At 54.6% G+C, this 57,525-nt stretch carries 51 protein-coding genes and 1 rRNA gene (1 of these 52 only partly in view); 31 read left to right on the forward strand and 21 right to left on the reverse strand.

Features of this window, described 5'->3' with window-relative positions; translation table 11 throughout:
* A 5S ribosomal RNA gene (rrf, locus tag AC3CB2_RS00005) occupies positions 1-94 on the forward strand; the annotation flags it as partial.
* Positions 95-1,901: 1,807 nt separating this feature from the next.
* On the opposite strand, the gene AC3CB2_RS00010 is transcribed toward rrf, so the two are convergent.
* The 11 genes from AC3CB2_RS00010 to AC3CB2_RS00060 all read right to left on the reverse strand — a co-directional run bounded on the left by AC3CB2_RS00010 (position 1,902) and on the right by AC3CB2_RS00060 (position 11,899).
* Positions 1,902-3,167 carry an FCSD flavin-binding domain-containing protein gene (locus AC3CB2_RS00010; protein WP_352931723.1) on the reverse strand — a complete coding sequence of 422 codons (1,266 nt, stop codon included), beginning with the start codon at positions 3,165-3,167 and terminating at the stop codon, positions 1,902-1,904.
* A gap of 56 nt (positions 3,168-3,223) precedes the next feature.
* Complete coding sequence (locus AC3CB2_RS00015) at positions 3,224-4,036, reverse strand: c-type cytochrome (RefSeq protein WP_208609027.1); 813 nt, start codon at positions 4,034-4,036, stop codon at positions 3,224-3,226.
* Complete coding sequence (locus AC3CB2_RS00020) at positions 4,033-5,094, reverse strand: c-type cytochrome (protein WP_352931721.1); 1,062 nt, start codon at positions 5,092-5,094, stop codon at positions 4,033-4,035. Before AC3CB2_RS00020 ends, AC3CB2_RS00015 begins: the two co-directional genes overlap by 4 nt.
* Positions 5,078-6,343, reverse strand: coding sequence for a sulfite dehydrogenase (soxC, locus tag AC3CB2_RS00025; protein ID WP_083841552.1), 1,266 nt, complete (start codon positions 6,341-6,343; stop codon positions 5,078-5,080). The genes AC3CB2_RS00020 and soxC overlap by 17 nt, the downstream gene beginning before the upstream one ends.
* A gap of 39 nt (positions 6,344-6,382) precedes the next feature.
* Positions 6,383-8,065: a thiosulfohydrolase SoxB gene (soxB, locus tag AC3CB2_RS00030; protein ID WP_352931718.1), complete on the reverse strand. Its 1,683-nt coding sequence runs from the start codon at positions 8,063-8,065 to the stop codon at positions 6,383-6,385.
* Between the two features lie 84 nt (positions 8,066-8,149).
* Positions 8,150-8,992, reverse strand: coding sequence for a sulfur oxidation c-type cytochrome SoxA (gene soxA, locus AC3CB2_RS00035; protein WP_008552264.1), 843 nt, complete (start codon positions 8,990-8,992; stop codon positions 8,150-8,152).
* A 27-nt stretch (positions 8,993-9,019) separates the two neighbouring features.
* Positions 9,020-9,349, reverse strand: a complete 330-nt coding sequence (gene soxZ / locus AC3CB2_RS00040; protein WP_008552087.1) for a thiosulfate oxidation carrier complex protein SoxZ — start codon at positions 9,347-9,349, stop codon at positions 9,020-9,022.
* A gap of 24 nt (positions 9,350-9,373) precedes the next feature.
* Positions 9,374-9,808 (reverse strand): thiosulfate oxidation carrier protein SoxY, encoded by a 435-nt coding sequence (soxY, locus tag AC3CB2_RS00045; RefSeq protein ID WP_352931716.1) that lies wholly within the window; start codon positions 9,806-9,808, stop codon positions 9,374-9,376.
* 132 nt (positions 9,809-9,940) lie between these two features.
* Positions 9,941-10,399, reverse strand: a complete 459-nt coding sequence (gene soxX, locus AC3CB2_RS00050; RefSeq protein WP_008552156.1) for a sulfur oxidation c-type cytochrome SoxX — start codon at positions 10,397-10,399, stop codon at positions 9,941-9,943.
* 128 nt (positions 10,400-10,527) lie between these two features.
* The gene (locus AC3CB2_RS00055) at positions 10,528-11,100 is read right to left on the reverse strand and encodes a SoxW family protein (RefSeq protein ID WP_008552260.1); all 573 of its coding nucleotides are present in this window, start codon (positions 11,098-11,100) and stop codon (positions 10,528-10,530) included.
* Between the two features lie 61 nt (positions 11,101-11,161).
* Positions 11,162-11,899, reverse strand: a complete 738-nt coding sequence (locus AC3CB2_RS00060) for a cytochrome c biogenesis CcdA family protein (RefSeq protein ID WP_174519226.1) — start codon at positions 11,897-11,899, stop codon at positions 11,162-11,164.
* Between the two features lie 78 nt (positions 11,900-11,977).
* Between AC3CB2_RS00060 and AC3CB2_RS00065 the strand changes: the two genes are divergently transcribed.
* The 9 genes from AC3CB2_RS00065 to AC3CB2_RS00105 all read left to right on the forward strand — a co-directional run bounded on the left by AC3CB2_RS00065 (position 11,978) and on the right by AC3CB2_RS00105 (position 21,613).
* Entirely contained in the window at positions 11,978-12,337 is a 360-nt protein-coding gene (locus AC3CB2_RS00065; RefSeq protein ID WP_352931713.1) for a thioredoxin family protein, read from the forward strand.
* 65 nt (positions 12,338-12,402) lie between these two features.
* Entirely contained in the window at positions 12,403-12,909 is a 507-nt protein-coding gene (locus AC3CB2_RS00070; RefSeq protein ID WP_352931711.1) for a GlcG/HbpS family heme-binding protein, read from the forward strand.
* Positions 12,910-13,055: 146 nt separating this feature from the next.
* A complete protein-coding gene (locus AC3CB2_RS00075) occupies positions 13,056-13,406 on the forward strand; it encodes an ArsR/SmtB family transcription factor (RefSeq protein ID WP_352931709.1) in 351 nt (116 codons plus the stop codon).
* 39 nt (positions 13,407-13,445) lie between these two features.
* Complete coding sequence (locus AC3CB2_RS00080; protein WP_352931707.1) at positions 13,446-14,504, forward strand: YeeE/YedE family protein; 1,059 nt, start codon at positions 13,446-13,448, stop codon at positions 14,502-14,504.
* A 234-nt stretch (positions 14,505-14,738) separates the two neighbouring features.
* A complete protein-coding gene (gene pncA, locus AC3CB2_RS00085) occupies positions 14,739-15,365 on the forward strand; it encodes a bifunctional nicotinamidase/pyrazinamidase (protein WP_352931705.1) in 627 nt (208 codons plus the stop codon).
* The gene (gene pncB / locus AC3CB2_RS00090; RefSeq protein ID WP_352931703.1) at positions 15,362-16,654 is read left to right on the forward strand and encodes a nicotinate phosphoribosyltransferase; all 1,293 of its coding nucleotides are present in this window, start codon (positions 15,362-15,364) and stop codon (positions 16,652-16,654) included. The genes pncA and pncB overlap by 4 nt, the downstream gene beginning before the upstream one ends.
* Positions 16,655-16,769: 115 nt before the next feature.
* Positions 16,770-18,395: an FAD-binding oxidoreductase gene (locus AC3CB2_RS00095; protein WP_352931701.1), complete on the forward strand. Its 1,626-nt coding sequence runs from the start codon at positions 16,770-16,772 to the stop codon at positions 18,393-18,395.
* A 24-nt stretch (positions 18,396-18,419) separates the two neighbouring features.
* On the forward strand, positions 18,420-20,078 hold the full coding sequence (locus tag AC3CB2_RS00100; RefSeq protein ID WP_352931700.1) for a glycerol-3-phosphate dehydrogenase/oxidase: 1,659 nt from the start codon (positions 18,420-18,422) through the stop codon (positions 20,076-20,078).
* The gene (locus AC3CB2_RS00105) at positions 20,075-21,613 is read left to right on the forward strand and encodes an FGGY-family carbohydrate kinase (RefSeq protein ID WP_352931698.1); all 1,539 of its coding nucleotides are present in this window, start codon (positions 20,075-20,077) and stop codon (positions 21,611-21,613) included. Before AC3CB2_RS00100 ends, AC3CB2_RS00105 begins: the two co-directional genes overlap by 4 nt.
* Here the strand turns inward: AC3CB2_RS00105 and AC3CB2_RS00110 are convergent.
* Positions 21,610-22,872, reverse strand: a complete 1,263-nt coding sequence (locus AC3CB2_RS00110; protein WP_352931696.1) for a malonyl-CoA decarboxylase — start codon at positions 22,870-22,872, stop codon at positions 21,610-21,612. The genes AC3CB2_RS00105 and AC3CB2_RS00110 overlap by 4 nt on opposite strands.
* Positions 22,873-23,058: 186 nt before the next feature.
* Between AC3CB2_RS00110 and AC3CB2_RS00115 the strand changes: the two genes are divergently transcribed.
* Positions 23,059-23,739, forward strand: a complete 681-nt coding sequence (locus AC3CB2_RS00115) for a cupin domain-containing protein (RefSeq protein WP_352931791.1) — start codon at positions 23,059-23,061, stop codon at positions 23,737-23,739.
* A gap of 9 nt (positions 23,740-23,748) precedes the next feature.
* On the opposite strand, the gene AC3CB2_RS00120 is transcribed toward AC3CB2_RS00115, so the two are convergent.
* Positions 23,749-25,182 (reverse strand): sterol desaturase family protein, encoded by a 1,434-nt coding sequence (locus tag AC3CB2_RS00120; protein ID WP_352931694.1) that lies wholly within the window; start codon positions 25,180-25,182, stop codon positions 23,749-23,751.
* A 520-nt stretch (positions 25,183-25,702) separates the two neighbouring features.
* Here AC3CB2_RS00120 and AC3CB2_RS00125 point away from each other — a divergent pair.
* The 3 genes from AC3CB2_RS00125 to AC3CB2_RS00135 all read left to right on the forward strand — a co-directional run bounded on the left by AC3CB2_RS00125 (position 25,703) and on the right by AC3CB2_RS00135 (position 27,688).
* Positions 25,703-25,873 (forward strand): XapX domain-containing protein, encoded by a 171-nt coding sequence (locus tag AC3CB2_RS00125; RefSeq protein WP_008552160.1) that lies wholly within the window; start codon positions 25,703-25,705, stop codon positions 25,871-25,873.
* 121 nt (positions 25,874-25,994) lie between these two features.
* Positions 25,995-26,573: an NADPH-dependent FMN reductase gene (locus tag AC3CB2_RS00130; protein WP_352931692.1), complete on the forward strand. Its 579-nt coding sequence runs from the start codon at positions 25,995-25,997 to the stop codon at positions 26,571-26,573.
* 464 nt (positions 26,574-27,037) lie between these two features.
* Complete coding sequence (locus AC3CB2_RS00135; protein WP_352931690.1) at positions 27,038-27,688, forward strand: LysE family translocator; 651 nt, start codon at positions 27,038-27,040, stop codon at positions 27,686-27,688.
* 9 nt (positions 27,689-27,697) lie between these two features.
* On the opposite strand, the gene AC3CB2_RS00140 is transcribed toward AC3CB2_RS00135, so the two are convergent.
* A complete protein-coding gene (locus AC3CB2_RS00140; RefSeq protein WP_352931688.1) occupies positions 27,698-28,543 on the reverse strand; it encodes an alpha/beta fold hydrolase in 846 nt (281 codons plus the stop codon).
* Between the two features lie 549 nt (positions 28,544-29,092).
* Between AC3CB2_RS00140 and AC3CB2_RS00145 the strand changes: the two genes are divergently transcribed.
* Complete coding sequence (locus AC3CB2_RS00145) at positions 29,093-31,012, forward strand: beta-N-acetylhexosaminidase (RefSeq protein WP_352931686.1); 1,920 nt, start codon at positions 29,093-29,095, stop codon at positions 31,010-31,012.
* Between the two features lie 146 nt (positions 31,013-31,158).
* On the opposite strand, the gene AC3CB2_RS00150 is transcribed toward AC3CB2_RS00145, so the two are convergent.
* The gene (locus AC3CB2_RS00150) at positions 31,159-31,941 is read right to left on the reverse strand and encodes a GntR family transcriptional regulator (RefSeq protein WP_014284167.1); all 783 of its coding nucleotides are present in this window, start codon (positions 31,939-31,941) and stop codon (positions 31,159-31,161) included.
* A 288-nt stretch (positions 31,942-32,229) separates the two neighbouring features.
* On the opposite strand from AC3CB2_RS00150, the gene AC3CB2_RS00155 reads away from it, so the two are divergent.
* The 10 genes from AC3CB2_RS00155 (at position 32,230) to nagA (ending at position 43,193) form a co-directional block, all read left to right on the forward strand.
* Positions 32,230-33,195 (forward strand): carbohydrate ABC transporter permease, encoded by a 966-nt coding sequence (locus AC3CB2_RS00155; protein WP_008552137.1) that lies wholly within the window; start codon positions 32,230-32,232, stop codon positions 33,193-33,195.
* Position 33,196: 1 nt separating this feature from the next.
* Positions 33,197-34,039: a carbohydrate ABC transporter permease gene (locus AC3CB2_RS00160; RefSeq protein ID WP_008552242.1), complete on the forward strand. Its 843-nt coding sequence runs from the start codon at positions 33,197-33,199 to the stop codon at positions 34,037-34,039.
* A 38-nt stretch (positions 34,040-34,077) separates the two neighbouring features.
* Positions 34,078-35,298, forward strand: a complete 1,221-nt coding sequence (locus AC3CB2_RS00165; RefSeq protein WP_352931683.1) for an ABC transporter substrate-binding protein — start codon at positions 34,078-34,080, stop codon at positions 35,296-35,298.
* Between the two features lie 77 nt (positions 35,299-35,375).
* On the forward strand, positions 35,376-36,476 hold the full coding sequence (locus AC3CB2_RS00170) for an ABC transporter ATP-binding protein (RefSeq protein ID WP_352931681.1): 1,101 nt from the start codon (positions 35,376-35,378) through the stop codon (positions 36,474-36,476).
* 9 nt (positions 36,477-36,485) lie between these two features.
* Positions 36,486-37,670, forward strand: a complete 1,185-nt coding sequence (locus tag AC3CB2_RS00175; RefSeq protein ID WP_352931679.1) for a Gfo/Idh/MocA family protein — start codon at positions 36,486-36,488, stop codon at positions 37,668-37,670.
* Positions 37,667-38,677, forward strand: coding sequence for an SIS domain-containing protein (locus AC3CB2_RS00180; RefSeq protein ID WP_352931677.1), 1,011 nt, complete (start codon positions 37,667-37,669; stop codon positions 38,675-38,677). Before AC3CB2_RS00175 ends, AC3CB2_RS00180 begins: the two co-directional genes overlap by 4 nt.
* A 20-nt stretch (positions 38,678-38,697) precedes the next feature.
* The gene (locus AC3CB2_RS00185) at positions 38,698-39,804 is read left to right on the forward strand and encodes an SIS domain-containing protein (protein ID WP_075700224.1); all 1,107 of its coding nucleotides are present in this window, start codon (positions 38,698-38,700) and stop codon (positions 39,802-39,804) included.
* Between the two features lies 1 nt (position 39,805).
* A complete protein-coding gene (locus AC3CB2_RS00190; RefSeq protein WP_352931675.1) occupies positions 39,806-40,741 on the forward strand; it encodes an ROK family protein in 936 nt (311 codons plus the stop codon).
* On the forward strand, positions 40,738-42,051 hold the full coding sequence (locus AC3CB2_RS00195; RefSeq protein WP_352931673.1) for a class II D-tagatose-bisphosphate aldolase non-catalytic subunit: 1,314 nt from the start codon (positions 40,738-40,740) through the stop codon (positions 42,049-42,051). The genes AC3CB2_RS00190 and AC3CB2_RS00195 overlap by 4 nt, the downstream gene beginning before the upstream one ends.
* Positions 42,048-43,193: an N-acetylglucosamine-6-phosphate deacetylase gene (gene nagA, locus AC3CB2_RS00200; protein ID WP_352931671.1), complete on the forward strand. Its 1,146-nt coding sequence runs from the start codon at positions 42,048-42,050 to the stop codon at positions 43,191-43,193. Before AC3CB2_RS00195 ends, nagA begins: the two co-directional genes overlap by 4 nt.
* 20 nt (positions 43,194-43,213) lie before the next feature.
* Here the strand turns inward: nagA and AC3CB2_RS00205 are convergent, their stop codons facing one another.
* The 3 genes from AC3CB2_RS00205 to AC3CB2_RS00215 form a co-directional block, all read right to left on the reverse strand.
* Entirely contained in the window at positions 43,214-44,524 is a 1,311-nt protein-coding gene (locus AC3CB2_RS00205; protein WP_352931669.1) for an HlyD family type I secretion periplasmic adaptor subunit, read from the reverse strand.
* Entirely contained in the window at positions 44,521-46,740 is a 2,220-nt protein-coding gene (locus AC3CB2_RS00210) for a type I secretion system permease/ATPase (protein ID WP_352931667.1), read from the reverse strand. Before AC3CB2_RS00210 ends, AC3CB2_RS00205 begins: the two co-directional genes overlap by 4 nt.
* Before the next feature lie 487 nt (positions 46,741-47,227).
* Complete coding sequence (locus AC3CB2_RS00215) at positions 47,228-48,124, reverse strand: LysR family transcriptional regulator (RefSeq protein WP_352931665.1); 897 nt, start codon at positions 48,122-48,124, stop codon at positions 47,228-47,230.
* A 91-nt stretch (positions 48,125-48,215) separates the two neighbouring features.
* Here AC3CB2_RS00215 and AC3CB2_RS00220 point away from each other — a divergent pair, with 91 nt between their 5' ends.
* The 3 genes from AC3CB2_RS00220 to AC3CB2_RS00230 all read left to right on the forward strand — a co-directional run bounded on the left by AC3CB2_RS00220 (position 48,216) and on the right by AC3CB2_RS00230 (position 51,360).
* Entirely contained in the window at positions 48,216-49,130 is a 915-nt protein-coding gene (locus AC3CB2_RS00220) for a Rossmann-fold NAD(P)-binding domain-containing protein (RefSeq protein ID WP_352931663.1), read from the forward strand.
* Positions 49,131-49,245: 115 nt separating this feature from the next.
* Positions 49,246-49,986, forward strand: coding sequence for a glutamine amidotransferase-related protein (locus AC3CB2_RS00225; protein ID WP_054785257.1), 741 nt, complete (start codon positions 49,246-49,248; stop codon positions 49,984-49,986).
* A 60-nt stretch (positions 49,987-50,046) separates the two neighbouring features.
* Complete coding sequence (locus tag AC3CB2_RS00230) at positions 50,047-51,360, forward strand: NAD(P)/FAD-dependent oxidoreductase (protein WP_352931661.1); 1,314 nt, start codon at positions 50,047-50,049, stop codon at positions 51,358-51,360.
* A gap of 6 nt (positions 51,361-51,366) precedes the next feature.
* Here AC3CB2_RS00230 and AC3CB2_RS00235 read toward each other — a convergent pair whose 3' ends face one another.
* The 3 genes from AC3CB2_RS00235 to AC3CB2_RS00245 form a co-directional block, all read right to left on the reverse strand.
* The gene (locus AC3CB2_RS00235; RefSeq protein WP_352931659.1) at positions 51,367-52,347 is read right to left on the reverse strand and encodes a hypothetical protein; all 981 of its coding nucleotides are present in this window, start codon (positions 52,345-52,347) and stop codon (positions 51,367-51,369) included.
* A gap of 132 nt (positions 52,348-52,479) precedes the next feature.
* Positions 52,480-53,400, reverse strand: a complete 921-nt coding sequence (locus AC3CB2_RS00240; protein ID WP_352931657.1) for an SDR family NAD(P)-dependent oxidoreductase — start codon at positions 53,398-53,400, stop codon at positions 52,480-52,482.
* Complete coding sequence (locus AC3CB2_RS00245; protein ID WP_352931655.1) at positions 53,397-54,779, reverse strand: flavin-containing monooxygenase; 1,383 nt, start codon at positions 54,777-54,779, stop codon at positions 53,397-53,399. The genes AC3CB2_RS00240 and AC3CB2_RS00245 overlap by 4 nt, the downstream gene beginning before the upstream one ends.
* Positions 54,780-54,926: 147 nt before the next feature.
* Here AC3CB2_RS00245 and AC3CB2_RS00250 point away from each other — a divergent pair, with 147 nt between their 5' ends.
* The 3 genes from AC3CB2_RS00250 to AC3CB2_RS00260 form a co-directional block, all read left to right on the forward strand.
* Entirely contained in the window at positions 54,927-55,991 is a 1,065-nt protein-coding gene (locus tag AC3CB2_RS00250) for an AraC family transcriptional regulator (RefSeq protein WP_352931653.1), read from the forward strand.
* A gap of 318 nt (positions 55,992-56,309) precedes the next feature.
* Positions 56,310-57,116 carry a 3-methyl-2-oxobutanoate hydroxymethyltransferase gene (gene panB, locus AC3CB2_RS00255; RefSeq protein ID WP_352931651.1) on the forward strand — a complete coding sequence of 269 codons (807 nt, stop codon included), beginning with the start codon at positions 56,310-56,312 and terminating at the stop codon, positions 57,114-57,116.
* A gap of 127 nt (positions 57,117-57,243) precedes the next feature.
* Positions 57,244-57,525: the beginning of a cysteine hydrolase family protein gene (locus tag AC3CB2_RS00260; protein WP_352931649.1), read on the forward strand. Its footprint extends 417 nt past the window's final position; only the first 282 of its 699 coding nucleotides appear in the window; it begins with the start codon at positions 57,244-57,246; its stop codon lies beyond the right edge, outside the window.

Raw genomic sequence — 57,525 nt, forward strand, 5'->3', positions numbered from 1 at the left:
CCCCCACCCGATCCCATCCCGAACTCGGAAGTGAAACGCCCCTGCGCCAATGGTACTTCGTCTTAAGACGCGGGAGAGTAGGGCGCCGCCGGGCATGAATAAGACACACAATCTCATCAAAATAAAACAGAACACCAGATCACATAAAAGCCCCCAATGCACACAGCACGGGGGCTTTTCTGCGTCTAGAGACAGACGAGGTGAGCGGAATAAGCCCGAATATCCCTCTTCAGCGGAAACATCTGATAAGTCTAAGACTCTAAAGCTGACCGCACTGGCAACTCTTCAAGAAGCAGTTTGGAACCATGTACGCCGTCGTTCTTGTCGCGCGTTGGTGCATTTCAATTGAGCTTGGGTGGAATGATCCGCCTTCTCCTCGGGCTGGGCTGCCTGCTTCCCCGGAAAACATTCTTCATTTGTCAAAGAACCCGGACTTATCCGTCTGTGATGCTGCATGGTTGGAGGATGGAGCGTGTTTTGGTCGTGGTCTATTCCCGTAATGTTCTCCTTGAGACTTTGGTGCTGGCGAGTTGGTGGTTGGAAACGGGTTCCGGTTTGCGATTGGTGTGAAGTTGGGGCTTGAGTTGGATTTGGTTTGGGCATTTGGTGGAAGGGCTGGGTTGTTGGTGTGAGCTAGCAGTGCTGGCATCTGGCCTGGCTATGCGTGTTGTTGTGTGGGGCTGGTCTTCAGGCCTTTATCCAGCTGGGAATGAGGTGAGAGCGCGGAGATCTACATAAAGCAAGAACTTCGCGTGGCATCAATAGAAGGCGTGTAGGCAAGGTTACATGGAGGGCCTGAGGGCTTAAGTACGCCATTGGATTCTGAAGGTGATGGCAGCGTGCATGGGATTTGCTTGGAGGAAACGAGCATTGCCAACGTGTCCGTGCGAGTAAACTGCCAGATCGCAGGAGCACCCTTTAGCTCCTGAACTGAGTGTGCTTCTCTTGGAGCGACGCTAAGCGCTTAGACAGCTGGTTGTGATCTGCGATTCTGCCCAGTTGGACCGCTAACATCAGCATGTACGGTAGATGGGCGAGACCAGTGCGAGGCACGTGCTGCTGGTTCTTGGAGAGAAGGACGACATTCCTGAAAGATTGAAGATGTGATGTTATCAAAATGCCAGTCCGGTCGGAGGCTGGTGTAAAGAGGCCTGCAGGTAAAAGAGGACGGCTGACTCGGTTGCAGTTAAGCAGGGGAGCAGGTACCGGCCGTGCTGCAACCTGCGAGGCTGTGATCGGTTGCGTGAACGAACCTGCAACAGTCATCATGCACCTTTTTGAGGATCAATGCAGCTTTGCGTTGCTATGTGCGTTCGTTTGAAAGATTTGCGTTCCAACTGCGTTGATCGGTTGGGAATGTGTGTGCCTGAGCAACAGAAGAAGCTCTGTTGAGTTGACGGGATGAGTGCCGGACAGGAGGACTATGCAGGTAAATGAACCGTTTGTTCAGGCTGACAGTTTTGCACCGTGAATTAAGTTATCCCCGTACCTTGCCGTCAGGTTCTCATGAGCCTCTATAACTGTGCGGTGATATAGCGGGAATAACTGGCAGAAAGACAAGGTTGGTCTGTGAGAACACAAGCCCAGTTGAGAGGGCATGTAAGCTAGTGAATGTTGAACTCATAGTCCCAGGCACTGGCGATCCTGTCTGCTGAGACTTATCCTCTTTGCTCCTGCCACCAGAACTCTACCATCTGTGATGTACTCACAGTCGTCAGCCTGTGTAACGGCGAGGACTGACATCGGCATCAAGGCTGTGCCGATTAGAGTGCTCCCCTCAGGCTGCTGCCGCTGCAGATTCTGACCGTAGTCAACATCCGGCGCAATACTGCGCAATAGAGGGGTCGTGTCAGTAATCACGAGGCGCCCATCCCAGAGCGCCCCGCTTGCCTCTTCTCCCGTTACCCAAACATATCCGTGGTAATCCCGGCGTACCAACCCAAACTTTCCTCATAAGTCTGTTTGCGCAGGGCGTCGTCCTCGTTGTTTTGGGAGATGAAGCCGTCCACCTTAGCGATCTTCTCATCAGTGGCCACGTAGCTTGCCCCCACTTTCACGCCGTTGTCCGTGGAGATCAGAGACCAGCAGGTGTTGGAGAAGCGTGGTTTGAAGGCGCGGGAGCTGGTCAGTGCATGGCGGATGGCCATGGCGGCGGCTTTGGCCTGGCTGTTGGCGGAATAGGCGGACTTGGGCATGTCGCCGTTCTGGGTCGCATCGCCAAGCACGTGAATGTTTTCATCCATCTGGCTCTGCAGTGTTGCCGGAACGATTGGGCACCAGCCCTTCTCATTGGTCAGACCAGCCTGCTGTGCAATGCTGCCAGCCTGCATCGGTGGAATCACGTTCACCACATCCGCTTTGACGGTCTCATCCTCCATCACCACTTCCATGGTGGCGGGATCAACGCGCTGCACACCGCCGGTGAACTCATCCGTCAGCCAGTCGACCATTCCGGGATAGTGTGTCTCCCAGCCTTCCATGAACAGACCCTGCTTGGAGAACTTCTCTTTTGGATCAAGAATGAGGATCTTGGCGGTTGGATTACGCTGCTTCAGCACATGGGCGACCATAGAGATGCGCTCATAAGGGCCGGGAGGGCAGCGGTACGGGTTAGGCGGCGCAACCATGGCGAAGGTTCCACCCTCTGGCATGGCCTCAATCTGAGCCTTCAGCAACTGGGTCTGCGTACCGGCTTTGTAGGCGTGAGGCATTTTGGTCTGCGCAGTCACATCCCAGCCTTCAATGGAATCTTTGATAAAGTCGATACCAGGCGACAGAACCAACCGATCGTAGGAAATCGCATCGCCGCCTGCAAGACGGACTTCCTTTTTCTCCCGGTCAACGGCAGAGGCCCAGTCGTGCACGACAGTCACGCCATACTCGCTTGCCAGCTTTCCGTAGGAATGTGCCAGATTGGACATGGGCTGGAAGCCGCCAATGGCAAGGTTGGAGAAGAAGCAGGTGTAATAGGTGCGGGAAGGCTCGATCAGGATCACTTCAATCGCGCCTTTGGAATCCTTGGCGATATAGCGTGCAGCTGTTGCCCCGCCAGCACCGCCGCCAACAATGACGACACGTGGTCGCTTTTGCCCCAAAGCCATCGGGGAGGACAAGAGCGCTGCACCGGCAGCAGCTGTTCCCAGAAAACGACGTCGGTTCAAAATCATAAGTCAATTCCTCCCTAAAAATATTGGTAGCACCCGCTGTTAAATGGGCGAGTGCCTTAATCCAGGCCCTTGAAATAAGCCGCCAGAGCCGCGATCTCCTCCTCTGAGAGCCGCTTGGCGATCATCTGCATAACGGGATGGGGCCGGTGTCCTTTCTTATAAGCGCGCAAAGCAATCACAAAATCCGGTTGCGGCCAGCCTGTGATAGCAGGGATCCCTTTGTCTGCTCCGCTGGACTGATGGCAACTGGTACATTCAGAAGAAAGATACTCGCCATATTCCGCATCTCCGTCCAGATAAGCTTCCTCATGAATGCTCGGGGCATCCTGTTTCAAAAGGCTGGCAGATGCTTCTGGAATGTTAGCCGGGCTGACGGAGAACTGGCGCAAGTAAGCAAGAAGATCTGAGCGATCCTTCTCTTTTCTCATGCCCCGGTAATTCATACGCGTGCCCGAAACCAGGTTCTTCGGATTTTGAATGTAAATGTTCAGCGTGTCGATGTTCCAGCGCAGGCCATCTGCTCCGGCGCGTTTCATGGCTTTGGAGTATTTGGCGCCTTCAATGCTGGCAGCCTTGCGGTCAAATACCCCATTCAGATGAGGCCCGATGCGGTTCTTGGCATCCTTGCCAACATCATGACAGCGCAGGCAGGCGTTGAACAGGCGCTCACCACGCGCAACATCCTGCGCAGAGGCAATAGATATCGCCCCTGACAGGAAACCAAGCGCAACGAGGCTGGAGGCTGCGAACCTGCGAAAACTGGCAGGAGTTTTTGTGTGCAGGGCACGCAGCACTGAGAGTGGGAAGCAGTTTGCTACACTCGGGGATATAGCAAACTGCTTCAAGAGAGCAGGTATCGTGGCTCTCATTGGGAGTGGCTCTTCAGGAACTCAATGAGCGCAACGCGGTCTTTCTCCTTCTTAAGGCCGGCAAACGACATCTTTGTCCCTTTCACAAATTTCTTCGGCTTGGTCAGGAAGGCATCCAGATTTTCATCGGACCAGACAAGACCGTCCCCATTGAGCTGTTTCAGCGCCTTGGAATACTTGAAGCCGGAAACCACAGCCGCCTGCTGACCGATAATGTCGTTCAGGATCGGCCCGACCTTGTTCTTGGCTTTCTCTCCAACCTGATGGCAGGCTCTACACTTCTTGAAGACTTTAGCGCCTTGCTTGATGAGCGCCTCATCAAGGGCCACTGGTTCTGGTGCAGGAGCAGGTTCGGCAGCCTGTGCTGGCTCTGCTGAGGCAACCTCTTCAGCTTTGGGGGCTTCAGGTGCTGCTGCAGCTTCCTCTGCGGCCTTGGTTTCTTCCGGTGTCACATCCAGAACCTGAGCCCGCGCGGTGATCTTCACCTCCGCTTTACAGTCCTTCATGCAGACTTCGCGTTTTTTGAAGACAGGCGACTCCTCACGATCGTCCATGTAAAACCCGTCTTCATTGGGCAGGCGAACGGAGGTGAAGTTCTCTTTGCTCAGTTCAAAGTCATCCTCCACCAGATCATTGGCATAAAGCAGGAAGGCGGTGATGGCGTAAACTTCATCCGGCTTGAGCGATTGCGCTTCGCCAAACGGCATGGCGCGGTTCACGTAATCGAACACGGTGGACAGGTATGGCCAATAAGAGCCGATGGTTTTAACCGGTCGCTCAGAGGTCAGCGTGCCGTCACCGCCAGAAAGCACCGGCCAGCGATCAACACCCTCGGCAAAGTCACCGTGGCAGACAGCGCAGCGTTCAGCGAAAATCTCTTCGCCTTGCTCCACGTTTCCGCGCCCGGCAGGCAAACCCTGTCCATCAGGACGCACGTCGATGTTCCAGGCCGCCACCTCAGCAGGGGTTGCTGCACGGCCAAGATTGAAGGAACCAGCTGTCGCAGCTGAGGTGAGCAACAGCGTTCCTGTTGCCAGAACACTAAGAAATTTCAACATTTTCCGCCTCACCATTTTCGCCAACGTACCAGGTGTGGATTCCGTTGTTGTGGTAGATGGAGTTTTCGCCGCGAACAGCGCGAAGCTCATCTTTTGTTGGCTGTACGTAGCCGGTGGAATCGTGCGCGCGGGATTGCAGCAGTAGTGGCTTTCCATCCCAGTCAAACTCAAAATAGAAGCGATGCATGGACTTGTCGAAGCTTGGGCCGTCCATTCTGGCTGCATGCCAGTTCTTGCCGCCGTCCAGCGTAATGTCCACCCGTGGAATGGTGCCGCGCCCGGACCATGCCAGACCGGAGATGATGGTGTGACCGCTCTTGTGCAGGATAGGGGCCTGCGGGCTTGGGTTGGTGATGACGGACTTACAGTCCATTTCCCAGGTAAACCGTCGCGCCTTACCGTTCTCCATCAGATCAGTGTACTTGGAGGTCTCTTCGCGGTGGTGCCATGGCTCATCGCCCACCTCGATGCGACGCAGCCACTTGATCCACATGTTGCCTTCCCAACCCGGAACCACCAGACGCAACGGATAACCTTGCTCAGGGCGCAGCGCTTCACCGTTCATCTTGAAGGCGACCAGACAGTCGTCGAGTGCTTTCTGCAAAGGAATGGAGCGGGTCATGGCAGAGGCATCAGCGCCTTCCGGCATCAGCCACTTGGCGTTGGTCTTCAGCCCGGCTTCTTCCAGCAGCAACCGCAAAGGAACGCCGGTGTACATCACGTTATGGATCATGCCATGCGTGAACTGACAGCCATTGAGCTGAGCGCCGCGCCATTCCATGCCGGAGTTGGCAGCGCATTCCAGAAAGTACACCCGGTTCTCACGCGGAAAGCGCAGGATGTCTTCCATGGTGAAGACAAGTTCCTTGTCCACCAGACCGTTGATCATCAGGCGGTGCTGTGCCGGATCAACATGCGCCACCCCGCCGTGGTGGCGTTCAAAGCACAGGCCGTTCGGGGTGATGATGCCGTCCAGCTCGTGCAACGGGGTGAAGTTGATGGAACTGACGCGATCAGCGGTGAGCCATTCCACGGTGCGCCGCTTCACATGCGCCTCAAACTTGGAGGGCATGCCATAAGGCATTGCATCCACACCATCGCCCAGCTCCTGCATCCAGGGCTGTAGATTGGTAATGGCCGGATCATCAGCCCGGGCCGGAAGCGCAGCGCCAGTCAAGGCAGCTCCACTCAGCAAGGCCCCGCCTTTCAGGAGGTTTCGGCGGGTAGGTGACTTTAGTCTTTCACTCATGTCAATTACTCGTCATCTCAAAATCTAAAGGTGCTCGCCTCACACGCCTGTGACGCGAACTGTAGAGTTGGGGTCCATTGTGATGGTGCCTTTGCGGCTGATGTAATCTTCAACCACCTGCCAGATCTCAGGGCCTTCCGTGTCCTCTCCAACAGAGGCCCAGCCCGAAACCACGTAGGTCTTGGCAGGATCAATGGTCTCGCCGGTCTTCAGCAGCGTCATGTTGGAAACGCGCTCACCCACGGGCTTGGAAACGTCGATGGAGTAGCCCATGCCGCCCACACGCACCATGTCGCCACCCTGCTGGTAATACGGATCTGGGTTGAACAGGTTGTCGGCCACGTCCTCTAAAATTTCATGCAGGTATTGACCGGTCATCTCGGTGCGATACGCATTCGGATAGGTCATGCTGGTGGCGTTGTGGATGTCTTCGCGGGTGATGTTGTCGCCCGGCAGCAGGGATGGTCCCCAGCGGAAGCCCGGAGACAGGGCGATATCCGCATCCCGCTCCTCAATCAGCGCCTGACAGATCAGATCATCCCACGTGCCGTTGAAGTTACCGCGGCGATAAAGCAGGCTGTCGGTGGTGCCGATGACTTCTTCCAGCTCCTCCTTGAACGGCGCCCGCTCTTTCTCAATCAGAGCTGCCATCTCAGGATCTGGATCGATCACATCGGAGAACACCGGGATCAGCTTGTAGGTGAAGTCCTTGATGCCGTTCTTGTCCACGTCCAGATCCAGGCGGGAGACAAATTTGCCGTTGGAACCAGACGCGATGATCATGGTCTTACCGACTTTCACCGGCTCCGGCACCGCATCATGAGTGTGACCGCTCAGGATCACATCAATGCCGGAAACCTGCTGCGCCACCTTGCGGTCCACGTCAAAGCCGTTGTGGCTGAGCAAGACAACAACATCAGCGCCTTCCTGCTTCACTTCCTCCACCATCTCCTGAATCCGCGCCTCGCGAATACCGAAGGAAAGGTTCGGGAACATCCAGCCCGGATTGGCAATCGGCATGTACGGGAAGGCCTGACCAATCACGGCAACCTTGGCTCCGCCACGCTCGAAAATCTTGTAGGGCTCGAATGCCGGTTCGTCCCACTCACTGTCAAAGATGTTGGCCCCCAGGAACGGGAAGGGCAGCTCTTCAACGATCTCGTTCACCCGATCAATGCCGTAGGTGAACTCCCAGTGCGAGGTCATCGCATCCGGGTTCAACGCGTTCATCAGGTTCACCATGTCCTGACCATCCGTCTTCAGCGCTGTCATGGAACCGTGCCAGGTATCCCCACCATCCAAAAACAGCGCATCCGGACGCTCCGAGCGGATCGCCTTCACGATGGTGGACACCCGGTCCAGCCCGCCCATCTTGCCGTAGCTGCGGGCCAGTGAGACAAAGTCTTCAGAGGTCAGCGCATAAGCTTCCGGTGTGCCGGTCTGGTAGTTGAACGCATTCAGAAGATCTTGCCCGGTGATATGAGGCAGCAAACCTTTCTGCGCACCCACACCAATGTTCACGGAGGGCTCGCGGAACCAGATCGGCTTCACCTGCGCATGACAATCCGTAAAGTGGATGATGGTCACATTGCCGGTGGTTTTGAAGTCCAGAAGTTGGTTCTGCGTCAGGGCCTGACGCGCGGCCAGAACTGGAAAATTACCAGCCCCAAAAATCGCGGCTGCAGCGACACCAGCCTGCAAGAAATCACGGCGCGAGATCATCTCCGCACCCTCCGTAGGTTATATGAATTTCGAAAATTGTTTTAGATCAGGAGGTTGCTGCGTATGAGCAACCTCCAAAATCGCTTAGTTACGAACGGATGGGGTTTCGACTGAAAGTCCCATTCCGCGAGAAGCCACGTAAGCTTCCAAGGCAATAAACTCATCACTGCCGCGCTTGTAAGGTTCAGCACGCACCTGATCCATACAGCCTTTGAAGCGGCGGTGAATGGAGCCCAGACCACCCCATTTAAGGCGATACACCGGGAAACCGTTGATCTGTCCCTGACTCAAATGGTCAGCGCGGATCATGTTGCCGTAATTGTCTTCATGGCAGTTGGCACAAGCCATATTCAGCAGGCCAACCCGGGTGTAGTAAAGCTCTTCACCCTTCTTGATCCAATCAGCCATCGGGCCATCGGTCTCCAAAGCAACCGGCATGCCGCGGGATTGCAACCCGATCATGGCCGTCATCGCCAGCATCTCGGCGCTTTCCCATTTCCATGGTTCGGCTCCCTGATGCGTTTCGATGGAGGCATTGATCAGCATTTCCATCGTGGCAGGTTTGCCCATCTCGTCATTCCAGCGCGGCAGCTTGGTGCGCAAACCAGCAAAGCTGTCTGCATCCCCATGACAGTCCGCGCAGGACTTGTTGGATGTTCCGGCAGGTGTCTCCCAAATCTCCTCAGCATACTCAATGGCCACAAACGCAGGATTCTCAAAGTCATCCATCTGCAGCGCCTGAGTTTCAGCGGAGCGGAACCGCCAGCCGGAAATGATCTCGTCCAGCGGATGGTCATCCGCTGCGACTGCTGTTGTTGCTATGGTCTCCCCGTCGATGACAAGTTCGCGTCCGTCATCGGCAAGTGCAGCTGTGCTAAGTACGCCACAGAGAAGCCCCCCAGCGAGTATAGAAACCGTCCTTTTCATACCCTTCTCCTCCCAAAGAATGGCTCGTTAGGCTACCGTGATCTTCTTTTCCAAGTCGTAGACGGAGCCATCATCATCAGTCCATTCAAAGCGAACTGAACCGGACTCTGGTACCCGCATCTGAAATTCGATGTAGGGGTTTGCAGAGACGGATGGCTCAATGTTTGCCATGAACACTGGCTCACCATTAAAGGTGGCCGCAAACTTATTGATGATCTTCCGAGGAATGGCCTCGCCAGTTTTCTTGTCCTTGCGTTGACCGGATTCCATTGGGTGCGAGATCAGTGTCTTGATGGTCACGACCTCGTTGGCGCTTGCCTTCTTAGGCACTTTTACGCGTGGTTTAACCTTTGCCATGTTGTTTTCCCGATGCCTTTCTGATTAACCGCCACAGCCACCAATGGTGACTTTGACACTGCGCTTGGTTGTGATGGCAGAACCGTCCTGCATCTTCGCAACAGCGATAATGTCCTGTGTTTTCGCAAGGCGAATACGGGTCTTGGCTTCCTGCGCACCGGAAAGAGCGCTGAAGTGGAAGGTCGCAACACCCGGGCTTGGGTTGCCAGCTGCAAGCAGCATGATGGAGGCAGCACCCGGCGCGGAGACTTCAATCGGAACAGTGTTTCCGTTCTCAGCAATCTCTGGTGCGCCAATGGTGATGTCACCGCTTCCTGGCGTTGCACCGCCGGTGAACTCCAGAATTGCATCTTCAACAGCTTTGCCTGCTGCGAAAGCTGGCGCGGTAAAGCGCAGTGTCGTTAGGGCTGCTGCGCCTCCTACTGCAAGACCAAGCGCTTCACGTCTGGTAACAGTCATTTTCAAAAAGTCCTCCTTGGAGCGTATCGCCGGAAAGCGCGAAGAATGGTTCGGCAAACGATACGCTTGAGCAATAATTTTGAGTGTGGTGCGCGACCGCTCAGGACCGCAGCACACCCAGGGCAATCCTGCCTATTCCTTCAAGGTCGCCAGATAAGCGACGATGTCTTCAACTTGTTCGGCTGAAAGAATTGTCTTTCCCGCAAACTTCTTTGCCACGCGGTTCAAACCATCGGTCTTGTAGAAGGCAGGCATGATCGTCGCGTCCCCGAAGACTTCCTTCGAGTTGATAACAATCGCCCGCAGTTCTGCTTCGGTATAGGTGTCTCCGATACCCTCAAGGTACGGACCTATCTCTCCGTGGAACTGCTCTTCAGCAAGATCATCATTGGCGTGGCAGGCAAGGCAATTACCCAGCTTGCGATTGGCGAACCATTCCCGTCCTTTGGCCGGATCACCTGCAACACCGGTCAAGGAGACCGGCACTGCTGCCTCGACAAATTGAACGTCACCTGGAGCAACAACCCCGGCAACGGCACTCCCAGAAATTAGCAGCGTTGCAGCCGCTATAGTTTTGGCAATCGCCTTCATTGCTCCCTCCCAATTACAGCGATTCAATATTTTTATGCTACTCAGGTACGTAGAAACACTCAACTTAAAATTCACATAATTGAATATGTTAATATATGAACCTTAGTCTAACTAATTGAGTGAAAACGCTATTCTGAGGCTGCTTTTTGTTTCAAAAATTCACGTGCATGAAATTTTTGAAAATGTTCGTCGCCCTCATAGCCCTTCTGTTTGACCCAGCGGAGCATGTTCAGCGTGGTCCATTTGCCAAAGGAGCCCGGCATGGTCTGCACGGATGCAGTGCCTGCTGTCTTGCCGTCCTCCACCTCTTCAGGCAGGAACAGGAAGGTCGGGGTGAACACAACGCCCCATCTGCGGGCGATGTTTTTTTCGGTTTGAACTTCCCCATCGAAGTCCGTCACCTCTTCGTCGCCAAACAGGTTCATCTGCACCACAAAGTAGTTGTCTTCGATGAACTTGCGAACCTCCCCGTCGCTGAAGACATTCTCATGCAAACGCGAGCAGTAGATGCAGCCGCGTTGCTCAAAGAGAATAACCATGCGTTTGCCTTCCTCATTGGCAGCGGCAAGGTCTTCTCTCAGGTCTTTGAAGGTAAGGCGGAGCCATGGCTGTTTGTGAAGACCGTCCTCTCCAACCTCAGCAAAGCTCATAGTCATGCTGGCGAATACCATCGCAGCAGCAAGCACAAATTTCTTAAGCATCGATCCCTCCCATAACGTACCTGTCCGCAAGACCCGGCAGGGTCTCAGAAACAGATACGCCTCAGCTTAAAGATGTCAGTCCTGGCGCATACTCGATCATTTGCTCTGCAATCCAGGAAACGGTGTTCGTCCCAATCAACACCGCGAAAACAATCAAAAGAACGCCCATGCCTTTTTCGATTGCACCGAGATACTTCCGAAAACGGCCCATGAAGCTCAAAAATGGTTTTGAAAATACAGCTGCCAGAATGAACGGCAGTGTCATGCCAACACCATAAGCAAACAGCAGCAACATGCCCTGCGAAACGTCATCACTGGCACCGGCGGTAAACAAAATGGTTGCCAGAACAGGACCAACACACGGGGTCCAGCCAAAGGCAAAAGCCAGACCGACGAGATACGCGCCGATGATTCCCGCAGGGGCAGAAGAGCTGTCCAATCGGGCTTCTCTCAGCAGCAGATTGAGCCGGATGATACCGACAAAATGCAGCCCTAAAATAAAGATCACCGCCGCCGCGATGTACCGCAGCACATCAAACCAGTCACGCAGCAGTTGACCGAAAACAGTCGCCGTCGCACCAAGGCCAACGAAGATTGTGAGGATGCCTGCAGCAAAGAAAAACGACGTAAAAACAACGCGTCGTTGAATGGCAGGCGTAACCCCATCACCGGAAAGTTCGTTCATTCCAATGCCGGCAATGTAGCAAAGGTAGAACGGAACAATGGGCAAAATACAGGGCGAGAGAAACGAGAGAAGACCCGCACTTCCCGCAGCGATTATAGTTAGATCTGGATACATATGGGCACTTGCTAAAAACACATTCTATTATTAGAATATTTAGATATCATAGATTTTAAATTGTCAATCGTGGATATCATGAGCAATTTTGGTTGGATCTCATTTGTCATTCTCGCCCTTACATTCAGCAGTGCTCAGGCAGCCAGCGCAGACACAAAACTGCTGCTGGTAGAGGATGAAATCTGTCCTTGGTGTGAGCGCTGGGAAGATGAAATCGGTGGTGCCTATAGCAAAACAGAGGAGGGGCAAAAGGCCCCTTTGATGCGCATGGACATCGATGATCCGCTCCCAAAGGGCGTGTCGCTGAAAAGCAAAGCGCGCTTCACGCCAACCTTTATTCTTTTGATTGACGGTGCCGAAGTCCAGCGGATTGAAGGCTACCCGGGAGAAGACTTCTTCTACCCCGCCCTGAACCAGATGCTTCAGTCAGCTCAATAACAATATTGAAAAGAATTTCATCTTCCCCGGACAAGTCCGGGGCTCTATTCAGTTGGGAGAACTCCATGAAATCATTCATCACAGGGGCGGCTTTGCTTGTCATGACCGCAGGTTTCAGCGTTGCGCAGGCAGAAGATGAATCTGCCTTTGTCAGCTTCAAATCTCTGAAGCCGGAAATAGCAATGAAGCTTGCAGTCGCCACTATGGAAGCCTGCCGTGAAGGTGGCTATCAGATCTCTGCTGTCGTAGTGGACCGCTTCGGCCAGACACAGTCAGCCATTCGCGACCGCTACGCTGGTGTCCACACCGTCAACACAGCACGCGGTAAAGCATGGACAGCAGTCAGCTTCCGCGGTTCCACTCTGGAAATTCAGGAAGAGATCAAGGCTGGCAACCTCTCCGCGGGCTTGCGTGACATTCCGGGTGCCGTTGCGCTGGGTGGAGGTCTTCCGATCGAATCTGCCGGAGCTATCGTTGGGGGAATTGGTGTTTCCGGAGCACCCTCTCCAAAAATTGATGAAGAATGTGCCCAAAGTGGCCTAGAGGAAATCTCGGATTTGCTCGACTTCTAAGAGGTATTCGCAGTGCAATGGTTGAAAAACGATTGCATTCAGCGTATGCCACCACTCAATAGGTGTGCTCCAGGGTCAGCTTTAATTTTTTCAACTATAGCTGACCTTGCTCATTCCGTTCCGAATGTTGTGCAGGATCTGGTTTAATGGCTATACCCATGATCGAACGTGGGATGAAAGAAGAAGACATCGAACGCATGGTCAACCATGCCAAGGATGCAACTGATTTCCTGAAAGCATTGACACACGAAGGCCGATTGATGATCCTGTGTCATCTCGTTACCGGCGAAAAGTCAGTAACAGAGCTGGAGCAGCTTCTGTCGTCTCGTCAGTCTGCGGTCAGTCAACAGCTTGCACGATTACGCTTGGACGGTCTGGTAAATTGCCGAAGGGACGGAAAGGCAGTCTATTACAGCCTCAAAGATGAGCGCGCACAAAGGGTCCTGGACCTGATTTTCGAGTTGTTCTGCGCCGAAGAAAACAACGACAACAAGTAATAATTGAAGCTCCGGTGTTTTGGTCTTGGGAGGGATCAAATGTCCGAGGATATTCTGGCGGCACTCGCAGGCCTTGCGGGTGGTGTTCTGCTTGGCCTTGCTGCACGACTGGGCCGCTTTTGCACACTTGGCGCAATTGAAGACGCACTCTACGGCAAAGAATGGCTGCGCATGCGCATGTGGGCCTTCGCCATTGCCACCTCCATCGCATCCACATTTCTGCTGGCAGATCAGGGCTTGATTGCACTGGACCAGACCATCTACCTCACCCAAAGCTGGAACCCGCTGGCATGCATCGTCGGTGGCCTGATGTTCGGCTACGGCATGGCCATCGCAGGCTCCTGCGGCTACGGCGCTTTGGCCCGTCTTGGCGGCGGTGATATGCGCTACTTCGTGCTCTCACTGGTCATCGCCATCTCAGCGGCCATGGCCGTCGGTGGACCAACCGCTTACTTGCGTGTCCTCCTGTTTCCGGTTGAGACCGCAGAAGCAAGCACCACTGGCATCGCCCACGTTCTGGCAGAAAAACTGGCTCTCTCCGAACTTACTATCGCCCTTGTGGTCGCAGGAGCCATTGCCCTGTTCGCCATCGGCAGCAAAGAGTTCCTCAAGAGCCCCCGCGCCATCATTTCCTCCCTGGCCGTCGCCTTCGCGATCCTCCTCGGCTGGGTCGCGACTAGCTATCTGTTTGAGGAAAGCTTTGAGGAAATCCGCGTCGCCAGCCATTCCTTTACGGTCCCGGTAGGCGATACCCTCATGTATCTCATGACAGCATCCGGTGGCGGCCTGTCTTTCGCCGTTGGCTCTGTCGTTGGCGTCCTCAGCGGCGCCTTCCTCGGCTCCCTCATCAAAGGTCACTTCAGATGGGAAGCCTGTGACGACCCGCGCGAACTCCGCCGCCAGATCCTCGGTGGTTTCCTGATGGGAACCGGCGGTGTGATCGCTCTGGGCTGCACAATCGGGCAGGGCATCTCTGCCTTCTCCACGCTCGCCGTCAGCGCCCCAGTCGTGATGCTCTCTATCATCGCTGGAGCCGCAATCGGATTGCGCCAGCTGGTTGTCGGCTTCCAGTTTGCCTTCTGGAAACAGCAATCTTGACGTAGGTACGCCAGCCACTTGTGCACAAAGCTGCCCTTGAAGTAAGGCGGCTAAGACACACAGTGCACAAATTATAGATTTTACCTCTGGTTGCTGCTTAATCCCGCATATTTTGCTTGAGTTTGGCGGAGATTATCGCAATATTTCGCGCTGGCCACTTCGGTGTATCTACACGTCCTCGCATTTTGCTTTGCGAACTTAGACAGGACCTCTCAACGCCTACAGGAAACAACTATGACACGACCGACCAACGAAGCTCTGATTATGATTGATATTCAGAACGATTTCTGTTCGGGCGGAGCTCTGGCTGTTGAACACGGCGAGCAGATCGTCCCCCTTGTCAATGAGCTGCAAAATGAGTTTGCCGTCAAAGTCCTCACACAGGACTGGCACCCGCAGGAACATAAGTCCTTCGCGGATAATCACGAGGGCAAACAGCCCTACGAAATGACTGAAATGCCGTACGGCCCGCAAGTCCTCTGGCCAAGCCATTGCGTGCAGGGCACCCAGGGCGCTGCGTTCCACAAAGACCTGAAAACCGACGGTGCCGACCTTGTCGTCCGCAAAGGCTTCCGCCCACACATCGACAGCTACTCCGCATTCTTCGAGAATGACCACACCACCTCTACAGGCCTGTCCGGATACCTGCGCGAGCGCGGTGTCGACACGCTGCACATGGTTGGTTTGGCTACCGATTTCTGCGTGCGCTTTTCTGCGGTAGATGCGGCCAAGCAGGGCTTCAACGTTATCGTCCATCTGGATGCCTGCCGAGCGATTGACCTGAATGGCTCCCTCAAAGAGGCCTTGGACGAAATGCAAAGCCACGGCGTCAAGTTTTCCGGCGAGATGGTTGCACAATGATCGATATTGCCTCCCGCGTTTACAATCACAACTGGAAGATCGACCCGATTGTTCGTTCTCTGATCGACACCGACTTTTACAAGCTGCTCATGGCGCAGTCGGTGTTTTTGAACAAGCCGAACACACAGGTCACCTTCAGCCTCATCAACCGCGCGCAGCACATCCCGCTGGCAAAGCTCATTGATGAGAAGGAACTCCGCGATCAGCTGGATCACATCCGCACGCTCTCCCTGTCTCGTGGTGAGAGCACATGGCTGCGCGGTAACATGTTCTACGGCAAGCGCTCCATGTTCCGCGCCGAGTTCGTGGAGTGGTTCGAAAACCTCCGCCTGCCGCCTTATCACCTGGAAGTCAAAGACGACCAGTACGAACTGACTTTTGAAGGCGACTGGCCTGCTGTCATGCTTTGGGAAGTCCCGGCTCTGGCTGTCCTTATGGAGTTGCGCTCCCGGGCCGTACTGAAAAACATGGGTCGGTTCGAGCTGCAGGTTCTCTACGCCCGCGCCATGACCAAGCTCTGGGAAAAGGTCGAGTGCCTGCGCAAGATCGATGACTTGTCTCTGGCAGACTTCGGCACACGCCGCCGTCACTCCTTTCTGTGGCAGGACTGGTGCGTGCAGGCCATGATGGAAGGCCTCGGCAAGAAGTTTGTCGGCACCTCTAACTGCCTGATCGCAATGCGCCGCGAAGTGGAAGCTATCGGCACCAACGCCCATGAGCTGCCAATGGTCTATTCTGCACTGGCGGAAACCGATGAAGAGCTGGCCGAAGCACCGTTTCAGGTTCTCAAAGACTGGCAGGAAGAGCACGACGGCAACCTCCGTATCATCCTGCCAGATACCTATGGTACAGAAGGTTTCCTTGAGCGCGCGCCAAGCTGGCTATCTTCCTGGACTGGCATTCGTATCGACAGCGGCGACCCCGTCAAAGGCGCAGAAGCGGCCATCAAATGGTGGGAAGCTTGCGGCGAAGACCCAACCAGAAAGCGCGTGATCTTCTCTGATGGTCTCGATGAAGGCATGATTGCTCACCTGCAGCGGAAGTTCCACGGACGCGTGCGTTGCAGCTTCGGTTGGGGCACGATGCTCACCAACGACTTCCGCGGTCTTGTGCCTGACGATGCCTTGGCACCGTTCTCTCTTGTTTGTAAAGCTGTCTCAGTGAATGGCAAACCAACGGTGAAACTTTCCGATAACCCCAACAAGGCCATGGGCCCAAGGGAAGAAATCGACCGCTACAAGCGCGTTTTCGGGGTGGGAGAGCAAAAGCGCCAGAAGGTCCTTGTCTGACCCCGCCTGTATTAGACAGCGCTTAAAATAATCCAATTGCATAGTTTCCCTATGCGTAAACTCTGTGTAGCATGCGTCACGCAGCACAGTTTATACGTGTGGGGGAGCGACAAAGATGAGAAGATGGAACGGTTGGGGCGATGACACGCACCAGGCGGAGCTGGCGGATTTTGCTAAAGCCTTGATTGCAGAGCTTTTAGGCGAAACCAAGCCTCTACCGGATGCCAGCTTGCAAGAGGCACTTGAACGCGTTCCTCCTTCTCGCGCACCCGATCATCCCTTACTGGACACGTCTTCTGAGACCCGCATCAGACATGCAGCAGGCCAGAGTTTTCCTGACTGGCTGCAAATGCGCAGCGGTGCGTTTGAAAACATTCCGGATGCAGTGGCATTCCCGGAAACCTCTCAGCAGGTGCGTGACCTCATGGCGTGGGCGGCGCAGCAGGATCTCATCCTGGTTCCCTATGGCGGTGGAACCTCTGTGGCAGGCCATCTGGCATGTCCCGTCAGTGAGAAGCCGCAGATCACCGTTGCGCTCACCCGCATGAACCGCCTGCTGGACTTCGACAAGGAAAGCCAGATCGCCACCTTCGGGGCAGGCGTGCGCGGACCAGATCTGGAAGCACAACTGGCGGCCATCGGTTACACCCTCGGCCACTTCCCGCAAAGCTTCGAACTTTCTACGGCAGGTGGTTGGGTGGTTACGCGCTCCTCCGGCCAGCAATCCTTGCGCTACGGGCGTATCGAGCAGCTCTTTGCTGGCGGCTCACTGGAAACTCCAAAAGGCACGCTGGAAATCCCAAGCCTTCCAGCCTCCTCAGCTGGTCCTGACCTGCGAGAAATGGTTCTCGGCTCAGAAGGCACTCTTGGCATCCTCACGGAAGTAAAATTGCGCGTCACGCCTCTGGCTGAGACGGAGCAGTTCTATACGGTTTTCATGCCGGATTGGGAAAGCGGAGTGGCTGCCATTCAGGCAATCACGCAAGGCCGCATCCCGCTCTCCATGATGCGCCTGAGCAATGCCACGGAAACTGACGTCAGCCTGAAACTGGCTGTGCCGGAAAAGAAGCTCTCCAAGCTCAACATGCTTTTCAAATTGAAGGGCCTCACGGACCAGAAGTGCATGCTTACCTTTGGCCTGACGGGCTCAAAGAAGCAGGTTGCCGCCAATCAAAAGCTTGCGACCGCTTATCTCAAACAACACGGGGCGAAGCGTATCCTCTCCAAGATGCTGGGTGACAAATGGAAGGAAGGTCGCTTCAAAGGCCCATACCTGCGCCACCCACTGTGGGAGCATGGCGTTGGTGTTGATACCTTCGAGACTGCCATGGATTGGTCAGCCTTGCGCCCGTACATCAACGTGATTGAGCAGAAAGTCACCAGTGCATTGAAAAAGCAGGGCATTCCTGTGTTTGCCTTCACGCACCTGTCTCACGTCTACCCGCAGGGCTCCAGCGCTTACACCACCTATCTGTTTCCGGTTGCCAGCACCTATGAAGAGACATTGGAGCGCTGGAAGATCATCAAGAAAGTGGCTTCAGAAACTGTGGTAGCTCATGGGGGAACCATCAGTCACCAGCACGGCGTAGGCCGTGACCATGCACCATATCTGCCAGCAGAAAAAGGCGAGTTGGGCATGAGCGCTCTTAAGGCCCTGAGCAAGAACTTCGATCCGGATCAGCGCATGAATCCGGGTGTTCTGATCGCTTCAGAAATGGCAAGCAGCACCGAACCTGCGTAGCTCTCAAAACAAGAGGAGGGAGCAATGGGGAATATGAGGCAAGTGAGCCGGCAGGAAAAGCTGGCATCTGTGACAGAGCGTGGCAAGCCTTGGGACATGGTGGTCGTCGGCGGCGGCATCACCGGTGCCGGTGTTGCGTTGATGGCTGCCAGAGCTGACCTTGATGTACTGCTTCTGGAACAGAAGGATTATGCATGGGGCACCTCCAGCCGTTCCTCCAAAATGGTTCATGGCGGCCTTCGATATCTGTCTCAGGGAGAGTTCAGGCTAGCGCGTGAATCCGTGCGTGAGCGCGAAAAACTGCTGAAGGAAGCACCGGGTCTCATTGAGCCAATGAGCTACCTCTTTCCCTTCCGTGAAAAGCAGTTTCCAACCCGCCGGGCCTTCTCCGTTCTCCTCAACATCTACGGTTACTTCGCCAAAAAGCGGGACCACAAATATCTGGACCGCGACCAGACCATTGCCGCGCTGCCGGGCCTCAATGAGGAAGGACTGCTCGGATCGGCCCAATATACCGATGCTCTCACAGACGACAGCCGCCTTGTACTGCGCGTTCTCGCTGATGCCAGAAGAAGCGGAGCGACCACGCTCAACTACGCCGCTGTAAAGATGATCCATAGTGAGGGAGAAGAACCGAAAGTCCTTGAGGTACAGGATCAGGAAACCCGCGAAGTCTTTGCCATCTCGACCAAAACCGTAGTCAACGCAACTGGTGTGTGGGCAGATGAATTGCGCGCCCAGCTCGGGCAAGACAAGCGTATACGTCCTTTACGCGGTAGCCATATCATTGTGCCGTCATGGCGTATGCCGGTGCACCAATGCCTGACCTATCTGCACCCGCAGGACAAGCGCGGCGTCTTCATCTACCCATGGCAGGGCCGTACCGTGATCGGCACAACAGATCTGGACCACTCAGAAAACCTTGATCTGGAAGCTGCAATCACACCAGAAGAAGTCGCCTATCTTCTGAAAGGTGCCAACCACAACTTCCCCGGTGCCAAGCTCTCAGAGGTGGACATCATCTCCACGTGGTCCGGTGTCCGGCCCATCGTGGGCAATGAAGGTGTGGACCCGAAAGAACTGCATCCGTCCAAAGCCAAGCGCGATCATGTTGTTTGGGACGATAACGGCACCATCACCGTCACAGGCGGAAAACTCACCACCTTCCGCGTGATGGCCGGACAGGTACTAGAAGCCTGCGCGGAGTACCTCAATGCACCCGACACCTCAGCCGCGAGTGATTATGTGTTCACTCCTGAAGGAGAGACCGTTGACGATGCCCTTTGCGCTGATCTACCAGATGCAGAACTGAACCGGCTCAAAGGCTACTATGGCTCTGATTTGCCTGCACTTATTGCAGCAACGTCCAAGGCAGATTTCTCTCTCATTTGCGGTAGTAACCGCCTATGGGCAGAACTGGAGTGGGCGATAATGCATGAAGAAGTCGTGCATCTGGACGATCTCCTTTTGCGCCGCACGCGAATTGGCTTAGTGTTGAAAGAGGGCGGAGCCGCACTGGTACAAGAGCTGGAAACGCGGCTGAGAGATAAACTGGGGTGGTCCATGGACAAATGGCAGGATGAGTGGTCGCGATACACGCAGATTTGGCGGGATCACTACAGCTTGCCATTGCCACAGGTACCAAAGCAGCTGGAAGCGGTGCATGAGGTGGTGGCAGGATGACGGAAACACTCCTCGCCATCGATTGCGGCAGCCAAAGCATCCGCGCCTTACTCTTTGCACCGGATGGCACGCTACTCTCCAAAGTGCAAAAGCCCATCACGGATTACCGAAGCGATAACCCCGGCTGGTCGGAGATTGACCCGGTTATCCTGTGGGAGCTGCTGGGCCGCTGCTGCCGTGAGCTGTGGGACAGAGGCGCAGACTCCGCCGCCGTTAAAGCCATGAGCGTGACCACACAACGCGGCACTCAGATTGCTGTCGATGAACGCGGCATCCCTCTGCGCCCTGCCATCACATGGATGGACGAGCGTATCGAAGACCAGCAAAAGCCGCTCCCATGGCTCTGGAAGACCATCTTCGGCATTGCTGGCCTGTCCCGCTCCATCAAGAGCGTACGCAGCGAGTGTGAGGTCAACTGGATCGCTGTAAACCAGCCTGGAATCTGGAAGAAGACCTACAAGTTCCTGCAGGTTTCCGGCTATCTCAACTACAAGCTGACAGACCTGTTTCGCGACTCCACTGGCGCGCAGGTTGGTTACATCCCATTCGACTACAAGAAGCAGCAATGGGCCAATGCCAACCACTTCCTCTGGAAGCTTTTTGCCTTCAAACGCATTCAGTTACCAGAGCTGATCGAGCCCGGCAAACCAATCGGTTACGTCAGCGAAGAAGCCGCCCAGCACACCGGCCTGCCGGAAGGACTACCCGTCATCTCAGCCGCCGCTGACAAAGCCTGCGAAGTTGTTGGCTGCGGTGCCGTGGACGCCTCCGTCGGCTGCCTCAGCTACGGCACGCGTGCAACAGCAACCATTCACTCCAGGAAATACTTCGAGGTCGAGCGCCCCTTGCCAGCCTATGCCGGTGGTATCCCTCGCATGTTCACTCCAGAGGCTTCAGTTATCCTCGGCTATTGGATGGTCAATTGGTTCAAAGAAGAGTTTGGCCACCCGGAGCAGGAAAAAGCCCGCGAGATCGGCAGCCCGGTGGAAGTCTTCTTCGACGACCTGCTCAACAGCACACCGCCCGGGTCACACGGCCTGACACTGTTGCCCAAATGGGGCCGCGACAATGGCCGTTCCACACCTGTGAAAGGCGCCATCATCGGATTTGGAGACGTGCACACCAGAGGCCACATCTACCGAGCAATCATCGAAGGCATTACGCTGGAACTGCGCCGCGGCCTGAAGCGGATTGAGCGCAAAAGTGGTGAGAAGATCAAGGTCTTGCGCGTCTCCGGCGGTGGGTCCCAATCCGATGCCATCATGCAGATCACAGCTGACATCTTCGGCCTGCCAACCGAGCGCCCACACACTTTCGAAACCGCAGGTTTGGGCGCTGCCATCGCAGCGAGCGTCGGCGCTGGCATCCACCCGGATTTCACGCAGGCCATGCAAGCCATGACGCGCCAGAACGAGGTGTTTGAGCCAGACCCGAAAACTGTTGAGCTCTACAAACAACTGTTCGAGGAAGTCTACCTGCCCATGCCGCGCAGACTGGCTCCCCTCAACAAAGCTCTCCGACGAATTACCGGTTAGGCAACATCGCTCTTCGGCTGCGAGGATGCTGGCACCACACCAGCTTTCGCCAGTGCCTGAACGCGCTTAGATGCCACGATTTCCTTTTTATTTGCAAAGACTTCGTGGTTCTGTGAGATCTTCTGCAGGTCATACAGATAGTTGACCATCACACCCGCCGATTGCTTATTACCATTCTCTGAAGTGTCCGCACTCACATGCACATCATGCACCAGCGCACCGTTGTAAAGGTGGAACCGCGCCACTGGATCATAAGGCATATCCCCTCTGCGTTTGCCTTCAAGAAGGTAGTAGGCTGCCAACTCCTTCAGGGCTGCATCGTTCTGCGGAATGTCGATCTCCTGCTCTTTGGCCCACTTGCAGAAGGTTGGCAGAGGAGACAGTGTGACGAACGTCTTCAACTGGCTCAGCTCTCGTGAAAGGTCCTGAACCACTTGCTTAATCAAAGAGTTACCAAAGGAAACGCCCGCCAGCCCGCTCTGACAATTGGAGATCGAGTAGAAGACCGCCGTATCCACCTCATCAACCGGCACAATATCCCGCTCCTCAGCAAGCACGCCCTGAATGGAGGAGGGGATGCCCTTGGTCAGCGCCACTTCCACAAAGATCAGCGGTTCATCTGGGAGGGAAGGATGGAAGAACGCAAAGCAGCGCCGGTCTTCCGGCTGCAGGCGGCGGCGTAAATCATCCCAGCTATCAATGGCATGCACGGCCTCATAAGCGATGATCTTCTCTAAAATCTGCGCTGGGCTGTCCCAACTGATGGGCCGCAACACCAGAAAACCCCGGTTGAACCACGAATTAAACAGGTGCCGGAAGTCCACGTCCGTGCGGGCTAGATTCGGCTTGTCTTTCATGAAACCGAGCAGATCCTTGCGCATATGCACCAGCTGATGTGTCGCTCCGGGCACCTGATTAAGACGCCGCGCCAGCTCCTGCCTCTTCGGCTCCGCAGCCTCCACCAGCTTGCGGTAGTTCGCTTCCGTCCGCTCTGTTTTATAAGAGGAAACAACGTTTTCCAGCTGGTCTGGATCTATATCCATCTCACTGTTCAGAAACTCAAAAAACGCCCGTTTTCCCTCAGTATCTGTCGTGGCGTAGCCATCCAGAATCTCGTGGGCGATGGCCGCGCCAGAAACATCTCCCTGACTGCTCATCAAGGCATTGCAAAGCTCGGTAAGCGGACGTTCATCCCGCTTGCCCATAAAAACATAACGACGATCAAAAAGGGTAGAAAGCAAATCTGCCAGCAGGCTCATGGTAGGGCGTCCTGTAGTTGCGCAGCGCAAAGTGCATCAGAAAATCGCCGGAAGCCTAACAAGGGACTGCTACGAACGGAATGCAACAAACAGCTTAACAATGAAGTGATCCCTAATAGCACCGTGACATCTGTAAATGAGCTGCAACTGTGCTTAACTGGGGACCATTGGATGATGGAGGGATCAGTGAAGATCAACGGTGACTTTTCAAAGCGAGTGGTGGAGTTCAGTGACGATATTCCTTGGGTCGCGTCCCCGATGAAAGGCGTTGATCGCCGACCACTTGATCGCCTGGGCGAAGAAGTTGCTCGTGCGACCACCGTTGTTCGCTTCGCCCCCGGCAGCCACTTCTCTGAGCACGTCCACACCGGCGGGGAAGAGTTCTTTGTTCTTGCGGGAGTATTTCAGGATGAGCATGGGGATTTCCCAGCAGGTTCCTACATCCGCAACCCACCAGAATCCAAACACACGCCAGCCTCTGAACCCGGCTGCACCATCCTCGTCAAGCTCTGGCAGTTCGACCTTGCTGACCGCACCCATGTGCGCGTGGACACCAACAAGCTTGGCCGCGTTGACGATGCTACACGCGAAGGCGTTGCGGTCTCCCCGTTGTTTCAGGACGAGCGTGAGAACGTTCGCATGGAACACTGGCAGGCAGGGGCAAGCCATTCTGTGAAAGCGGAAGGTGGTGCGGAAATCTTCGTGCTGGAAGGGGCTATCACAGAAGCTGGAGAGCAGTTGCCCAAGCATGCCTGGCTTCGTGTTCCGATTGGCTATAACCTCAACATCACCGCTGGAGAGAATGGTGCCAAACTCTGGATCAAGTCTGGACACCTTCCCTATGTAACAGCTCCCCATGGGGAGTAACTGTGCAGTCTAAAGCTGTTCCTGAAGCCAAAGACGGCTGCTTTCCTCCAGTGTACTACGGCCTGACAGAATGTTTGCCACGTGTTCTGGAAAGGAAGAAAGCTCATAGCGCAGCGTGTATTCCAGCTGCCCTTGCTCCCTGTCAGGATGCCACGTCACCTGCTGCACAGCTGGCGTGCTGCCATCCAAAACCGCTGGCTTTTCCAACCATGGCAGCGCAGAAAGTGTTGTTTCTTCAGAGAGTTTGATCGTGGGTGAGGCATCCTGTGCCACATCCAGTCGCTGTGAGACCTGCGTCGAGATCGGCAGAGTCCAAAGCACAGCAAGGAACCATAGCAGAGCAGGGACACGCACCACTTCGACGTATCGCAGCTGAAACTTCCCTTCCAGAAACTGTGAGATCATCACCAATCCTGCCAGAATGAGCAGAACCCCAAACGCAAGTGCGCGGGCACTCAGCTGCGGGGAAAGGAAAATGAACATGGTCACCAGCAACACCAGCAGCGCAAACGATACACCGCAATAAATCTTCGTGGTTGAAGACACGACTGGATCAAACTTAGGACGGTTGGAGACGCCGGTTTTCTGCAGTTTGTTGGAGACACGCCGCCGATCTTCTGGCCGCCAGCCAGTTGGTTTGAACCACAAACGAACCTTGTCCCACCAGCTTTCTGTATGCAGGCTGTCGCGGAACAGCATAGACCAGTGCTGCAGGTTGGCTTTCACCGGGTTCCATGTTTTCAGCGGTGTTGTGGTGCCATAATGGCAAGGATGTTCAGAGACTTCCGGCTGCCAACTGCCGAACATCCGATCCCAGATTACCAATGTGCCGCCGAAGTTCTTATCGATGTAAATCGGGTTCTTGGCGTGGTGGACACGATGGCTGGAGGGCGTGGAAAACACCCCTTCCATCAGGGGGATACGGTCAATGGCCTGCGTATGCAGCCAGAACTGATAGGCTTTGAGCAGCATAAACTGAACAAGGAACACTTCCGGCGGGCAACCAAGGAAGGCCAGAGGCAGATAGAAGACCCAGGAAAACGCATACTGAAACGCGCTCTGCCGCAGGGCTGTGGTCAGGTTATACTCCTCACTCTGGTGATGCCCCACATGAGCGCCCCAAAGGAAGTTGTAGGTGTGGGCAATGCGGTGGAACCAATAATAACAAAAGTCCACGCCAAAGAAGAAGACCACCCATGTGACCCAGCTGGCTGAACCAAAGTCAAACAGCCGGTACGAGGACCAGGCCCATATAAATACCGAGAATGTAAAGGTTTTCAGCAGCGCATCTGAAACCAGCAGGCAGATGCCCATGGAGAGGCTGGCGATGTTGTCGCTAAACCGGTGTAAGTCCCGTCCGTTCAGGCGCAGATAGGCATACTCAATCAGCATAAAAAACAGAAACAGCGGAATAGCCAGCGCTGTTATGTTGTACTCTGCCATTTTATTCCCCCTCGCACAGCGTCTTAAGAACAACCGCGCAACAAAAAAGCGTAGAGCTGCTGGCCTGTTTCTGCAGAGTGAGGTCTGCAAAGGCTCTTATGTTGACTTTAACGTAAAGGCAGAGAGAGGGGCTGACAACACAATTCTGAGGCTTTCAGCAGTGTGCAATCTGCAGGTTTTCTTAGGAAATTTCGGAGTTTTACGCAGAACTAACATAAATGATTGTTGTTCAACATATTGATATAATTAAACTAATGAAAATGACAGTGCGGCAACTGAGCGCATTTTGAATATTTTTTCTGCAAATGATTTTTTTTGCGTTAAAAGTGACAATTACAGGGTAGGGCCTGCCTTGTTGGCTAGGCCCCAATTTTATTCAAGGACCTTAGCTGGCTGTCCTTCATGGTTTTCGGTCATACACCCAGGGGAATGCGGGGTATGGGCGCGCAGTAAAGCAAAGGCTGTAGTTCTTAGAAAACAGAGTTTTCTGAACAATAAGAAAGAATTAACGGGAGACACCATGACTGAACTGCTAATGTCTACACTTGCAGGCTTCATCATCGGAGCAATCTTCACTGCGATCAAACTGCCTATTCCAGCTCCACCAGTTCTGTCTGGTTGTGTAGCGATCCTTGGTGTTTGGGGTGGTCATCAGATCATGCTGCAGATCACTGAGCGCTTCTTCTCCTAAGAGAGTTTGCGGTCAAATTTCAAAAAGCGGTGCTGAAGTTCAGTGCCGCTTTTTTTGTGCTTGCATAATAAAGAAATGAAAATGTATATAAAAACAAAAATATTGTCATATGGAGTTTCCCATGAACATCCTCCTCATCTCAGGAAGCACCAGAGAAGGCTCGTTGAATAAGAGCTTGCTGGATGCTGCAGCTGAAGAAGCGCATAACCTCAGCCATAAAACTGAACACCTCTCCCACCAGCTGGCATCGTTTCCCCTCTACCATTCCGATCTTGAAGAGGATGCCGCCGTTCAGAACCAGCTCTCATTGCTCCGCCAACAGATTGAAGCTGCTGACGTAATCCTCATCTCTTCTCCAGAATACAACGGCTTCCATACCCCGCACCTACACAACGTATTCACCTGGGCCTCCAGACGAGCAGCTGGCAAATCTCATTCTGTGCTTGAGGGAAAAGTTGTTGGTTTGCTGGCCGCAGCTCCAGGCCCATTCGGGGGAGTAAGAATGCTGCCACGTCTGTCGTCATTTGCAGCTGACCACGGCTGCTGGGTGCATCCACGATATGTTGCGGTCGGTAACATGGCGTCTAAAACCGACGACAACGGACAAGTCACCTGCGCTGAAACCCGCCAGAAACTGCGCAATCTGATTGATCAGATTTGCAAAATGGCAACGCCGTCTCAGGTTGCGGAACCAGCATAAACCGCGGATTTCTCATTGAAAAAGTGAAGACCCGGCACCCCAAAAGGCCGGGTTTCTTTTTGTCTGTGTGACTATCTTGCGGGCACACTGATCAAACAATGGGCAGTATTATCGATTCCCGAGACACTCCTGAAAGCCTACGCTTCCGAAGATATAGCTAATTATACCAATAAGTTACCATGGATTCACTGCTCCAGACCCAGTTTGGCACGCCCCTTGCGATACTGCGCAGCAACAGAGTTTGCATAGACAGTGCGCGGAGAGGGGGCAGCCAAAGGAACTCACGGTGCCACGTTTGGAGAGGCGGGCCTGACAAAGGCTTACGGCGAGTGAATTTCTAATCCGCGCGCGAGGGGAGATGAACCATCAGTCATCTCCCCTTCGCATTCCCGTTTTTGGGGTTGCGTTGTTATGTGCGTTGCTTTGCGTTTTTTCTGCGTTTTCACCGTTGCATTGGAAAAGCCATGGAACTTCTCAAGTCATTTGATGCCACTCTAGTGTTTGGTTTTATCGTCACCTTCATGGCGCTCAATTTCACCCCTGGCCCCGCGGTACTAAAAGTGGTTGGTGACAGCATCTCAAACGGTATCGGTAGAACTCATGCCAGCATGGCAGGTGTGTTCGGTGCCAACCTCATGTATGCGTTGCTTGCCGCCGGAGGTATGAGCGCGCTGCTATTGTCGTTTCCAGTTCTGTTCGAAACGGTGAAATGGATTGGCGTAGCTTATCTATTGTATCTTGCATATGGCTCCTTCAAAGCCGCTTTCACCGCCTCGCTGGGTGAAGCGAAAGAGCAGAAGCGAGCTTCCGCTCTAAAGCTGTTCCTCACCTCATTTGCAATGCAGGGGGCAAACCCAAAATCGGTTCTGTCCTTCGGTGCGATGCTGCCCGTGTTTGCTGGGGAAGGGGATGGCATGGCGCTGCGCATGATGGCGTTGGCACTCTTCAACATCGCCCTCGAATATCCGGCCCTGCTATTCTACGCTTACCTAGGAACCCGAGCATCAAAGTTCGCCGTCTCCGCCCGCTCCCGCGCGGCCATGGATGCATTCGCCGGCACAGCTCTGGCAGGCGCGGCCTACATGATCTCCAAAAGCACGCTGAAAACGCAGTAGGCCAGCGGATTACCCATTCAGAAAACTCAGAGCCTTCTTATTGAAGAGCGCTGGGTTTTCGAACATCAGGAAATGGCTACCACCTTCGGCCTCGCTGAAGACCTCCAGAGAGGCATTGGGCATCGTCTCTGCGATAAACTGCTGCGAAGCCAGCGGATGCCAGCTGAGTTCCCCTGTGAACACCAGAGTAGGTTGGGGAATGTTGGGCAGCAGAGCCCGCCAGTCCTGCAGCATCAGGTTTTCAATAAGGTCTGCCGCGTGATTACGGGGAAGTTTCAGATTCTCCGCAGCCAACTCCCGCAAAGTGGCATCACTGATCCTGCTTGAGAACATCCCGCCAATAAGAGCAAGGTGATCCTCAATGCTGCGGGTCTCGCGAATAGACCGCACCATCTCATCAAGCGCTTCTAAGGTCGGGTGGATAGAACCGGCCTCTTCAATGTCCTGCTCTGTCCAGGAAGGCCTTGCCATCAGGGCAGCGGGTTCATCGATAAACACCAGACGGCGTGCAGGGCGATCAGTGCCGAACATATCCTGATAAGCCCACAGCATTGCGACAGATAGCGAATGCCCAACCGCATCGAAATCGTGAAGGTCCAGAGCCTCCGCCACATCAAACAGATCCTTGGCAAATCGCTGGATCCGGTAGCCATCGGACGGCTTTTGTGACTCGCCATGCCCCCGGTTATCGAGAGCGTAGACCGTATGGCTCTGGCAGAAATCTGCGAACTGTCCTGCCCACACAGTTGCGGTCTGGCTCCAGCCACCCAGCAATAGAACAGGCCGTCCTTGCCCGCCAGTGAGGTAAGAAAGCTCCACGCCATCGCGGGTCGTTACGGTCTTGCGTTCCATCATCATTGGCCTCTTGCGGTCAACTCAAACACTCTCGCAAATCATAGGATAGAACCGTTACGCAGCTGCAAATGAACCTGAAGGAGGGAAGAGGCGTGTGCTAATTCTGAATAACTGGTCCTAGAATTTTGCAGGTAGCCTGCATACCTGATCAGCTGCCACTCTTCCCGAGCAACGCCGTGTACCTGCCGAAAAAGCATTTCGCCGGACACAAGCAAAACCGCAGTGCAGTCAACACGCTATGCAACCAGGAAGAGGCTGCAGCATTGCGTGGAGGTCTACTGAGCAACAGCTTTCATTTGAGCAAATTAAAGTAACCTTCTGCTCATCCTGAAAGTAATACCAATTCAGAATTCTGAGTTTATTTGCAGGCCAAGGTGTTGACAGCGCCAGCCAAGTAGAAGCTATGCTAGCGCCTGTTCTTCAAGAAGTGAAACTTGGATTTCTGACAGGGACATTCGCAAATTCAAGCAGTTAGAGCATGCACGCAAGCAACCCACAGCTCTTGGTGTGCTCACTGCTACATCCAGAAATTGGTGAGGAGTCGTGAGCATGGAAGCTGCTGCCTGTGCTGATACTGCAATCAGAATGGAAACATGGAGAACGGAGGACCGGCAGGTCAGCTGCATCCTCTCTGCCAAATGCGATGCACCAATCTCCAACTACACCCTCTGCTTCAGCATGCTCGCCCCGTGCGAGGTGGTTGAAGGCGCCAACATCCACCGGATGACAGCGGGGTATGTGGAGCTGCAGTTCGACCATGACAAGCTGGGAACAGGGCAGGCACTGGCGTTCACGCTCAAGTACAAAAGCAACATGAACCCCTCCAACCGCAGCTGGCTGCCCAAAGGCGCTTACTTGCGGATGGAAGATGGCAGCATCCTGCCGGTTCAAATCACTCCGCGCGGGATTGATCAGACTTACTCCACCAAACTGCCAGAGCAACACGCCGATCCATCCTCTGATGAGCTGATGCTCGTGCCAGCCCCGCAAAGCTGGCAGCCCTCTGGCGCAACACTGAATATCAGCGCTGGCTATAAGCTCGACCGTTCATGGGATACCGAAGGGGAGGCAGACAGCACTGAGGCCGTGGAGGCGCTGGCAGATCGTAACAACATCGGCCCGTTCCTCGCAGAAGAGGGGACACCGCTTCACTTCGCCAGAAACGCTGAGCTCTCAGAAGATGCCTATGAACTGACGATTGCCCCAGATGGCATCACGCTTACCGCATCAGCGGCAGCTGGCGCTTTTTATGGCGCGATCACGCTTCTCAATCTCAAGCTGATCTACGGTGGCACTATTCCATGCGGCCAGATAGCAGATGCGCCTCGCTTTGAGTGGCGCGGCCAGCATCTGGATTGTGCCCGCCACTACTATGAGCCGGAAACACTGCTGCGGCTCGTCGATATGATGGCTCTGTTCAAGCTCAACCGCTTCCACTGGCACTTCTGCGATGATGAAGCCTTCCGTCTGGAGGTGGAAAGCTATCCGGAACTCTGGAAGAAGTCCGGTATGCGTGGAGAGGGCCGTGTTGTACCCGGCATCTACGGCGCAGCAGATGGCCCGCAAGGCGGAACCTATTCCAAGGCCTTTGCCAACCGATTGGTAGATCACGCCAAAGCGCTCCATATCGAGGTTCTGCCGGAGATCGAGATACCCGCCCACTCCTGGGCCGTGCTCCAGATCCATCCGGAACTGCGCGAGACTGCCGATAAAAGCAACGAGATCTCCGTTCACGGTTACCTGAACAACACCATCAACCCGGCATTACCGGAAGCATGGACCTATATGGAGGTGCTGGCCAAAGAAGTCTCCGGCATCTTCCCATTCGCTCACCTTCACCTTGGCTGTGATGAGCGCCCGCCAGCGGCATGGACCAAATCACCGGCCATTGAAAAGCTAAAGGTAGAGCAGGGGTTAGAGACCGCTGATGACGTACAGGGTTGGATGATGGACAAACTGGGCTCCTACGTCAGCTCGCTGGGTGTACGTCCCGCCGCGTGGGAGGAAGCAGCCAAAGGTGCGAATGGCGGCATCAACAACGATGCCATCCTGTTCTCGTGGACCCAGCAGGGACCGGGGCTCGAAGCCGCTCGCAAAGGCTACTCCGTTGTCATGACACCAGCGGCCCATGCCTACTGGGATATTGCACCATCAGGCGAGTTCAATGAGATCGGCCTCAACTGGGCTGGCATCACCAGCCTTGCTGATAGCGTCAACTGGGATCCGGTACCGGAAAATGAGCCAGAGCTGGAAGGCAAGATCATCGGCGCGCAAGGTTGCTTGTGGTCGGAGGTTGTGCTGCGGGATGCCAATATGGAAAGCATGATGGCGCCGCGCATTCTGGGCATTTCAGAAATCGGCTGGGCCACCCGCGTCAACAAACCGGATGCAGAACAGATCACGCAAAAAGCCGCCTGCTACGGCAAGCTGTTCGCTGCCATTGGTTGGCGTCAGGATGTGAGAGACTAAACAGCAAAAGACCCGCTCCGAACCTTGGCAGTGGGTCTTTTTGTATCTTACGCGTATCGCCGAAAAGTGGATGCCGGTTTTCGGATAAAGATACGCAAAGCAAAAACTAAAGCAGTTCACCTGTTTCAGCTAAAACGCGAACTGCTTTAGGCGTTGCGCAATTCAGCAACAAAATCATAGATATCGCCGCGATAAACGCCTGTGGTCAGCTCGATCACCCGTCCGCTGGGCAGGTACGCTGTGCGATCGATGTAAAGCGCGGCATCTCCCTCAGAAACCTCAAGCAAAGCTGCCTGTTCCTCGGTGAGTTTGCAGGCCGAGATACGCTGGATCGCGCGGGAAGGGCGCATACCTTCTAAAGACAGCTTCTCATAAAGCGAGGTTTCAATCCGAGACGGATCAGGAACAAACTCTGTCGAGAGTGAACTGGTCTCGATCGCCAAAGGAATACCATCTGCGCGGCGCAAGCGGGTTATCCGCGAAACCTGCCCGTCAGAAGGAAGGCCAAGCGCAACAATCTCTTCTGGCGAAGGCAGGTAGATACCGCAAGACAGGGTCTCCGAGGAAGACGTCTTCCCGCGCCGCTGCATGTCCTCGGTAAAGCTGGTCAGTGCAGAAAGAGACTGCTCCATACGCTTCATCTGAGGCGCCACATAGGAACCGGAGCCCCGGCGCTGAATCACCAAACCATCCACCACCAGCTGCGAAATCGCTTTGCGAATCGTCACGCGGGACAGCCCGGTCAGTGTCGCCAACTCCCGCTCGGCAGGCAGCGTCGTCGCAGCCGCTAACCGTCCATCTTTAATGGCGGATTCAAGGTGCCGGTACAGCTGCAAGTAGCGTGGACCGCCACTCCTTTGCTGCCAGGATGTCGTTGAGAACAGATCGGTATGGGTGTCTTCTTGTGCGCTCATTCTGCTCGTCTTCATGATGAATCCGTATTACCTATAATACCTTTTTGATACCAATGCAAAACAATACCGATAGAATACCAATGAAAATATCGAGGCTTTTCCCCGCTTGATTTCCCTGAAATCTAGGGCTTTTTTGGCGTTAATCAGAAATATTTCACAGGAGGTAGTGAAATGGTAGACAAATGGATTTGTTTTGGTATTATTTTGGCAACTCGCAAATAAACACGCAGTTCGTCTCCCTGGCGATAACAAGACGCAAGCGGCGAGGTACAACCGATCACCTTTGGGAATTGGGGAGAGCGCATGACACATGCGTCTGGGGACCTGCTGCCTTATCAGGGCGAGCGCAGCGGTTCGGGAAAAACAAAACAGGGTGTGCTCAAGCGGATCTTCCGCTCAGAAGCAACCTTTGCATGGCTTTTGATTGCTCCGGCAGCAATTTATCTGATCCTTATCGTGGCATGGCCGCTGGTTGAGACAATCCGCTTGTCCTTCACCAACGCCAACATTGGCGGTGAAGCTTACATCGGCACCGCCAACTACGAAAAGCTGCTCAGCAGTCGCAAATTCAGTCAGACGATTTCCAGAACGTTCTATTGGATGTTCCTGTCTGTCTCATTCAAAATCATTTTTGGTCTGATCGGTGCAACGCTGCTCAACGCGGCGATCCCGGGTCGGGCATTGTTCCGCATGCTGGTCATGCCACCATGGATCGTTCCGGTCGCGATTGGCTGTTTCGGCTGGTTGTGGCTCTACAACGGCCACTTCGGCATCATCTCCGGTGTGCTGCAGTATGTTGGCGTGCTGGATGGACCATTCGAGTTCTTGGCCTACAAAAACAGCGCGTTCTATTCCGCTGTCATCACCGATGTCTGGGTTGGCCTGCCAATGGTGACCATCTTCATGCTGGCAGCCATGCAGGGCGTGCCGCGTGATTTGTATGAAGCCGCTTACGTGGATGGGGCATCCCGTTGGTATCGCTTCCGCCGCATCACCATTCCGCAAATCTTGCCGGTGATCATCACCATGTCGATCCTTTCCGTGATCTGGACCTTCAACTCCTTCGAAATCATCTGGATTTTGACCGAAGGCGGCCCACGCAGCGCAACCACAACGCTGATCATCGACACCTACAAAATGGCCATCGCAAACTTCAAGTTCGGGCAGGGTGCTGCACGTGCTGTGATCGTGGTGACGCTGCTCAGCGTGTTCTCACTGGTCTACCTGTTTGCGCTTCACCAGATCAAAAAACGTTTCGAGGCAGCCTAAAATGATGGATCGTTACTCGCTGCCACATAAAGTATTTCTCTACTTCTGCGTGGCGATTTTCCTCGGCTTCATTCTGTTGCCGTTCTTCGAAATGTTCATGACCTCACTGCGGCCACTGGAGCACCTGTTCCGCTCGCCTTATCAGTTCTGGTCAGATGACTTCTCGTTCAGAGCCTACTCCCAGATGTGGGAGACAGTGCCAATGCTGCCGCGTTACATCGCAAACAGCATGCTGATTTCACTGTCGGTGACAGCTCTGTCTCTGGCGTTCATCATTCCAGCCGCCTACGCTTATGCCCGGTTCGACTTCAAAGGCAAGTCTGTCAGCCTTGGCATCTTTCTGGCGGTCAACATGTTCTCCGGCGCGGTTCTGCTTATTCCGCTGTACAAGCTCCTGAGAAACTACGGTCTGTTGAACACCTACTTCGCCATGATCGTGCCGGGTGCAGCCTTCCTGCTGCCAATGGGCATCTGGCTCTTGAAATCCTATCTGGAAAAAATCCCGCGCGAACTGGAAGAAGCAGCGTTCATGGATGGTGCCAGTCGTCTGTACACCCTGCGCCGTGTGGTGCTGCCACTGGCCGTTCCGGGCCTCATCGTGGTGGGTGTGGCTGTGTTCCTGTCAGCTTACGCACAGCAGTTCCTGTTCGCGATTACATTCAACAGCGTCAAGGAGTTTATGCCTCTGCCAGCGGGCATCCTCGAGTTCATTGGCTACCAGTCAGTCAAATGGAACCAGATGATGGCAGCAAGCATTGTTGGAATACTGCCCGTACTCGTAATTTTCTTATTTTTACAACGCTACTTGGTGGCCGGCCTCACAGCTGGTGCGATCAAGGAGTGACAATTTCAAAATAGCATTGGTTACTGGGAGGAGAAACCATGAGGACTAAACTGCTATTCGCAATGGCTGCAAGCGCAGCTGCACTAATGGGCGCATCAGCTGCACAATCAGCAGAACTGCACTTCATCCGTTGTGGGGACAACGGTTTGGATCAGGATCGCAAGGTTATCGCAGCGTTTGAGGAAAAATTCCCGGGCAACACCGTCAACATGGAAAGCCTTCCATGGGGCACCTGTCAGGATAAGTCTCTGAAGCTTGCATCCGCTGGTAGCCCGCCATCCGTATCTTACATGGGCTCGCGCACACTCAAGCAGCTGGCAGACAACAATCTGGTTGTTGACGTGAAGATCTCTGAAGATCAGCAGAAAGCGTATCAGCCGGGCGTGCTGAACACCGTGAGCTATCGCGACAAGTTCTGGGGCTTCCCACGGGCATTTTCCACCAAGGGTCTGTTCCTGAACTGTGACATCTTCGAAGAAGCCGGTCTTGCTTGTGAAGCACCAAAGACCTGGGATGAGATGTACACCGCTGCAAAGGCGATCAAGGACGAAACCGGAAAAGCAGGTGTCGGTCTGGCTGGTAAAGACTTCGACAACACCATGCACCAGTTCCTGAACTACCTGTATTCCAATGGTGGTCAGGTGATCGATCCATCCACCAACGAAATCACGCTGAACTCCCAGAACACGCTGGAAACGCTGAAGTTCTACGGCAAGCTGGTCGACGTTGCACAGGACGGTCCAACCGCATTTGAACGCACGCAGGTCCGTGATCTGTTCAACGATAACAAAGTGGGCATGTACATCGACGGTCCATGGGCCCGCGGTCAGCATAAAGAAGGCATCACCACCAAGGTTGCGCCGATCCCAGCTGGTCCAAACGGTGTGAGCGGCACGCTTCTCATCACAGACTCCCTTGCAGTGTTCAAAGGCTCTGGCCACGAAGAACTGGCGATGGAATTCGCACGCATGATGACCTCCGGTGAATCTCAGTACACGCTGGACAGCCCAGACGGATGGGGTCTGACACCAATCCTCAAATACGAAGAGCTTGGCTGGGAAAAGCCATTCTACAAGGACGACCCATACTGGGCAGTCTTCGTAGACTCCATCCCAACCGGTGGTCCGGAGCCTCTCTTTGTCGATTACAAAGCGATGCAGACAACCCTCAACTCCATGATTCAGGGCATCATCCTGAAGGACGATACTGCTGAAAACCTGGTGGCAATCGCTGCTGAAGAACTCGAAGAGTTCAAGTAAGCACATCCGCCTCATGCAAAACCCGGAGAGGCTGCCCGCAGCCTCTCCCCGTTATCAAGCGCGAGAAGACGAATATTATGGCCACGCTTCAGCTACAAAACATCGTAAAATCATTTGGACCAACAACCGTATTGAAGGACGTCAACCTGTCCATTGAGGACAAGGAGTTCGTCGTCTTCGTTGGCCCCTCTGGCTGCGGAAAAACAACTTTGTTGCGCATCGTGGCAGGTTTGGAAATAGCCTCCGAAGGCTCCATTATCATTGATGGCAAAGATGTTTCCGACGACCACCCCATTGATCGCGGAATCTCCATGGTGTTCCAGAGCTACGCGCTCTATCCTCACCTCTCAGTTTTTGAAAACATCGCCTTCCCACTGCGCGTTGCCAAACGCCCGGAAGACGAGATCAAGGACCGTGTCCATAAAGCCGCTGCCATTCTGCAGTTGGAAGAGCGCCTGGAGCATAAGCCCGGCCAGCTCTCCGGTGGTCAGCGCCAGCGTGTTGCCATTGGCCGGTCTATCGTTCGCAATCCCAAAGTGTTCCTGTTCGACGAGCCGCTCTCAAACCTTGATGCAGCGCTGCGCGGGGACATGCGCGTGGAACTTTCCAAGCTCCACAAAAGCCTCGACACCACAATGATTTACGTGACCCACGATCAGGTGGAAGCCATGACCATGGCTGACCGCATCGTGGTGCTTAACGGTGGTGTGGTGGAACAGTGCGGCACCCCGATGGACCTCTACTTGCACCCGCGCAACAAGTTTGTGGCAGGTTTCATCGGTCACCCCAAAATGAACTTTGTATCCGCCATGGTCAGCCGCGTGGAAGACCGCATGTTGCACGTGCAGCTGCAAGACGGCGGCCTGATGAGCCTGCCTGTCGCAAGCCAGAACATCAAAGCAGGCGACAATGTCGAAATCGGCATCCGCCCGGAGCACATGCAGCTGGATGACAACGGCCCAATCGCCATGCACGTGGAAGTACTGGAGCGCCTCGGTGCGCACTCTATCGCTTATGGCAAAGTCAATGGCGACAACGCTTTTTGCGCCTCACTTCCGGGTATGGCGGAAATACCGGAAGGCACAACCATTAAACTCAACGTCAAGCCGGAAGATGCCTACGTCTTTGATGCAGATGGGCTTGCACAGCAGCGTCTTGGCGCGCTCGAACTCGCATAGGAGAAACACATGCGTATCATCGTTGTTGGTTTGGGTTTGCGGGCTGTCAGCGTTCTGGAAAGACTGCAGGCACATATGAGTGAAGCGGAAGTGGTGGCCTATGTAGACCCCAAACCGCACCAGATTGAACGCCTCAAAAATCACGAGGCCATCAAGCCTTACGACACGCTGGAAGAAATGCTGGCAGGTGAGAAAGCAGACCTTCTGTTCGTCAGCTCTCCAAACCACATGCACCTGGAGCACATTCGTCTGGGGTTGGAAGCTGGCATCCGCATGTTCGCTGAAAAGCCTGTCGTGATCTCCATGGAAGAGACCATGGAACTGGCAGAACTGCTGTCAAAGCATGGGGCAGATCAGGTGCTCATCGGTCTGGTCCTCCGCTACGCCCAGCACGCAAGAGACCTGCGTGCCGCACAGGCTGCAGGGCAGATTGGCGATGTGGTGTCCATCGAGGCCAACGAGCATATCGCGCCGTATCATGGGGCCTTCTTCATGCGGGATTGGCGCCGCTATTCCAAATACTCCGGCGGTTTCATGCTGGAAAAATGTTGCCACGACCTCGACATCTACAACATGGTCACCGGCTCACGCCCAACCCGCGTCGCCAGCTTTGGCGGCAGAAAATCCTTTGTTCCGAGCAATGCACCGGCAAGAGATGCAGATACGCAGGTGTATCACGTGAAGGAATCCATCTGGGAAGCGGCGGAAGATCCGTTCCTCTCCGATGGAGATATCGTCGACCATCAGACGGCAATCCTCGAATACGAGAGCGGCGCCACCATGGCCTTCCACACCAACATCAACGTACCGGATGAACACCGCCGGTTCTGCGTGATTGGCACCAAAGGCATGGCGGAAGGCGACTTCGTGCGCGGTTATCTGAAAGTCACCGATGCCCATACCCGTGGCACATTGGTGGACGAAGATTACACCAAGTCCATTGACCGCCCCGGCGCGCACTACGGCGCCGACGACATGATGTGTCAGGACCTCTGCGCTTACCTGCGCGGTGAAATGGACAGCCTGCCAGTTTCCGTCGTGGACGCACTGGAAGCAGGCGTTGCCGCACTGGCGCTGGATCAGGCGCGCACCACCGGTCAGGTCGTGGATCTGACCTCCTACTGGGAAAAATTTGACAGTTTCGACCTGCGGGGAACCGCAGCAACAACAAAAAAGATGGAATCAATACAGTGACCAAACTCCCCGGCGCGTACATGCGTGCTGAGATCGATCAGGCAATTCCGGCATTTGCTGAAGGTGTTCTTCAGGACCTTTCAGCAAGTGTCAAAGCAGCAGCACTGGACAAGCTCGACGCGTTTTACACCATTGCGCGTGGAAGCTCAGATGCTGCCGCCAACCTGATCTCCTATGAACTGATGGCTGAACTGCAAAAGCCGGTAACAACCTTGCCGCCCTCTGTGTTCAGCCTGGGGAATGGATTGCAGCTGGGCAATGCTGGCGCGCTTATTTTCTCCCAATCCGGAGGAAGTAAGGATCTGATCAGCGCTGCAATCGGGTTCAAGAATGCGGGCGGTAATACACTCGCCATTACCAACACACCCGGCTCTCCGCTGGCAGCCGAAGCGGATGCCTTTGTCGATATCAAAGCAGGGCTGGAACAAGCCGTTCCTGCCACCAAAACAGTGATCTGTACCATTGCCGCCGGAATGGCTCTTCTGGCAGCGCTCAAACCGGATTACGCTAAAGCCTGTGAAGCTGCAGCCAAAGCCATGTTGGCCAGCGCTGATGCCAAACTGGAACAGGCTGACCAGATCATCGAGGCCGTAAAGTCTACACCGCACGTCTATGTCATCGGACGCGGTTGCGGGTTCGGCGCTGCCCATGAAGTGGCGTTGAAGCTGAAGGAAACCACGGCCATTCACGCCGAGGCATACTCAGCAGCTGAGGTGCTGCACGGTCCGCTGCAACTGGCCACCAAACCGCTCTGTGTCCTCATTTTGGATACGGGAGAAGAGGTCAGCAATCAAAGCCTCAGCCTTGCCGAGGAGCGGTTCCGCTCCGTTGGCGCAAATGTTTTCCGCCTGACACCAGAAACCGTTGGTGCACAGGGCCTTACTCCCGCAGCAAGCTCCGCCATGCTGCTGCGTGCATTGTACCCAGTGATTTTGGAAATTGCTCTCCAGTTGGGTCTGGATCCAGACCAACCGGAAACACTTTCTAAGGTTACTGTAACTATTTGATTTTATGAAGGAATGCTGCGATGGTCGATCTGACCAAATGGGCAACTACGCGCGAAATTCAGGCGCAACCGCAAATCTGGGCAAGCTGGGGGCAGGAGTTTTCTACCCGCCTCAGTGACCTGAGCGAGTGGGTCGCCAACTCAGGCGCCACGGAAGTCTGGTTCTGCGGAGCAGGCACATCTGCCTATATTGGTGACCTTCTGTGCAGAGCGCTGGACGCAACCTCTGTGTTGCCAATGCGCTCGGTTCCTTCAACTGATCTGGTCAGCGCACCTCATGCGTTCAAACGCAATGGTGTGATCCCATTGGTCGTTTCCTTCGGTCGTTCCGGCAACTCCACCGAGTCCATTGGCACGCTGGACTTGCTGGATGCAATCTTTCCGGAAGCGCCACGGCTAAACATCACCTGCAACAAGGACAGTGCTCTGGCAACCCGCCAGCCTGCCTCACAGGCCAGCCAGCGCGTGATTGTGTTGCCTGACGAATGCCACGACAGCGGCTTCGCCATGACCTCCAGCTTCACCACCATGATCCTGACGGCCATGGCTGTGTTTGGACAGGAAACTCCGGAAGAGTTCGCCGCCAACATGAACGAGATCAGCCACGCAGCTGAAATCGTGCTGGCAGAGGCGGATCAGCTGGTGGGCAAACTCACCATCCCGCAGCGTGCTGTGTTCGTGGGCTCTGGGCCTCTGGCCTTCGTTGCCCGTGAAAGTGCGCTGAAGGTGATGGAACTGGCCGCGGGCAAAATCCCATCTATCTGGGACAGCTCTCTTGGCTTCCGGCATGGGCCAAAGTCGTTCGTGGATGACCAGACCAAGGTCTTCGTGTTCCTCTCCAATAACCTGCACTCCCGCCGCTATGACGAAGATCTGGCAGATGAGGTGAAGGCACAGTTTGGCGAGCAAACCGTGGTGACCATCGGCAACTCCGCCAAGGCGGATGTGCATATTCCATGCAAACTGGAGGATGGCTGGATGTCCGTCCTCACTGTACTCATTGCCCAGTGGCTGGGTGTGGCATGGTCCAATCAGCTTGGCTTCAATGTCGATAATCCGTTTGAAGGGCAGGGCACGCTGACCCGCGTGGTCTCGGGCGTAAAGCTCTACGCATTGGAAGAGGCCTGATATGGTTCGAGCAGGTGGCATAGATCTGGGCGGCACCAAAATTGAGTCAACCGCCTTTGACAGTGATTGGGCCGTGGTTGAAACCAAACGTATCCCAACACCGCAGGATTCCTACGAAAATCTGGTAGATGCCCTCTGTGAGATGGTGATCTGGCTGGAAGAAACCGCAGGCTCCAAAGGCCTGCCGGTGGGGGTCGGTATTCCCGGTTTCCATTCCAAACGCACGGGAAAGTTCCTCACCGCCAACCTGCTCGCCTCGGGTCGCACTGTTCATCAGGACCTGATCGATAAATTGGGAAGAGCTGTTGCTTTTGAAAATGACTGCAACTGCTTTGCGCTCTCAGAAGCCATGCTCGGCGCAGGCCGCAGTTATGCCAGTGTCTTCGGCTTGATCATCGGCACCGGCGTTGGCGGTGGATACTGCTCCAACGGCACTCTGATTTCAGGTCTCAACGGTGCTGCCGGAGAGTATGGTCATCTCGGCATTCCATACATGACCATCAAGGAGCTTGGGCTCGATGGCATCCAGTGTGGATGTGGTCGCACAGGTTGTTTTGAAACCTACCTCGCTGGTCCCGGAATGCGCCGCCTCGCAAAGCACGTCACCGGTAAGGACGCTGATGCGCAGGCCATCACTACAGCCGCCGCTGCAGGTGATCCGCAGATGCAGGAAGTCATGCGCATGTGGGCACGCATTGCAGCTGAATTGGTTGCGGCGCTCCAATGCACCGTAGACCCGGACTGCATTGTGCTCGGCGGTGGCCTTTCCAAGATCCCGAATATCGACCGGATCATCTCCGAAGCTCTGCCCGGCCATTTGCTGGACCAGACAGAGCCACCGGAAATCCGTGTTGCAGAATATGGCGATAGCAGTGGCACGCGCGGCGCGGCCCTTGCTGCCGTTCAAAACTACGAAATACTGGAGGAAGCGTCATGAGCAATCCACTGCTTGAGGTGATCACTGCCAACCGTGCAGGCGCCAGAGCCGCGCTTCCTTCCATTTGCTCCGCACAGCCGGATGTCATCCTCGCCTCCGCTCTGCTCGCAGCAGAAAAGAACGCAACCCTGCTGCTGGAAGCCACCAGTAATCAGGTCAATCAGGATGGCGGCTACACAGGCATGAAGCCCGTTGATTTCGTCAGCTACGTCAAAGGCATCTGTGCCACTGCCGGATTACCGGAAGACGCGCTGATCCTTGGCGGTGACCACCTCGGCCCCCAAGTCTGGCGCTCCATGCCAGCAGAACAGGCCATGGCCAAAGCCAAGGAACTGATGAAAGCCTATGTGCAGGCCGGTTTCACCAAAATCCATCTGGACTGCTCCGAAGGCTGCGCTGGTGAATACGCGCAGGTCGGCGACGAGTTAAGCGCTAGTCGGGCTGCCGAACTGGCAGCAGTCTGCGAAGAGTTTGCACCAGATCCAACCCGCCTCAACTACATTGTCGGTACGGAAGTTCCTCCTCCCGGAGGCGCGCGTGAGGAAGGCGAGGCTCATGGCATTGAGCCAACCCCACCCGCGCGTGCCTCCCGTACCTTGCAGATGCATTTTGAGAAGTTTGATGAGCTGGGCCTGCACGCCGCCAAAGAGCGCATTTGCGGACTTGTCGTTCAGCCGGGCGTGGAGTTCTCGCCGTTCCATATCGACCATCTGCCAGCAGACGACGGCAAAGCCCTGCGCGCTGCATTGGACCCGTTCACGAACGTAGTGTTCGAAGCGCACAGCACCGACTATCAGCTGGACAATGCTTTCCCACGCCTCGCCAACATGGGCTTTGCGATCCTGAAAGTCGGCCCCGCGCTCACCTTCGCCTATCGGCAAGCGATCTACGCACTCGATCAGATGCTGGATTGGTTGGAAGAGGACCAACGCACAGCTCCAAAAATCTCGAAGATTCTGGAAGCTGAAATGCTGTCAGAGCCCAAATACTGGCGCTCCCATTATCAGGGCTCGGATCAGGAACTGCGCCTGCTGCGGCACTTCAGTTATGCAGATCGCATTCGGTATTACTGGCCACAGGAGAAGGTGCAGGATGCCCTTGAGGCACTCTTTGCGGCCCTTCAAACCCATAAGATTCCAGAAACGCTGCTGCTTCAACTGTTTGCATCTCAAACTGTTGAACGTGCGCGGGCTTTGCAGAGCCACGGTTTTGGCATAGAGAAGGCGCTCGTGCTTGCTGAAATTCAGCAGGCATTGGACCCTTATTTCTTTGAGAGAGTTGAGACACCTCAGCTTGAGGAGGCTCTATGAGCACCGCACCGGGCAACCAAGATATCTGGCTGAGTCCAGATCAGCTGTTTGACGGGCAGAACCTGCTGACCGATACCGCCGTTCATCTGGTGAACGGCAAGTACGCAGGCCTGTCTCCAGCAGGCCAGTTGCCCACTGATGCGACAGTGAAAAAGCTCTCAGGTCTCATCACACCGGGTTTCTTTGATATCCAGATCAACGGCGGCGGTGGTGTCCTTTACAACACCACGCCAACACCGGAAGGTCTGGCGGCCATTGCAGATGCCCACCGCCAGTTCGGCACCACGGCCTTGCTGCCAACGGTCATCACCGATGCACCACAGGTGCTGGAAGAGGCTGTTGAGGCCATGAAGGATGCCTATGGCACCCATGGCATCAAAGGCATTCACATCGAAGGCCCACACATCAGTGTGGAACGCAAAGGCACCCACGAAGCCAGCTGGGTCCGCCCACTCAATAAGCGCAGTTTGGAACTGGTCCGCGATCTACGGGATCGGGACATCCCTGTTTTGGTGACAATTGCACCAGAAGGCGTGGCCAAAGGCGACGTTGCCAGACTGGTCGAGATGGGCGCAGTGGTTTCTATCGGTCATACCGATGCAGGCGCAGCGCAGATCAAACCTGTTCTGGAGGAAGGCGCAAATCTCTTCACGCACCTGTTCAACGGCATGTCTCAGATGGTCAACCGTGAGCCGGGCGCTGTCGGAACCGGCATCAACAGCACGGCTTATTGCTCGTTGATCGTGGATGGTCACCACGTGGCAGACGACATGCTGCGCCTCGCTATGCGTGCGCGTCCTGTGAAAGACCACATGATCATCATCAGCGATGCCATGCCAACCGTAGGTGGACCAGACAACTTCGATCTTTACGGCCATCAGGTCTATCTGGAAGACGGCAAGCTCATCAACAAAGCCGGATCTTTGGCCGGGGCGCACGTCACCATGTTTGAGTCCGTGGTCCGCATGATCAATACGCTTGAGTGCCCTGCTGAAGAAGTCCTGCGCATGGGCCTTTCCAACCCTGCTGCACTGATGGGTCTGACCCAGTCTGTCGCCAATCTGGAAACCGCAGATGTCGAAGATCTGCTTCTGATCGCTCCGGACTACAGCTCCTTCACATTCCTCTCGCAGATGATCTGAACCCCGCGAGAGGATATTCCTCACCGCTCCCGAAACGCCTCTGCTTTCACCTTGATCAGCGGCTTGGCGATGTAACTCAGCACGCTTTTCTCGCCGGTGAGAATGTCGATGCTCGCCGTCATGCCGGGTGTGATGGGTAGAGGATTTTCTTCCGATCCCAGATGGTTCTGTCTGGTGCGCACGATCACCTTGAAGAACGCCTGACCGCGTTCATCCTCGGAGGTATCCGGGCTGATCCGCTCCAGCACGCCCTCAAGCCCTCCGTAAATGGAGTAGTCATAGGCCGTTACCTTCACGCTCACATCTTGCCCCGGATGCAAAAAGGCCACGTGCTGCGGCTGTATCTGGGCAGCAATCAGCAGCGTATCCTCCAGCGGAACAATCTCCACCAGCGGCTCACCTGCCTGAACCACCGCGCCAATAGTGCTCACGTTGAGCTTGTTGATCACACCGCGAACGGGCGCCACCAATGCACTGCGATGCACCCGGTCTTCCGCCCCTCGCAACCGCTCCTCAATCACAGCCAGCTCTGCTTTTGTCGCCACCAGATCCGATTGCGCCTTGGAGGCAAAAGCTGTCTGCGCAGAGATCACTCGCTGCATCGCTTCCTGCTTCGCCGACCGCGCGCTGGCTAACGAGGCCTCCAACATCTGCTGCTCGCCATGCATGGTCGTGTACTGTCGTTTAAGCCGCAAGAACTCAATCTCTGGCAGAACCCCTCGCTTATAGAGCTGCTGATTGATCTCCAACTCCCGCGTGATAATAGTGAGATTGGAGCCCAGCATCTGTTCTTCCGCTTCCAGCTGCTTCAGATCCTGCTCTTTCTGGCTAAACTGGCTGCGCAGCACGGCAACCTCAGCATTGAGCTGATCTTTGCGAGCTTTGTAAACCTCCAGCTCTCGCTGCAGAAAGGCAGCAATGTCAGAGGGCGTGTTGCTCAGATCCAACTGAAGATTTGCCTGTCGCGCTTCCGCCATCAACCGCGCAAGGCGCGCCTGCAGCGCATACATCTTCTGCTGCAACTCTCCCAGTTGTGAGGCAAAGCCGGTGTTATCCAGCTTCACCAGAACAGCCCCTTGTTCCACGATCTCCCCTTCATAGAACAGCACCTCAGAGACAATCCCACGCTCCGGCGCCTGCACAATCTGCATCTGGCGAGAGGGGATCACACGCCCATCGCCGCGCGTGACTTCCTCCACATGGGCAAAAGCAGACCAGACGAACAGCAGCAATAAGATCCCGGCGCACGTGAAGATCAGAATGCGCGAATGCTTTGCACTGTGAAACTCCGGCAAGTGCAAAGGCTCTTTGGGAAGCGACCAGCTCTTCATGCGCGCAGCCTTTCCTCAATGGAGACCTGTGTCGGGCGCGGCACCTCCCGAAGACGCGGTTCCTGCATCATCTCCCGAACCTCATCACTCGGCCCATCTGCAATAACGCGCCCCTGATCCAGAACGATCAACCGGTTGGTGAGCTTCAAAAGGGAAGGGCGGTGCGTGCTGATGATGAGTGTCAGAGCCCCATCGTTATAACGCTGCAGCCCCTGCAAAAGCTTTTGCTCTGCGGAAAGGTCCAGCTGACTGGAAGGCTCATCCAGAAACAAGATCTTTGGCTTGCGCAGTAAAATCCGCGCCAAGGCCACACACTGCCGCTGACCACCGGAAAGAGCCCCGCCATTCTCTCCAACAATCAGGTTGAACCCAGCCGGATGCTTGTTCACGAGAGCATCCAGCCCCGTGACATGGCAAACCTCCTCAATCTCCTCATTGGTAAGATGAGGCAGACCAAGGCAAAGGTTGTCGCGCAAAGTGCCCTGAAATAGCGTATTTTCCTGAGACTGATAGCCAACAAACCGACGCAGATCTGCAGGATCAAACTGCCGCGTATCAATACCATCGATAAGCACAGCGCCCTCGGTCGGATAACGTAGCCCGCTCATCAGCCGGCCAACCGTCGATTTGCCAGACCCAACACACCCGATCAGCCCAACCGTATCCCTCGGTGCAATGGCAAAACTGCAATGCGTGATGCTGGCCTTTTCGCTGAGCGGATAAGAAAAGCTCACATTTTGGAACTGAACCTCACCGCGGCATCGGCTAAGGTTTGCTGTTGCTTTCCCCGCTTTGCGCTCTGTCGGCTGGTTCAACAACTCTTCCAATTGACGATAGCTATGCAGCACCTGGCGAAAGCGAACCAGCGTATTGGCGATGGAGGAGATTGGTGCAAGCACGCGGGAAGACAGCATCATCGCAGCGATGAGCCCACCCATGTTCACCGCACCAGCTTCCACCCGGTAAACACCCCAGACAATGATCAGCACCGAGACCATGCCCTGCACATGCCCCGTTCCAACCATGGCAAGGTTGGACCAGTACCGGCTCTGTAAAAGAACCTCACTGCTGCGCTCCACCGAGTGCTCCCACCGTGCCTGCATATGCGCTTCTGCATTGAGAGCCCGCACGGTTTCATGCCCGCCCAATGTTTCCATCAGAATGTTCTGTCGCTTGTTACCTTCCAGACTGGACGCCTGAACCGCACGTTCCAGCGGCAACTGGGCTCCAAGGTTGATGAGGCAGACCACTGGAATGGCCAGCAGCGGAATCCAGGCGATGGGGCCGACAATGAAGAACAGGATGCAAATAAAAAGCCCGACAAAACAAAAGTCGAGCAAGGCAATCAACGCAGTGGAACTGAAGAACTCACGAAGTTTCTCATACTCATGAACCGTCCCCGCATACTCTCCTGCGCTTTTGGTTTTGACCGCAAAATCAATGTTCTGCATTTGCGAGAAAATCTTGGAAGCCAGCCGCTGATCTGCTTTTTTGCCAAGGCTGTTGAGGATGGAAGACCGGGCTACCTTCAGTGCACTGTCTCCGACCAGCGCAATCATCACGCCAATCGTCAATGCCCATAAAGAAGCGACTGCAAAATTGGGAAGGATGCGGTCGTAAACATTCATGATGAAGAGGGGAGAGGCAAGGGCGAGCAAGTTGATGAGCAACGTCCCAACCGCCACACTGCCATAGTCTGGCCAGAAGCGGGTGAACTCACCCCAGAACCAGTGTTTGTTACTCTCCTGCACCTGCCCACTGCTGTCTTTTGCATGCAGCGAGGAAAACAGGATCGCGTAACCAGAATAAGCCCGCTGCAAAATATCAAGGCTCAGAAACTGCGGCCTCTCCAGATCCAGCGGATCCAGAAGCTTTACCTGCCGCGTGGCAACATCGTACCCGACCAGCAGACGCAAGGCGCGATCATGAAACACCAGCAAGCACGGCACGCTGTTGCTGGAGATCTCACTGAGCGCGATCCGTTGTTTGACGGCTTGCAATCCGCAGTTCTCGGCGGCTTTCTCAACCTGCGAAAACTGCAGCCGGCCATTGATGAGCGGCAGGCCAGCCGTAATGGCGGTCTTGCTGAGAAAGTTTCCATGCGTGCGGGAGATGTAAGCAATGCTTTCAACGAGGGCGTCCAGCACCTCATGCATTGGATGGCTACCTTCCTCGGGATTGAGGGCATGAGGGCTGGACAAGCGAAAATCACTCACGGCGCGTTCCCTTGTTTTATGACGGCAATCTACAATTCAGTGATCTTTGTATTTAGAGGGGCCACGCTTTGTTTGGTCTTCTTGCGAGAAGCAGAAAGATAAGCAGATACAACGCATTACTGGGTCCGTCTTATCTCTCAGTTCTCGCTAAGAAGTTTCGGTGTTCTTGTGGGAACTAAGAAAACACCCTGAGTAAAATGTGGCAATCTTGGGAACTTGTACCGTCAAATTACGGGGCAAAAATTGCAGGAGTGTTCTCGATAAAAGACTCACTGTAAAATCTACGCCTTTAAAATCAGCACCTGCTGAAACACCTATTTTTCCAGCTTTCCTGACAATTCCCCCTGCATAGATACCGCCAAAAGTGTGAGGCAGGGCGTGTGTACGAAAGGGGATAATGGGATAATTTCCGTAAGGGAAGGAATCTCCCTGCTTTCTGAGGGGGCAATGCTGGTTAAGAGAACCAAAGTCTCTCAGAAGCTCTCAATCACAATAGCTTAGGCAGTTTCTCAGCTAAGAAATCAAAGAGCAGCTTGATACGCGGAATTTGCTTGAGGGTATGAGGGGAGGCCAGCCAAACGGGCAAAGCAGGTAAAGGGTCTTCCAGTTCAAGGCGAACAAGGCTGTCATCTTCAACGCCAATTCCGATCTGCCCAAGCCCAACACCGCACCCAGCTCGCACCAGCTCCCAATAAGTCACCCTGTCATCACACCGCACGCTGAAGAAGTTCCGGTCAACCTCCAACCCGGCCTCCTGCATGCCGCGCAGGATCAGGTCAGATCGGTCATAACCAATCCAGTCCAGCGCAAACAGGTCCTCTCTGGTCTTGGGCATGCCAACACGTTCAAGGAACGCCTTGCTGGCGAACAGCCCCAGTGGCGTCTCACCAATCTTCTTGGCCACGATGTCCAACTGGGTTGGCGTAAACATGCGCACAGCTATGTCTGCTTCCTGAAACAGCAGGTTCTGCGCATCATCAGAAGGCACCAGATCAATCTGGATTTCAGGATAGGCCTGCCGAAACTCTGCGATCAGCTTGGGCATCACGTAGTTGGAAATCACCTGACTGGCCGTAACGCGCACAGAGCCCGCAAATCCGCTCTGCTTGCGCTCTTCCGCATGCAGCAGAAACTGAGCCGCCGCCGCATGCATCGCTTTGGCATGGGGCAGCAAGGCTTCACCATCTTCCGTCAACCCAAGCCCGCGTTGATGACGATAGAACAGGGAGACGCCCAGTTCTGCCTCAATGGCTTTCACCTGGCGCCCAATGGTCGGCTGGCTCTGGTTCAGCTGTTTGGCCGCTGCTGAAAGGCTACCGGTCTCCGCCACAGCCACAAAAATGCCGATCAGATCCCAGGAAAGATGATGTAAGATGCTATTCATAATTGAATATCATATCTGCATTTCAATCGAATTTACATAGCAAAGAAAGCGCTTACTATCATAGTCAAAGAGGATAAAGCAGGAGCCAGATATGAGACCTGTCGCTTTGATTTTAGGGGCAACCGGCAGATTTTCCAGAAACATGATTGAGCAGCTGGAAGCAGCTGGCTGGGAAACCCGCAAGTTTGATCGTAAGACGCAAAACATGGCGGAAGCAGCCAAAGGCGTGGACGTCATCGTCAACGGGGCTAACCCACAATACCCGCAGTGGAAGCGGGATGTATTGCCCTTCACTCGCCAGGTGATAGACGCCGCAAAGCAGTCTGGCGCGACCGTGATCATTCCGGGCAACAACTACTGCTTCGGCCCCAACATGACATCGCCCATCGGCCCGCAAACACCGCACAACGCCACCAATGAGCTCGGTCTCATCAGAATAGAGCTGGAGCGCCTCTACAAAACATCAGGCGTGAAAACCATTCTGTTGCGTGCCGGAGACTTCATCGACACCTCTGCCAGCGGAAACTGGTTCGATCTCATCATGGCGACCAAACTGGGGAAGGGAAAATTCATCTATCCCGGAAAAACAGATTCCCCGCACGCATGGGCTTATCTGCCAGATATGGCACGAGCTGCAGTCCAGCTTCTGGAAATGCGGGATCAGTTGAACACATACGAGGACATCTCCTTTCCCGGCTACACTTGGACCGGTGATGAGATGAGCAAAGCCCTCACTGCTGTTACCGGCCAGACGATCACCATCAAGAGCTTCAACTGGTGGATGATCCGCCTGAGCCAACCATTCTGGCCCTTAGCAAAGCACTTGCTGGAAATGCGCTACCTTTGGGATGTGCCGCACTGGATGGACACAAAGCGCTTTGAGGAACTGCTCCCTGACTTTCAGGCGACACCGGAACAGGAAGCCTTAAAGCACGCCATCGCTCACCTGCCAGCCTTCCCGATGAACAAGCCGATCCCGCTCAACCAGCACAAAAGAGCTGCATGAGAAACGCACTCAAGTGGCCTCCAAGAGTTTACAGAGGCAAAGCCGACAGGATATAACTGGACATTCCATCCTGATATATTTGCGGCGTTTGCCTCTTGGAATTTTGGAGTGCTCTTTGACCTTTAAACTTGGAATTCTGGAAGTTGGCCGACCACCTGAAAATCTGAGCAAGACCTTCGGTGATTACCCGTCAATGTTCGAAACGCTCTTAAAAGAGCAGGGGGCCGACTGGCATTACATGTCCTATCCTGTGGTGGATGGTCAGTTGCCTCAAACCGTCCATGACTGTGACGGCTGGCTGATCACAGGCTCCAAACATGGCGTCTATGATGACCTTGAGTGGATCGACCGGCTCAAAACCTTCCTGAAAAACGCCTATGACGAGCACGTGCCAATCGTCGGCATTTGCTTCGGACACCAGATCCTCGCAGAAGCGCTGGGCGGTAAGGCTGAAAAGTCAGACAAAGGCTGGGGCTGCGGTGTCTTCACCTACTACGTTCTGGAGAACCCAAGTTGGGTACCGGAAGGCCTGACCAGCTTCTCCATTGAGGCCTACCATCAGGATCAGGTGACCAGATTGCCGGAAGATGGGGAGGTCATCGCGTCCTCCGACTTCTGTGAGTTTGCAGCCATTGATTACAAGGGCAGAGCGTTCACGCTGCAGGGACACCCGGAGTTCAATAAGGACTATTCAGTGGCCCTCTTCAAAGAACGTCGCGGCGATACACTGCCGGAAGACATTGCCGATCATGCCATCGCATCCTCTGATGCACCCATGCAGATCAGCGAAGTCGCGCACATGATCGTAAACTTTATTCAGCAGGCAGCCGTGCGAGAAAAGCAAGAAGGGCACTAACCAAAACCTGCGTTGTCTTGGGGGCTTGGGGGAGAACCTTAAGTCCCATCAGGGATGTACATGGCTATTTCGCAAGGCTTTCTTCACGCCAACGACAAGGCAGGTGAATACCCTGCCTCCTACTACACCGCGACTGCAAACAAGCAGTTCTCCTTTCCAGTACTGGAAGGAGAGCACTCCTGCGATGTTTGCGTTATTGGCGCAGGCTACGCTGGTCTTTCTTCTGCATTGCATCTGGCTGAGCGTGGCTACAAGGTTCACTTGCTTGACGCGCACCGTGTCGGTTGGGGCGCTTCTGGACGCAATGGCGGACAGCTGGGAACCGGGCAACGCAAGGATCAGGATGAACTGGAAAGCCTCGTCGGGCTGGAGCGTGCAAGGGAACTCTGGACCCTAGCTGAAACCGCCAAATCTCTGGTCAAAGATCTAATTGCCAAACACCAGATCGACTGTGATCTGAAACCCGGCATTCTCCATGCCGACCACAAGCAAAGCTACGTCAGTCACAGCAAAGCCTATGCTGAAAAGCTTGTAAGCACCTACAATTATGAGCAGATCCGCTTTGTAGATAAAGCGGAAATACAAGAGTTGCTCGATACAACGGCGTATCACGGTGGCACGCTGGATATGGGCGCCGCACACCTCCATCCCCTCAACTTCGCATTGGGTCTGGCAGAAGCCTGTCAAAACGCAGGTGTCCAGATCTTTGAGAACTCAGAGGTGTTGGAAGTCCAGAAAGGGGAACCAGCCAGACTGAAGCTTGCCAACGGTCAGGTCACTGCCCGCTATGTGGTCTTCGCGTGCAATGGCTACATCGATAGCCTTGAACCACGCGTGGCATCACGGGTCATGCCCATCAACAATTACATCATTGCCACAGAACCGCTGGGCGAAGACCTCGCCAGATCTTTGATTGCCAATGATGCAGCCGTGGCGGATTCCCGGTTCGTGATCAATTATTACCGCCTGTCCGCAGACAATCGCCTGTTGTTTGGGGGAGGGGAGAGCTACAGCTTCCAGTTCCCACAGGACATCAAGGCTTTTGTGCGCAAACCCATGCTGCAGATCTACCCGCAGCTGAAGGATGTGCCGATCGAATACGGCTGGGGTGGTACGCTGGGCATCACGCTCAACCGCATGCCGTACTTTGCAAAACTCGCCCCCAACATGCTCAACGCTAGCGGCTTCTCCGGCCACGGTGTCGCCATGGCAACACTGGCAGGCCAACTTATGGCAGAGGCCATCGACGGGCAGGCCAGCCGGTTCGATGTGATGGAAAAAGTCCCAACCCACGTCTTCCCCGGTGGCCGCCACCTCCGCTGGCCCCTCATGGTCCTTGGCATGCTCTACTACAGCCTGCGCGATAGGCTGTAGAACGCGTTAGACTGGGATAAAAACTTCCCGCACGGATGAACTTCTGGCTGTCTCAGCTCCATCCGTTTCATCCAGAGCCTGATACTGATGCGTATCAGCAGAAAATACTTTGCCCAAACCGTGGTACCCGGAAACTTCCGGCTGCTCGAAACCAGCTTTTTTCAAGTCATTCGCCAGTGCTTGTGCAAAGGACTGCTCCCGCTCCACTTCTATAAACAGGAAGCTCTTTACCTTTGTCTCAGAGGCAGCTTTTAGGTCTTCAGGAGAGAAGGATTTCGGCAATCGGGCATCTGCGCTGTGACAGGAGCTGACCCGAATATCGCTGAAGGACTTTTCCAATCCTCCCTTCGCCAGCTGCTGGGCAATATCCTTGGACCATGCAACTTCCCAGCCTTGCTCCTCGGGCCCCGTTTTTGAGGTGATACCCTCTTCACCTTGCCGACCATGTCCCACAAGGTAGAGTTTATCCTCTTTGGTTTTCAGATTGCCGAGTATTCCGGTCTCTTCGTTGCTGATTACCTTCACACGCAGCAATGCATCTGCCCGCCATGCATGATCACTTGCCGCCTTCAGCATGTCCTCAAACTTGTTTGGGCCGACAGTCGTTATAAAGCCTGTCTCGGAGAGATCATTTTCTGCCATGTAGGAATTGAAGCCAGAAGCAAGATCACCGGCTTCTTTGTAATTCTTTTCAGCCAACTCATGTTTGAGTACTTCAAACTTCGCCTTGTCAGCGTTTGTTGCGACAATGAGCGATCTTAGCTCTTTGCCGGCATTAAAGCGCGAAAGGTTGGTACCGGAAACCATTTTCAGAACATCATCTGACACAAACGGAGCATAGAAGTATCCCGTCTTGCCTTCGTGAGCGGCTTTAGTGCTCTCGTTGGCGACTTCCGTCTTTGTCGTCGCAGAACTGATGTTCGCGTCCTGTTGGATCTGCCCGCTTGAAACAGCAGGCGGTGAAGAGCTGGCATTTGAAATAGGCATGGGGCACCAAAGTTATCTGTTTGATGCCAACCATAGATGCCTACCTATACGTGTGTTGTGATATTTGAAACATCCAGCTTGCATGATGGGACCAGTGCACTCTGAGCTTTAAGAGGAGCAAGCGACAAACGCCTAACTCTTCTCCAACTCTTGCTCCATTTCCGGCTTGTCCAGATAAAGCCGCTGGCGCTGATAGAGTTTGCCGTTCACCTCAACCAGCAGGCCTTGCCTGCGCAATGAAGCCACATACTTTGCCATGCCGCGTCGGCCTTTCTTTTCAAAGAACGGCAGAATGCGGGGCATCAGGTTGGGCAGCAGCATGGCCAGTCGGGTCAGCCAGGAATCGCTGGCTTTGGGGTAGCGCTCCAAACATGGCCTCTCCAGATGCTTCACGAACTGATCTGCTACCACGCTGGGCGACTGCGGCTCATCGATGAAGTTGAGCACACTGCCACCTTCCAACGCTTCTTGACGCAGCATGTAAGTATCTGTGGCTGTGGGCAGAACGCAGCTCACTTTGATGCCGTGCAGGTCTTCATCCAGCGCAAAGGAAAGCATGGCACCACGCAGACCGAATTTGGTCGCCGCATAAATCGGTGTTTCCCGAAGCGGCTGAATACCGCCAAGCGAAGTGGTCGTGATGATGCGTGGATCATCCCCCTTCAGCAGATAAGGCACAGCCAACCGGCTCAGCACCAAAGGAGCGACCATGTTGATGGCGACCTCCTCTTCGATGCTTTCTGGCGTGCGCTCATGAAAGCGATCAACCTTGGTGATCGCCATGTTGTTGATGAGAACATCCATCACGCCAAAGTTCTCTTCCACCTCGCGTAAAAGACGCTCCATCTCATCGCGCTGTGTCAGATCCCCCTCAAACACATGAACCCGCAGGTTATCCAGCCGGGCTTGAAGCTCTCGGGCAGCGCGGCCATTTTTGTCTGCCAGAACGAGGTTCATACCCCGCTCATGCAAACGCGTGGCGATGTGTCCGGCGATGTCTCCACCACCTCCGGTGATCACCGCCGTTCGCCCTTGAAAACGATAGGTGCTCATGCAGCAACCTCCGCCTTCTTAGCAGTTTGAGCTTGCTTGGATTTTGGCACTGCTCGCTTGAACCGAATGTCCTCCGGGAACGTCCATCCCATCCGTTGATAAAGCTTCTTCACATACTTGGTGTGCGCTACCGCATCGCAGTAGCCTGCATGCCGGTCCGTTTTCAGGAAGTGAATGCCACCGGAAAGATCAGGTGTTTCGCTTCTGATGATCGCCTCCAACTGGCTGGCACGGGAAGGATCATCTCTCTGATCCTTCAGATAGTTGGCGACCAGCCCGGCCATGTAGTCAAACCTCTTGTAAGCGCCGGAGTTGGTTTCAATGTAGCTGATGCCAAATAAGTTCTTATGCTCACGCGAAGCAGCCTGAATGAACATCTTGGGCCGTCCGCCTTCATAGCTGAAGTAGTCGCCCGCAAAATCCAACTGCTGGTTATAGCCGGTTGCACAAAGGATCAGGTCAATCTCTTCCCGGCTGCCATCCTTGAATACCACGTATTTGCCATCCAACTGATCCACATCCGGCTTCACCGTCACATCCCCGTGCTGAAGCGAATGCACCAGCTGGGTGTTGAGCAAGGGATGGGTCTCAAACAGCTTATGATCTGGCTTAGGTATTCCAAACCGCTGCAGGCTGCCGTTGAACATGCGCAGCAGTAAGGTGAAGAAAGGCCTGATCAACCAAACTGGTAGATCAGGCCCACCATCTGCAAACACATCAGCAGGCATGCCAAACACATGTTTGGGAATGATGTGATAGCCACGCCGCATGGAAATGAAGGCCTTTTCGCCCATCACACCCGCATCACAGGCAATGTCACAGCCAGAGTTGCCAGCTCCGACCACCAACACCCGTTTACCGTCAAACTCACGAATGTTCTTGTAGGTCTGGCTGTGGCGGATCTCGCCATCAAACGAGCCCTTCAACTCGGGCATGTTGGCCTGCCATTGCGAGCCTGTGGCACACACCACAGCCTTGTACTCGCGGCATTCGCCGTTAGAGAGCTGAACCTGCCAACGATCATCCTTGGTTTTGGTCAGCTTCTCAATCTTGGTTGAGAAAGTGATTTTCTCCCGCAGGCCATAAGCCTCTGCGAAGTCATGCAGATACTTCAGGATCTCTGAGTGTTTAGGGTAATCCGCGAAATGATCTGGCATCGGAAAATCAGCAAAGCCAGACAAGCTGCGAGAGCTGATGAAATGCGCGCTCTCATAAATCGCAGTGCCTTCGTGCTTAATGTCCCAGAGACCGCCCACATCCGGGTTTGGGTCAAACTGATCCCACTCAATGCCGTTGTGCTGTAATGCGCGGGCCATCACAAGCCCCGCCGGGCCTGCACCTGCAATGCAAACCGCGTCACCTCTATCAATAATCTCCACCGTTCCCTCCCCGAACTGTGAAAGGCTTACCTTAGGGGAAGATTGAGGTGGATTAGAAGGACATATACGGACGTAGGGCGGACATTTTCGGCCATATCTTGCGGTCACTCCCGTGTTTCCGCTAGCATGAGCGTGGCGGGAGGGGACATGCAGACGGAAAATCATCAGTTGGCCTTGTCAGATGTGGCACAGCGCTCAAAGGTGCCACCACACTTGCTGCGCTACCTGCTGCAAGAGCTGGAGCAACGCGGCATTGCGGCTGAAAAAGTCCTGCCATACACGGTGCTGGACCAGTACAGTGACCCGACAGCCTTCCTCTCACATGATGCCCGTCTGACCTATCAGCAAAGCCGCCTGATCATCCTGAAAGCACTTGCTTTGACGGGTGACGAAAGCCTCGGTCTGGCCGTTGGTCATCGTCAATCCATTACCTCACTCGGTCTGGTCAGCCTTGGCGTGATGGCAAGCGCAACGGGCAGAGAGGCACTGGAGTTAGGCATCCGGTATCACCGTCTCACCGGCAGTATGCTGGAAATTGATCTGGAGCCATCATCCAGCAATGCCCTCACCATGATCGCCCGCAGCCGCTTTCATGAACCTGTGCTCCTGACGTTCTTCGTTCAGGAACTGTTCGCGGCCATGGTCGGCGTTGTCCGCTTCACCACAGGAAGTAAGCAAGCGATCAATCGCATCGAGATGATGCAGACACCGCCAGAAAAGAAAAGCCTCTTTCAGGACGCTCTCGGCCCATCCGTCATACTCGAAGCTCCACGCAATGCCATTGAGTTTGATGCAGACCACCTGCAACGACCCTTGGCAACTGCGGACCGGTTTGTTTTGCATGAGGTAGAAACACTGCTGGCTGGCATGATGCAGGAAGAAAGCACGCGTCTCGACTTCCTCAAGTCTGTCGAAGAAGAAGCCCGCCGCCGATTGAAAAACAACCCATCCATCGAGGAAATTGCGGGTGTTTTCTCTATGAGCGAGCGTAGTTTCCGCCGCAAACTTTCAGCCTCTCAGGTCTCCTTCCGGGACATCCTCTCCCAGATCCGTCAGTCTCAGGCCATGGAGTTGCTTCTGTGGTCTCGCCTGTCCTCAGAGCAGATCGCAGCGGAGTTGGGTTACTCTGATCCAAGGGTGTTTCGCAGGGCTTTCAAGCAGTGGACAGGGGAGACACCCAGTCAGTTTAGAAAGTCCGCAACTCAACTGTGACGAGTACATACCGCACCAAAAGTTCCATTGGGTCTCTCAACGTTATTTAATATTCTCCGAAAATTCCCTATAAAGGCGCAGGGGACACATGTTGCAATGCGCAATTCTGAGGGGCGATGCGCGCCTTTCAGTGAGGTAGCGCAAGGACATGCCTCTGAAAGCACAGGCAAAAATCGAAACCCAATAATAATAACGCGTACTCAGGAAATGTGCTGACAGACTGGCAGCAAGTGCGTGGGATAACAAAGGATACAGGCAGTTCAAAAGCTCTGAGCAAGGGCCGGCTGCTTTGGATGAACGAAACGGGCACCTAAAATCATGTCTCATACATCTGCAATTCGGCGGAAAACCATTAAAGACATCATGAAGGCGAAAGGCCATCACAAGCTGGTCTGCCTCACTGCCTATACTGCGCCAATCGCGCAGATGCTGGATGAACACTGCGATCTGCTGCTGGTGGGAGACAGCGTTGGCATGGTGCTCCACGGTCTGCCAGATACAACAGCCGTCACGCTGGATATGATGATCATGCACGGCAAGGCCGTTATGCGTGGCTCTCAGAATGCCCTTGTTGTCGTTGATATGCCATTCGGTTCTTTTGAGGAAAGCCCGCAGTCTGCTTACCGCAATGCGCTGCGCGTGATGCAGGAAACTGGCTGTCAGGCTGTTAAGCTGGAGTATAACTCCGCAGCTCCTGAAACCATCCGCTTCCTCGTGGATCGCGGTATCCCTGTTGTCGCTCATATCGGCTTGCGCCCGCAGTATCTGCATGTGGAAGGCGGCTACAAGGTTGCTGGTAAAAACGAAGAAAGCCGCCAGGAACAGCTGGAATGTGCACGTCAGGTTGCTGAAGCAGGTGCGTTCTGCGTGGTGGTTGAAGGCACCAAAGACGAAGTTGCTCGTGAGATCTCCGACAGCGTGCCAATCCCAACCATCGGCATTGGCGCCTCTGTAGACTGCGACGGCCAGATCCTTGTGACTGATGACATGCTCGGCATGTTCGACAAGACACCAAAGTTCGTCCGCAAGTATGCAGAGCTGAAATCCCAGATCGAGCTGGGCGTAAAGGCCTTCGCGAATGATGTGCGCCGCGAGCAGTTCCCGGCTGCTGACGAAACCTACTAAGACCGCTCAGAACCGCTGGGAAGAGCTTGTCTCTCAGCGGTTTTACCCCCTAAAATCCATAAATGTTTTGGGGCTGCACCCACATGATAGTGTGCAGCTGCAGGCATAAATCGGCTTGGGGGATCGAATGGTGCTTATTCTGGTTCTGGGAGTTCTGTTAGCTCTGGCAGCCCTTGCTGCCTACACCTTCTGGGGTGTTCTCAAGATTCAAACCCCCACCAACGGTCCTTCCATCAAATCAGAAGGTCGTCGTGGCACGGCGCTGCTGATCATTGATGTGCAGGCCGACTTCACCAAAGAAACAGGCTCCCGCAAATGGGATCCTGATTACCTGCAATCCCGCCTCGATCAGATCAATGCACTGGCCGAGCTGGCCAAGCAAAAAGGCTGGCCAATCATCGCCATCCGG

Source organism: Pseudovibrio sp. SCP20 (genome assembly GCF_057774105.1).

Excerpts from the sequence above, each read along its gene's own strand:
- AC3CB2_RS00010 (WP_352931723.1), bottom strand. The coding sequence starts at position 3,167 with ATGATTTTGAACCGACGTCGTTTTCTGGGAACAGCTGCTGCCGGTGCA.
- AC3CB2_RS00015 (WP_208609027.1), bottom strand. The coding sequence starts at position 4,036 with ATGAGAGCCACGATACCTGCTCTCTTGAAGCAGTTTGCTATATCCCCG.
- AC3CB2_RS00020 (WP_352931721.1), bottom strand. The coding sequence starts at position 5,094 with ATGTTGAAATTTCTTAGTGTTCTGGCAACAGGAACGCTGTTGCTCACC.
- soxC (WP_083841552.1), bottom strand. The coding sequence starts at position 6,343 with ATGAGTGAAAGACTAAAGTCACCTACCCGCCGAAACCTCCTGAAAGGC.
- soxB (WP_352931718.1), bottom strand. The coding sequence starts at position 8,065 with ATGATCTCGCGCCGTGATTTCTTGCAGGCTGGTGTCGCTGCAGCCGCG.
- soxA (WP_008552264.1), bottom strand. The coding sequence starts at position 8,992 with ATGAAAAGGACGGTTTCTATACTCGCTGGGGGGCTTCTCTGTGGCGTA.
- soxZ (WP_008552087.1), bottom strand. The coding sequence starts at position 9,349 with ATGGCAAAGGTTAAACCACGCGTAAAAGTGCCTAAGAAGGCAAGCGCC.
- soxY (WP_352931716.1), bottom strand. The coding sequence starts at position 9,808 with ATGACTGTTACCAGACGTGAAGCGCTTGGTCTTGCAGTAGGAGGCGCA.
- soxX (WP_008552156.1), bottom strand. The coding sequence starts at position 10,399 with ATGAAGGCGATTGCCAAAACTATAGCGGCTGCAACGCTGCTAATTTCT.
- AC3CB2_RS00055 (WP_008552260.1), bottom strand. The coding sequence starts at position 11,100 with ATGCTTAAGAAATTTGTGCTTGCTGCTGCGATGGTATTCGCCAGCATG.
- AC3CB2_RS00060 (WP_174519226.1), bottom strand. The coding sequence starts at position 11,899 with ATGTATCCAGATCTAACTATAATCGCTGCGGGAAGTGCGGGTCTTCTC.
- AC3CB2_RS00065 (WP_352931713.1), top strand. The coding sequence starts at position 11,978 with ATGAGCAATTTTGGTTGGATCTCATTTGTCATTCTCGCCCTTACATTC.
- AC3CB2_RS00070 (WP_352931711.1), top strand. The coding sequence starts at position 12,403 with ATGAAATCATTCATCACAGGGGCGGCTTTGCTTGTCATGACCGCAGGT.
- AC3CB2_RS00075 (WP_352931709.1), top strand. The coding sequence starts at position 13,056 with ATGGCTATACCCATGATCGAACGTGGGATGAAAGAAGAAGACATCGAA.
- AC3CB2_RS00080 (WP_352931707.1), top strand. The coding sequence starts at position 13,446 with ATGTCCGAGGATATTCTGGCGGCACTCGCAGGCCTTGCGGGTGGTGTT.
- pncA (WP_352931705.1), top strand. The coding sequence starts at position 14,739 with ATGACACGACCGACCAACGAAGCTCTGATTATGATTGATATTCAGAAC.
- pncB (WP_352931703.1), top strand. The coding sequence starts at position 15,362 with ATGATCGATATTGCCTCCCGCGTTTACAATCACAACTGGAAGATCGAC.
- AC3CB2_RS00095 (WP_352931701.1), top strand. The coding sequence starts at position 16,770 with ATGAGAAGATGGAACGGTTGGGGCGATGACACGCACCAGGCGGAGCTG.
- AC3CB2_RS00100 (WP_352931700.1), top strand. The coding sequence starts at position 18,420 with ATGGGGAATATGAGGCAAGTGAGCCGGCAGGAAAAGCTGGCATCTGTG.
- AC3CB2_RS00105 (WP_352931698.1), top strand. The coding sequence starts at position 20,075 with ATGACGGAAACACTCCTCGCCATCGATTGCGGCAGCCAAAGCATCCGC.
- AC3CB2_RS00110 (WP_352931696.1), bottom strand. The coding sequence starts at position 22,872 with ATGAGCCTGCTGGCAGATTTGCTTTCTACCCTTTTTGATCGTCGTTAT.
- AC3CB2_RS00120 (WP_352931694.1), bottom strand. The coding sequence starts at position 25,182 with ATGGCAGAGTACAACATAACAGCGCTGGCTATTCCGCTGTTTCTGTTT.
- AC3CB2_RS00125 (WP_008552160.1), top strand. The coding sequence starts at position 25,703 with ATGACTGAACTGCTAATGTCTACACTTGCAGGCTTCATCATCGGAGCA.
- AC3CB2_RS00130 (WP_352931692.1), top strand. The coding sequence starts at position 25,995 with ATGAACATCCTCCTCATCTCAGGAAGCACCAGAGAAGGCTCGTTGAAT.
- AC3CB2_RS00135 (WP_352931690.1), top strand. The coding sequence starts at position 27,038 with ATGGAACTTCTCAAGTCATTTGATGCCACTCTAGTGTTTGGTTTTATC.
- AC3CB2_RS00140 (WP_352931688.1), bottom strand. The coding sequence starts at position 28,543 with ATGATGGAACGCAAGACCGTAACGACCCGCGATGGCGTGGAGCTTTCT.
- AC3CB2_RS00145 (WP_352931686.1), top strand. The coding sequence starts at position 29,093 with ATGGAAGCTGCTGCCTGTGCTGATACTGCAATCAGAATGGAAACATGG.
- AC3CB2_RS00150 (WP_014284167.1), bottom strand. The coding sequence starts at position 31,941 with ATGAAGACGAGCAGAATGAGCGCACAAGAAGACACCCATACCGATCTG.
- AC3CB2_RS00155 (WP_008552137.1), top strand. The coding sequence starts at position 32,230 with ATGACACATGCGTCTGGGGACCTGCTGCCTTATCAGGGCGAGCGCAGC.
- AC3CB2_RS00160 (WP_008552242.1), top strand. The coding sequence starts at position 33,197 with ATGATGGATCGTTACTCGCTGCCACATAAAGTATTTCTCTACTTCTGC.
- AC3CB2_RS00165 (WP_352931683.1), top strand. The coding sequence starts at position 34,078 with ATGAGGACTAAACTGCTATTCGCAATGGCTGCAAGCGCAGCTGCACTA.
- AC3CB2_RS00170 (WP_352931681.1), top strand. The coding sequence starts at position 35,376 with ATGGCCACGCTTCAGCTACAAAACATCGTAAAATCATTTGGACCAACA.
- AC3CB2_RS00175 (WP_352931679.1), top strand. The coding sequence starts at position 36,486 with ATGCGTATCATCGTTGTTGGTTTGGGTTTGCGGGCTGTCAGCGTTCTG.
- AC3CB2_RS00185 (WP_075700224.1), top strand. The coding sequence starts at position 38,698 with ATGGTCGATCTGACCAAATGGGCAACTACGCGCGAAATTCAGGCGCAA.
- AC3CB2_RS00190 (WP_352931675.1), top strand. The coding sequence starts at position 39,806 with ATGGTTCGAGCAGGTGGCATAGATCTGGGCGGCACCAAAATTGAGTCA.
- AC3CB2_RS00195 (WP_352931673.1), top strand. The coding sequence starts at position 40,738 with ATGAGCAATCCACTGCTTGAGGTGATCACTGCCAACCGTGCAGGCGCC.
- nagA (WP_352931671.1), top strand. The coding sequence starts at position 42,048 with ATGAGCACCGCACCGGGCAACCAAGATATCTGGCTGAGTCCAGATCAG.
- AC3CB2_RS00205 (WP_352931669.1), bottom strand. The coding sequence starts at position 44,524 with ATGAAGAGCTGGTCGCTTCCCAAAGAGCCTTTGCACTTGCCGGAGTTT.
- AC3CB2_RS00215 (WP_352931665.1), bottom strand. The coding sequence starts at position 48,124 with ATGAATAGCATCTTACATCATCTTTCCTGGGATCTGATCGGCATTTTT.
- AC3CB2_RS00220 (WP_352931663.1), top strand. The coding sequence starts at position 48,216 with ATGAGACCTGTCGCTTTGATTTTAGGGGCAACCGGCAGATTTTCCAGA.
- AC3CB2_RS00230 (WP_352931661.1), top strand. The coding sequence starts at position 50,047 with ATGGCTATTTCGCAAGGCTTTCTTCACGCCAACGACAAGGCAGGTGAA.
- AC3CB2_RS00235 (WP_352931659.1), bottom strand. The coding sequence starts at position 52,347 with ATGCCTATTTCAAATGCCAGCTCTTCACCGCCTGCTGTTTCAAGCGGG.
- AC3CB2_RS00240 (WP_352931657.1), bottom strand. The coding sequence starts at position 53,400 with ATGAGCACCTATCGTTTTCAAGGGCGAACGGCGGTGATCACCGGAGGT.
- AC3CB2_RS00250 (WP_352931653.1), top strand. The coding sequence starts at position 54,927 with ATGCAGACGGAAAATCATCAGTTGGCCTTGTCAGATGTGGCACAGCGC.
- panB (WP_352931651.1), top strand. The coding sequence starts at position 56,310 with ATGTCTCATACATCTGCAATTCGGCGGAAAACCATTAAAGACATCATG.